The sequence below is a fragment of the Sphingomonas sp. CCH21-G11 genome (assembly GCF_001555965.1).
GTDB lineage: Bacteria > Pseudomonadota > Alphaproteobacteria > Sphingomonadales > Sphingomonadaceae > Sphingomonas.
The window spans coordinates 169,402-217,580 of the sequence record NZ_LSHX01000010.1 but is presented as its reverse complement, the minus strand read 5'-3'; the positions used below and the strand labels follow the sequence as shown (position 1 = coordinate 217,580).

General features: G+C 68.2%; 48 protein-coding genes (1 of these 48 running past the window's edge). 25 read left to right on the top strand and 23 right to left on the bottom strand.

What is annotated here, in order from left to right; translation table 11 throughout:
* Positions 1 to 407: 407 nt before the first annotated feature.
* Positions 408 to 893 carry a TspO/MBR family protein gene (locus AX676_RS02560; RefSeq protein ID WP_231726075.1) on the bottom strand — a complete coding sequence of 162 codons (486 nt, stop codon included), beginning with the start codon at positions 891 to 893 and terminating at the stop codon, positions 408 to 410.
* Positions 894 to 957: 64 nt separating this feature from the next.
* Here AX676_RS02560 and AX676_RS02555 point away from each other — a divergent pair, with 64 nt between their 5' ends.
* The 4 genes from AX676_RS02555 to AX676_RS17620 are packed head-to-tail and all read left to right on the top strand — an operon-like array spanning position 958 to position 4,862.
* Positions 958 to 1,926 carry an ATP-binding protein gene (locus AX676_RS02555; protein WP_066482767.1) on the top strand — a complete coding sequence of 323 codons (969 nt, stop codon included), beginning with the start codon at positions 958 to 960 and terminating at the stop codon, positions 1,924 to 1,926.
* Positions 1,923 to 3,773: a magnesium chelatase subunit D gene (locus AX676_RS02550; protein ID WP_066482766.1), complete on the top strand. Its 1,851-nt coding sequence runs from the start codon at positions 1,923 to 1,925 to the stop codon at positions 3,771 to 3,773. Before AX676_RS02555 ends, AX676_RS02550 begins: the two co-directional genes overlap by 4 nt.
* The gene (gene bchO, locus AX676_RS02545) at positions 3,770 to 4,657 is read left to right on the top strand and encodes an alpha/beta fold hydrolase BchO (RefSeq protein WP_066482764.1); all 888 of its coding nucleotides are present in this window, start codon (positions 3,770 to 3,772) and stop codon (positions 4,655 to 4,657) included. Before AX676_RS02550 ends, bchO begins: the two co-directional genes overlap by 4 nt.
* Before the next feature lie 55 nt (positions 4,658 to 4,712).
* The gene (locus AX676_RS17620; RefSeq protein ID WP_156437840.1) at positions 4,713 to 4,862 is read left to right on the top strand and encodes a hypothetical protein; all 150 of its coding nucleotides are present in this window, start codon (positions 4,713 to 4,715) and stop codon (positions 4,860 to 4,862) included.
* 227 nt (positions 4,863 to 5,089) lie between these two features.
* Here AX676_RS17620 and AX676_RS02540 read toward each other — a convergent pair whose 3' ends face one another.
* Both AX676_RS02540 and crtD read right to left on the bottom strand, forming a co-directional pair.
* Entirely contained in the window at positions 5,090 to 6,022 is a 933-nt protein-coding gene (locus AX676_RS02540; protein WP_231726144.1) for a hydratase, read from the bottom strand.
* A complete protein-coding gene (crtD, locus tag AX676_RS02535; RefSeq protein ID WP_066482762.1) occupies positions 5,923 to 7,485 on the bottom strand; it encodes a 1-hydroxycarotenoid 3,4-desaturase CrtD in 1,563 nt (520 codons plus the stop codon). Before crtD ends, AX676_RS02540 begins: the two co-directional genes overlap by 100 nt.
* Before the next feature lie 178 nt (positions 7,486 to 7,663).
* Between crtD and AX676_RS02530 the strand changes: the two genes are divergently transcribed.
* The 11 genes from AX676_RS02530 to AX676_RS02480 all read left to right on the top strand — a co-directional run bounded on the left by AX676_RS02530 (position 7,664) and on the right by AX676_RS02480 (position 18,746).
* Positions 7,664 to 8,764, top strand: a complete 1,101-nt coding sequence (locus AX676_RS02530) for a methyltransferase (protein WP_066482760.1) — start codon at positions 7,664 to 7,666, stop codon at positions 8,762 to 8,764.
* Positions 8,765 to 8,863: 99 nt separating this feature from the next.
* Complete coding sequence (bchC, locus tag AX676_RS02525) at positions 8,864 to 9,790, top strand: chlorophyll synthesis pathway protein BchC (RefSeq protein ID WP_066482758.1); 927 nt, start codon at positions 8,864 to 8,866, stop codon at positions 9,788 to 9,790.
* Positions 9,787 to 10,770, top strand: a complete 984-nt coding sequence (locus AX676_RS02520) for a chlorophyllide a reductase iron protein subunit X (RefSeq protein ID WP_066482756.1) — start codon at positions 9,787 to 9,789, stop codon at positions 10,768 to 10,770. The genes bchC and AX676_RS02520 overlap by 4 nt, the downstream gene beginning before the upstream one ends.
* Positions 10,771 to 10,775: 5 nt before the next feature.
* Entirely contained in the window at positions 10,776 to 12,290 is a 1,515-nt protein-coding gene (gene bchY / locus AX676_RS02515; RefSeq protein ID WP_066482755.1) for a chlorophyllide a reductase subunit Y, read from the top strand.
* Positions 12,287 to 13,732, top strand: coding sequence for a chlorophyllide a reductase subunit Z (gene bchZ / locus AX676_RS02510; protein WP_066482754.1), 1,446 nt, complete (start codon positions 12,287 to 12,289; stop codon positions 13,730 to 13,732). The genes bchY and bchZ overlap by 4 nt, the downstream gene beginning before the upstream one ends.
* Positions 13,733 to 13,868: 136 nt before the next feature.
* Positions 13,869 to 14,102 carry a light-harvesting antenna LH1, beta subunit gene (gene pufB, locus AX676_RS02505; RefSeq protein ID WP_066482752.1) on the top strand — a complete coding sequence of 78 codons (234 nt, stop codon included), beginning with the start codon at positions 13,869 to 13,871 and terminating at the stop codon, positions 14,100 to 14,102.
* Positions 14,103 to 14,118: 16 nt separating this feature from the next.
* A complete protein-coding gene (pufA, locus tag AX676_RS02500) occupies positions 14,119 to 14,298 on the top strand; it encodes a light-harvesting antenna LH1, alpha subunit (protein WP_066482750.1) in 180 nt (59 codons plus the stop codon).
* 161 nt (positions 14,299 to 14,459) lie between these two features.
* Positions 14,460 to 15,284, top strand: a complete 825-nt coding sequence (gene pufL, locus AX676_RS02495) for a photosynthetic reaction center subunit L (RefSeq protein ID WP_066482749.1) — start codon at positions 14,460 to 14,462, stop codon at positions 15,282 to 15,284.
* Between the two features lie 14 nt (positions 15,285 to 15,298).
* Entirely contained in the window at positions 15,299 to 16,273 is a 975-nt protein-coding gene (gene pufM / locus AX676_RS02490; protein ID WP_066482748.1) for a photosynthetic reaction center subunit M, read from the top strand.
* An 8-nt stretch (positions 16,274 to 16,281) separates the two neighbouring features.
* On the top strand, positions 16,282 to 17,427 hold the full coding sequence (gene pufC / locus AX676_RS02485) for a photosynthetic reaction center cytochrome PufC (protein WP_231726145.1): 1,146 nt from the start codon (positions 16,282 to 16,284) through the stop codon (positions 17,425 to 17,427).
* A 50-nt stretch (positions 17,428 to 17,477) separates the two neighbouring features.
* A complete protein-coding gene (locus AX676_RS02480; RefSeq protein WP_066482743.1) occupies positions 17,478 to 18,746 on the top strand; it encodes a DUF3422 family protein in 1,269 nt (422 codons plus the stop codon).
* Positions 18,747 to 19,092: 346 nt separating this feature from the next.
* On the opposite strand, the gene hemA is transcribed toward AX676_RS02480, so the two are convergent.
* The 14 genes from hemA to bchF all read right to left on the bottom strand — a co-directional run bounded on the left by hemA (position 19,093) and on the right by bchF (position 34,536).
* Positions 19,093 to 20,313: a 5-aminolevulinate synthase gene (gene hemA, locus AX676_RS02475; protein ID WP_066482741.1), complete on the bottom strand. Its 1,221-nt coding sequence runs from the start codon at positions 20,311 to 20,313 to the stop codon at positions 19,093 to 19,095.
* Positions 20,314 to 20,328: 15 nt separating this feature from the next.
* Complete coding sequence (puhE, locus tag AX676_RS02470; RefSeq protein WP_066482739.1) at positions 20,329 to 21,105, bottom strand: putative photosynthetic complex assembly protein PuhE; 777 nt, start codon at positions 21,103 to 21,105, stop codon at positions 20,329 to 20,331.
* A complete protein-coding gene (gene acsF, locus AX676_RS02465) occupies positions 21,102 to 22,178 on the bottom strand; it encodes a magnesium-protoporphyrin IX monomethyl ester (oxidative) cyclase (RefSeq protein ID WP_066482737.1) in 1,077 nt (358 codons plus the stop codon). Before acsF ends, puhE begins: the two co-directional genes overlap by 4 nt.
* Positions 22,175 to 22,468 (bottom strand): hypothetical protein, encoded by a 294-nt coding sequence (locus AX676_RS02460; protein WP_197417176.1) that lies wholly within the window; start codon positions 22,466 to 22,468, stop codon positions 22,175 to 22,177. The genes acsF and AX676_RS02460 overlap by 4 nt, the downstream gene beginning before the upstream one ends.
* Positions 22,465 to 22,935, bottom strand: coding sequence for a photosynthetic complex assembly protein PuhC (gene puhC / locus AX676_RS02455; protein ID WP_066482735.1), 471 nt, complete (start codon positions 22,933 to 22,935; stop codon positions 22,465 to 22,467). Before puhC ends, AX676_RS02460 begins: the two co-directional genes overlap by 4 nt.
* On the bottom strand, positions 22,932 to 23,573 hold the full coding sequence (gene puhB, locus AX676_RS02450; RefSeq protein ID WP_066482731.1) for a photosynthetic complex putative assembly protein PuhB: 642 nt from the start codon (positions 23,571 to 23,573) through the stop codon (positions 22,932 to 22,934). Before puhB ends, puhC begins: the two co-directional genes overlap by 4 nt.
* Positions 23,570 to 24,343: a photosynthetic reaction center subunit H gene (gene puhA / locus AX676_RS02445; protein WP_066482728.1), complete on the bottom strand. Its 774-nt coding sequence runs from the start codon at positions 24,341 to 24,343 to the stop codon at positions 23,570 to 23,572. Before puhA ends, puhB begins: the two co-directional genes overlap by 4 nt.
* An 11-nt stretch (positions 24,344 to 24,354) precedes the next feature.
* The gene (locus AX676_RS02440) at positions 24,355 to 25,776 is read right to left on the bottom strand and encodes a BCD family MFS transporter (RefSeq protein WP_066482727.1); all 1,422 of its coding nucleotides are present in this window, start codon (positions 25,774 to 25,776) and stop codon (positions 24,355 to 24,357) included.
* Positions 25,773 to 26,459 carry a magnesium protoporphyrin IX methyltransferase gene (gene bchM, locus AX676_RS02435; RefSeq protein WP_066482723.1) on the bottom strand — a complete coding sequence of 229 codons (687 nt, stop codon included), beginning with the start codon at positions 26,457 to 26,459 and terminating at the stop codon, positions 25,773 to 25,775. Before bchM ends, AX676_RS02440 begins: the two co-directional genes overlap by 4 nt.
* Positions 26,459 to 27,349: a ferredoxin:protochlorophyllide reductase (ATP-dependent) iron-sulfur ATP-binding protein gene (gene bchL / locus AX676_RS02430; protein WP_066482721.1), complete on the bottom strand. Its 891-nt coding sequence runs from the start codon at positions 27,347 to 27,349 to the stop codon at positions 26,459 to 26,461. Before bchL ends, bchM begins: the two co-directional genes overlap by 1 nt.
* A gap of 13 nt (positions 27,350 to 27,362) precedes the next feature.
* Entirely contained in the window at positions 27,363 to 31,022 is a 3,660-nt protein-coding gene (locus AX676_RS02425) for a magnesium chelatase subunit H (RefSeq protein WP_066544073.1), read from the bottom strand.
* Complete coding sequence (bchB, locus tag AX676_RS02420) at positions 31,012 to 32,598, bottom strand: ferredoxin:protochlorophyllide reductase (ATP-dependent) subunit B (protein WP_066482715.1); 1,587 nt, start codon at positions 32,596 to 32,598, stop codon at positions 31,012 to 31,014. The genes AX676_RS02425 and bchB overlap by 11 nt, the downstream gene beginning before the upstream one ends.
* Before the next feature lie 118 nt (positions 32,599 to 32,716).
* Positions 32,717 to 34,015 carry a ferredoxin:protochlorophyllide reductase (ATP-dependent) subunit N gene (locus AX676_RS02415; protein WP_066482713.1) on the bottom strand — a complete coding sequence of 433 codons (1,299 nt, stop codon included), beginning with the start codon at positions 34,013 to 34,015 and terminating at the stop codon, positions 32,717 to 32,719.
* On the bottom strand, positions 34,012 to 34,536 hold the full coding sequence (gene bchF, locus AX676_RS02410) for a 2-vinyl bacteriochlorophyllide hydratase (RefSeq protein WP_066482711.1): 525 nt from the start codon (positions 34,534 to 34,536) through the stop codon (positions 34,012 to 34,014). The genes AX676_RS02415 and bchF overlap by 4 nt, the downstream gene beginning before the upstream one ends.
* A gap of 220 nt (positions 34,537 to 34,756) precedes the next feature.
* On the opposite strand from bchF, the gene AX676_RS02405 reads away from it, so the two are divergent.
* The 8 genes from AX676_RS02405 to AX676_RS18010 all read left to right on the top strand — a co-directional run bounded on the left by AX676_RS02405 (position 34,757) and on the right by AX676_RS18010 (position 41,368).
* A complete protein-coding gene (locus tag AX676_RS02405) occupies positions 34,757 to 35,056 on the top strand; it encodes a hypothetical protein (protein WP_066760100.1) in 300 nt (99 codons plus the stop codon).
* A 55-nt stretch (positions 35,057 to 35,111) separates the two neighbouring features.
* Positions 35,112 to 35,672 carry a cobalamin B12-binding domain-containing protein gene (locus tag AX676_RS02400; RefSeq protein WP_066482703.1) on the top strand — a complete coding sequence of 187 codons (561 nt, stop codon included), beginning with the start codon at positions 35,112 to 35,114 and terminating at the stop codon, positions 35,670 to 35,672.
* 98 nt (positions 35,673 to 35,770) lie between these two features.
* Positions 35,771 to 37,138: a transcriptional regulator PpsR gene (gene ppsR / locus AX676_RS02395; RefSeq protein WP_231726146.1), complete on the top strand. Its 1,368-nt coding sequence runs from the start codon at positions 35,771 to 35,773 to the stop codon at positions 37,136 to 37,138.
* A gap of 67 nt (positions 37,139 to 37,205) precedes the next feature.
* Complete coding sequence (gene chlG / locus AX676_RS02390) at positions 37,206 to 38,108, top strand: chlorophyll synthase ChlG (protein ID WP_066482698.1); 903 nt, start codon at positions 37,206 to 37,208, stop codon at positions 38,106 to 38,108.
* Positions 38,105 to 39,439 carry a BCD family MFS transporter gene (locus AX676_RS02385; RefSeq protein WP_066482697.1) on the top strand — a complete coding sequence of 445 codons (1,335 nt, stop codon included), beginning with the start codon at positions 38,105 to 38,107 and terminating at the stop codon, positions 39,437 to 39,439. Before chlG ends, AX676_RS02385 begins: the two co-directional genes overlap by 4 nt.
* A complete protein-coding gene (locus tag AX676_RS02380; protein WP_231726147.1) occupies positions 39,436 to 40,641 on the top strand; it encodes a geranylgeranyl diphosphate reductase in 1,206 nt (401 codons plus the stop codon). The genes AX676_RS02385 and AX676_RS02380 overlap by 4 nt, the downstream gene beginning before the upstream one ends.
* Positions 40,638 to 41,129 (top strand): TspO/MBR family protein, encoded by a 492-nt coding sequence (locus tag AX676_RS02375; RefSeq protein WP_066482696.1) that lies wholly within the window; start codon positions 40,638 to 40,640, stop codon positions 41,127 to 41,129. Before AX676_RS02380 ends, AX676_RS02375 begins: the two co-directional genes overlap by 4 nt.
* A 74-nt stretch (positions 41,130 to 41,203) precedes the next feature.
* Entirely contained in the window at positions 41,204 to 41,368 is a 165-nt protein-coding gene (locus tag AX676_RS18010; RefSeq protein WP_197417177.1) for a hypothetical protein, read from the top strand.
* A 95-nt stretch (positions 41,369 to 41,463) separates the two neighbouring features.
* Here AX676_RS18010 and AX676_RS02370 read toward each other — a convergent pair whose 3' ends face one another.
* From AX676_RS02370 to AX676_RS02345, 6 genes are all read right to left on the bottom strand, one after another.
* A complete protein-coding gene (locus tag AX676_RS02370; RefSeq protein WP_231726148.1) occupies positions 41,464 to 41,994 on the bottom strand; it encodes a c-type cytochrome in 531 nt (176 codons plus the stop codon).
* Positions 41,995 to 42,089: 95 nt separating this feature from the next.
* On the bottom strand, positions 42,090 to 43,817 hold the full coding sequence (locus AX676_RS02365; protein WP_066482690.1) for a DEAD/DEAH box helicase: 1,728 nt from the start codon (positions 43,815 to 43,817) through the stop codon (positions 42,090 to 42,092).
* A 66-nt stretch (positions 43,818 to 43,883) separates the two neighbouring features.
* A complete protein-coding gene (locus tag AX676_RS02360; protein ID WP_443026083.1) occupies positions 43,884 to 45,011 on the bottom strand; it encodes an NAD(P)/FAD-dependent oxidoreductase in 1,128 nt (375 codons plus the stop codon).
* Between the two features lie 268 nt (positions 45,012 to 45,279).
* Entirely contained in the window at positions 45,280 to 45,462 is a 183-nt protein-coding gene (locus AX676_RS02355) for a hypothetical protein (protein WP_066482685.1), read from the bottom strand.
* Positions 45,459 to 45,917, bottom strand: a complete 459-nt coding sequence (locus AX676_RS02350) for a GreA/GreB family elongation factor (RefSeq protein WP_066482824.1) — start codon at positions 45,915 to 45,917, stop codon at positions 45,459 to 45,461. Before AX676_RS02350 ends, AX676_RS02355 begins: the two co-directional genes overlap by 4 nt.
* A 63-nt stretch (positions 45,918 to 45,980) precedes the next feature.
* Positions 45,981 to 46,766 (bottom strand): glycosyltransferase, encoded by a 786-nt coding sequence (locus AX676_RS02345; protein ID WP_066482684.1) that lies wholly within the window; start codon positions 46,764 to 46,766, stop codon positions 45,981 to 45,983.
* A gap of 115 nt (positions 46,767 to 46,881) precedes the next feature.
* Between AX676_RS02345 and AX676_RS02340 the strand changes: the two genes are divergently transcribed.
* Entirely contained in the window at positions 46,882 to 47,838 is a 957-nt protein-coding gene (locus AX676_RS02340; protein WP_066482681.1) for a hypothetical protein, read from the top strand.
* A gap of 6 nt (positions 47,839 to 47,844) precedes the next feature.
* Positions 47,845 to 48,179: the 5' portion of a M16 family metallopeptidase gene (locus AX676_RS02335; protein WP_066482676.1), read on the top strand. The gene runs 2,536 nt beyond the window's last position; the window shows 335 of its 2,871 coding nt (coding positions 1–335); it begins with the start codon at positions 47,845 to 47,847; its stop codon lies off the right edge, out of view.

Here is a 48,179-nt window from a genome sequence, read left to right as displayed (position 1 = left end):
GATTGGGGGGTGTCGGGGGATAGGACTGACTGACAGCAACCCATTGCGTTCGTTTGCCGCGACTGCGATGTTTACCAAATGGGTCGCCGCATCTGGCTCGTTTATGCAATTTCGGTGGCACTTAGTGCCTGCGCCGATGAGTCGGAGACATCGCTCAGGAAGCAGTCTCCCGCGACACGCCAATGCTCTGCGGATTTGGGGGCGACTAGGGCGGCAACGCTCGTCGAACAATGCATTCAGGTTTCGCCTGCCACGCGACCGCCCTGCAACGCTCAGAACTCTTGTGCCATGATCCGAAACGAGATCAGACGCGGCTGCGACTACATCGGCGAAGGAAAGCCCGACTTCTGTGGAAGTTAGGAGCGGGCTTCTACACGAAGTGCGCCATTCGTGCAGGTCGCGTTAGTCTACCCCCCAAACGGCGCATTCAACCTCACGATTGCCCGGTTGAGCACGCCCGCGAACGTCACCCATATCAGATAGGGCAGCACCAGCAGCCCGGCGAGCGGGGTGATACGGGCCAGGCCGACCGCGAGCACCGCGACCGAGACCCATAGCCCGACCACCTCGATCAGCGCCCAGTCGGGCCGCCGCGCCATGAAGAACAGCGGGCTCCAGGCGAGGAAGAAGGCGCCGTTGACGCCGAACAGGATCAGCACGTCGCGGCGCGCGGCCGCGTCGGGAGCGGCGTTCCATGCGACGACGGCGGCGGTGGCGGCGCAGGCGAGGATGATCGTCCAGGCGGGGCCGAACAGCCAGTCGGGCGGCTTCCATTCGGGCTTGCGCAAATTCTTGTACCACGGGCCGATGATCGTCGTCCCGCCGCCCGCCAGGCCGAGCAGCAGCGCGATGCCGCCCGCGACCCACGGTGGCGACAATTCAAAGCCGTTCATGTTTGTCTGCCCTGATTGACACCCGGCATCTTGCCGACTGTCCAACGCATGTTACACAGCATGGGTGCGCCAGCCTTTCCCTTTTTCCGCGATCGTCGGGCAGGACGAGATGAAGTTCGCCCTGTTGATGAGCGCGGTCGACCCCAAGATAGGGGGCGTGATGGTGTTTGGCGACCGCGGTACGGGCAAGTCGACCGCGGTGCGCGCGCTGGCCGCGCTGCTGCCGCCGATTCCGGCGAGCGACGCGGGGTTTCAGGACGGCAGCCCGAAAAAGGGCAAGGTGCCGGTGCCGTTCATCGACCTGCCGCTGGGCGCGACCGAGGACCGCGTGGTCGGCGCGCTCGACCTGGAGCGCGCGCTGGGTGAGGGGGTCAAGGCGTTCGAGCCGGGGCTGCTCGCCCGCGCGCATGGCGGGTTCCTCTATATCGACGAGATCAACCTGCTTGAGGACCATATCGTCGACCTGCTGCTCGACGTCGCGGCGTCGGGCGAGAATCTGGTCGAGCGCGAGGGGTTGAGCGTGCGCCACCCGGCGCGCTTCGTGCTGATCGGCAGCGGCAATCCTGAGGAAGGCGAGCTGCGCCCGCAATTGCTCGACCGCTTCGGCCTGGCGGTCGAGGTGCGCACGCCCACCGCCATTCCCGACCGGGTCGAGATTTTGAAGCGCTGCGATGCGTTCGAGCGCGATCCCGCCGGCTTCACCGCCGCCTGGGACAAGGCGGAGCGCAAGACGCTGCGCCGCATCGCCAAGGGGCGCGAGCGGCTGGGCGCGGTGACGATGCCCGACGCGATCCTGGCGCGCGCGGCGATGATCTGTGGCGCGGTCGGCGTCGATGGCCTGCGCGGCGAACTGACGCTGATGCGCGCGGCGCGGGCGTTCGCGGCGATCGAGGGGGCGGACGAAGTGCGCGAGAGCCACCTCGATCGAGTCGCGCCGATGGCGCTCCGGCACCGGCTGCGCCGCAATCCGCTGGACGACACCGGGTCGACGGTGCGCATCGAACGCGCGCTCGGCGAACTGGCGGCGGCATGACCCCTGCGGGCGACGCGTCGCCCGTGGCGGAGATTGATCCCATCGCCGATGCGCTGCTCGCCGCGCGATTGTGCGCGGTCGATCCGATGCTGGGGGGCATGACGCTGCGCGGGGCGTCGCACGAAACCGCCGAGGCGATCGTCGCGGCGGTGCGCGCCGGGCTGGGCGCGGATGCGCCGGTGCGCCGGGTGCCGGGCAATGTCGATCTCGACCGGCTGATCGGCGGGCTGGACCTGGGCAGCACGCTGGCGTTCGGCCGGCCGGTGGCGCAGCGCGGGTTGCTGGCGGAGGCGGCGGGCGGCGTGGTCGTGCTGCCGATGGCCGAACGTGCCGCGGACAATGTGGTCAGCCAGATCGCGGTGGTGATCGATACCGGCGACGTCGTGCTGGAGCGCGACGGCATGGCGTCGCGCACGCCCGCGCGCTTCGTCACGATTGCGCTGGACGAGGGGCAGGGCGATGAGCGCGTCGCGCCCGCGCTGACCGAGCGGCTGGCGTTTGCCTTCGACGTCGTTGGCGTTCGCAGTCATTCACCCTTCCCCTGCAGGGGAGGGGCAGGGGGTGGACGCGCGCCACAAGCGCAACGCCCAGTGGACAGCCCCCACCCCAACCCCTTCCCTGAAGGGGAGGGGCTCAGCGAAAATGGCCGCGCTGCAGGCCACTCAGTTGTATGGTGGGTCGGCGCGGTCACGATAAGCGACGCGCAGGTCGAGGCATTGGCAGGCATCGCCGCGGCGCTGGGCATCGCATCGATCCGTGCGCCGATCTTCGCCCTCAGGGCGGCGCGCGCGCTGGCGCGGCTGGACGGTCGAGCTGTGGTGAGCGACGATGACGTTGCGCTCGCCGTGCGGCTGGTGCTGGTGCCGCGCGCGACGCGGCTGCCGGACACGCCCGAAGCGGAACCGGCCGAACCCGATGCGCCCCCGCCGCCGCCAGAGTCTTCCGATCGCCCCGCCGACGAGAGCCAGGATGCGCAGCAGCCGCAAAAGCTCGACGATGTCGTGCTCGACGCGGTGCTGGCCCAGCTGCCCCCCGACATGCTGGCGGCGATTGCCGAGGGGAACCAGGCGCGCGGCAAGCCGGGCGCAGGCGGCGCGGGCGAGCGGCGGCGGTCCCCGACGCGCGGACGGCCGGTCGGCACGCGCGCGGGCATCCCGCGTCATGGGTTGCGTCTCAGTCTAATCGATACGATCCGCGCGGCGGCGCCGTGGCAGCGACTTCGCGGGCGCGACGATGCGCGCGTGCGTATCCGCAAGGACGACCTGCGCATCCGCCGGTTCGAAACGCGCGCGGAAGCGACGACGATCTTTGCGGTCGATGCGTCGGGATCGGCGGCGCTCGCCCGGCTGGCCGAGGCCAAGGGCGCGGTCGAGCTGATGCTGGGCGAAGCCTATGTGAAGCGGGCGCAGGTCGCGCTGGTCGCGTTCCGGGGCGAGGGGGCGGAGCTGTTGCTGCCACCGACCCGGTCGCTGGCGCGCGCGCGCCGGGCGCTGGGCGAGCTGCCCGGCGGGGGCGGCACGCCGATCGCGGCCGGGCTGCACGCCGCGCTCGAACTGGCGCAAGCGGCGAAGGCGCGCGGGCGCACGCCGTTTGTCGTCGTGCTGACCGACGGCCGCGCTAACGTGACGCTGGCCGGTCTGGGCGACCGTACGCGCGCGCAGGCAGAGGCGCAGGCGGCGGCGCGGATGATTGCCGAGGCGGGCGTGGCGGGCGCGTTCGTCGACATCTCGCCACGCCCCCGGCCGGAGGGGGCGCTGCTCGCGGCTGCCATGCGTGCGCGCTATCTGGCGCTGCCGCGTGCCGATGCGCGAGAGATGCACCGCGCGGTCAAGGCGGTGCAGGCATGACGCTGCGCTTCGATCGCGACGGCCGCGACTGGCCCCACCGCGACGCCAGCCGTTTCGTGAACCTCGGGCGGCTGCGCTGGCACGTCCAGACAATGGGCGAGGGCCCGGTCGTCCTGTTGCTCCACGGCACAGGCGCGGCCACGCACAGCTGGCGCGGGGTGATGCCGCTGCTGGCGGAGCACTTCACCGTCATCGCGATGGATCTGCCCGGCCACGGCTTCACGACCGGGCGGCCGGCGGGTGGGCTTGCAATGCCGGCGATGGCGCGCGCGGTCGCCGACCTGCTCACCGCGTTGCAGGTTCAGCCTGTGGCGGTCATCGGCCATTCGGCGGGCGCGGCGATCGGGGTGCGGCTGGCGATTGACGGATGGGTCGCCCCGCGCGCGGTGATCGGGCTGAACGCCGCGCTGCTGCCCTTTCCGGGGCTCGCCGCGCGCATCTTTCCAACGCTGGCCAAGCTGCTCTTCGCCAACCCCTTCGCGCCCTATATCTTCTCGCGGATCGCGCAGGGTCCGGGTGAGGTTGCGCGGTTCTTGCTGCGCAGCACGGGATCGACGATCGATGCGGAGGGTGTTGCGCTGTACACGCGGCTGTTCAGCGACCCCGGCCATTGCGGCGCAGCGATCGCGATGATGGCCGAATGGGACCTGGAGGCGTTTGCGGCACGGCTGCCCGCCCTTTCGGTGCCGCTGACCCTGCTCCACGGCGATCGCGATGCCGCGATCCCGGCGCGCACGATGGCCGAGGTGGCGGCGATGGTGACCGGCACGCGCACCGAGCTGCTCGACGGGCTGGGCCATCTGGCGCATGAGGAAGCGCCGGCGCGGGTGGTCGAACGCGTCCGCGTCGCGCTGGCGGACGTAGCTATGTCAGCCACAGAATGACCCGTTGCTCGACTGCGCTCGAAACGAACGGAACAAGGGGAATAGGAGCCGGCCTATGCATTCAAACCTCTACGGCCTGATCGAGCTGATCTTCACCGGCGGCGTCGTGCTCGCGTTTCTCGGGTGGCAATATTGGTCGGTCAATCGCGAGATCGCCAGGGACAAGCGGAAGGCGAAGCCGCCCACGCCGGAATCAGACGCCTGAGTTGATCTTCGGTTGGCGGATTGTCCCTTCGCCTGAAGCGGAGTGCGTGCCGGACAGGCCCCACCCCAACCCCTCCCCTGAAGGGGAGGGGCTTGACGAGCCAAACTTGTCACAAGTTTCAACCGTCACCCCGGACTTGATCCGGGGTCTCGCTGCTTGACCTGCCGCAGGAAATAGCGGGACTCCGGATCAAGTCCGGGGTGACGGCCAGCTTATGACCACCGGCGTCAGAATAACGCGCGCGGCATCCGGTAAGGCAGCATGGTCTGGATGACCGGGTTGGCGAAGCGGGTGAGCGACAGGCTCTCATGCACCGCGAATGCGTCCTCTCCGAAAAGCCGGGTGTGCAGGCCCGAGCGCGCGTAGAATGGCGCGTCGATCCAGGTGCGCCGCACGCGGGCGCCGTCGCCGCCGTCGCTGCGCGTGCGCCGGTCGACCAGCCAGCCTGTGCGCGGCAGGCGCTGGCTCGGCGGCGCTTCGACATCGCGCCATCGGCCCTGTCCGTCGCACAGCAGCGCCAGGTCGAAGGGCCGACCGTCGCGGCGCACGCCTTCATAGATGACCGCGACGTCGCGCTTCAGGTGCGCGCGCGACCAGTGCCAGTCGCGAAACCCCGCCTCCAGCGGCTCATCGCCGAAATTGCTGTCGAAATAGCCGGGGCCGGACCAGCTGACGCCGGGACGGTCCATGGTCACCTCGACGCGCGCGCGCGGGCTGACCGGGTGCCAGCGATGCCGCGCGTCGGGATCGAGCGCAAAGGCGGTGGTCGCGATCATCTCGGGCCACAGCCGGATGCGTCCGCGCACGCGATAGGGCAGGGGCGCCGACCATTCGTCGATGTCGATGGTCAGGCAGTCGCCGTCCCACCGCATCGCACTGGGCCCGACCTGAAAATGGTCGGCGCTGCGGTCGACCCGCCCGACCCCGCGCTCCGTCATCGCCCAGGCCCCCGCGCGCGGGCCGTTCATCGCGATGTTGATCGCGCAGTGATTGTCGGGCCGGCCGCGCCCGGTGAGCTTGTAGTAAGGGGAGAAGACGCTGCCGACAAAGGCGATAATCGTCAGCCCGTACTGCCCGTCGTCGCTGTTCGCGTCGATGTACCACCAGGCATAGCCCTGGGCATCGACCGTGACGTCGAAGCGCGGTCCTTGCGCCAGCAATCGACGGCAAGGCTGGCGGACAGGGCGGCCATCGGCAGGCCCGCGCCCGGGTGCGTGCTGCCGCCCGCGCAATAGAGCCCAGGGATCCTGGTCCGGCTCCCCTGGCGCCGGAAGGATGCCGCCCACCCGTGCGAGGCCCGTCCATAAAGGGCTCCACCCGTCGACGGGCACAGTTGCTCGAACTCGGTCGGGGTCAAAAGCCGGGTAGCTTCCGGCTGCAAATCGAGCGAAAGCCCGGCTTGCGACAGCCGATTGCGCATCGCGTTCGTGCATTGGTCGATCTCCGACGGGGAAAAGCCGCCCCGGTCGCCGCGCGGCGGGGCATTGACGATGATCTGAAAGCGTTCGGCCGCGCCATCCCGGGCGCAGGCACCGATGTCGTCGCGATCCTGTGCGCAGACATAGACGGTGGGGTCGCCCGCCAGCCGGTTGTGGCCCAGCGCGGTAAACTCGGCCGGATAGTCGTTGGAAAACAGGACATTGTGGCGAACCAGCGGGAATCCGGTTGCCGTGGCGCGCGCCAGCCAGACGAATGCGCCCAGCGATCGCGCCGCGGGAGGCACCGCGGCGACCGCGCCGGCGGCGGCGGGACCGAACCGTCCGGCTGCGATCGCGGCGGGATCGGCGTTGCAGATGACGGCGCGCGCGGCGAGATGCTCGCCCGACGCCAGGCCGACGCCGCTCGCGCGGCCGTGCGCGACGGTGATCGCCGCCACCGGGCTGTCGTAGCGATAGGTGACGCCGAGCGACCGGCCCAGCGATTCGAGGGCGCGGGCAAGCGCATGCATGCCGCCGTCGATGAGCCACACGCCGCGGGCCTCGACATGCGCGATCAGCATCAGGGTGGCGGGACAGGCAAAGGGCGACGAGCCGCAATAGGTGGCGTAACGCCCGAACAACTGGCGCAGGCGTGAATCGCGGAAATAGCCGCCCAGCGCCTTCCACATCGATTCATAGGGCCTGAGGTTGAACGCGCTGGCCGGGCGATGGCGCGCGATTCGCCAGGTCAGCGTCAATGGATCGGTCTTCGGTGCGTGAAGGAAGCTCGGTTCGAGCGCGTCGAAGATGCGCTGGGCCTCGGCCCGAAAGGCGCGATAGCCGCGCGCTTCGCCGGCCCCCGCGAAATCGCCGATCGCCGCTTCGCTGGCGGCCGGATCCGCGAACAGGTCGAGCCGCGCGTCCGCGCCCCAGCCGTGCCGGGCGAGCAGTGCGGCGGGGCGCACGGTCAGGTAATCGTCGATCGACGCCCCGCATTCGGCGAAGATCGCGGCAAAGGTGTCGCGCAAGGTGAATACGGTCGGACCGGCGTCGACGGCTTCGCCCGCCACATCGATCGCGCGCAGCTTGCCGCCCGGCCCCGCCTGCGCCTCGACCACGGTGACATGATCCCCCCGCGCGGCACAGAGCGCGGCCGCGACCAGCCCGCCCATGCCTGCGCCAATGATGATCACCCGATCCGCCATGTCGTGCCGGTCGCGTCCCTCCTGTGCGGCATCGCAGGTGCGGCCGACAGCCGCCCGGCGATGCGATCGCGATTGACCCGATGCTAACATGTGTCAAAACCGTTGGACATATGGTTTGTCCATTCCGCGCGTCCGTCCTTGATCGGCGTGCGGGATCCGGCGGGTGAGGGGGGCGGCGATGGCGTGGCGGACGCGCTGGATCATGTGGCGCAACGCCATGCTGGCAAGCCCGGGATTTCAGCGGTTCGCGGCGCGGTTTCCGATCACCCGCCCGGTGGCGCGGGCCAAAGCGCGCGCGCTGTTCGACCTGGTCGCTGGCTTCACCTATTCGCAGACGCTGGCGGCGGTCATTGAAACCGGCTGGCTCGACCGGCTGGCCGAAGCGCCCCGCGACGTCGAGTCGCTCGCCGGGCAGGCCGACCTATCGACCGAAGGCGCCGAACGACTGTTGAAGGCCGCGGCGGCGATCGACCTGACCGAGCGCCTGAATGACGGACGCTGGACGCTAGGCCAGGCGGGCGCGGCGCTGCGCGGCAATGCCGGGATTGCGGAGATGGTGCGCCACCATCACCATCTTTATGCCGACCTGGCTGATCCGCTGGCGCTGCTGCGACGCGGCGGCGCGGGCGAATTGTCGGAATATTGGCGTTATGCGCGCGCCACGGGCACCGGCAGCGCACAGGAGGTCGCCGAATATTCCGCGCTGATGGCGGCGTCGCAACCCATGGTCGCCGATCAGGTGATCGACGCCTATCGATTCGGCCGCCATCGGCGGGTGATGGATGTGGGGGGCGGCGAGGGCGCGTTCCTGGCCCGGCTGGCTGCGCGAGTCGACGGGCCGGAACTCGCGCTGTTCGACCTGCCGTCGGTCGTCGACCGCGCGGCGGCGCGGCTGGCGTCGGCAGGTGTGGCGGATCGGGTGCGACTCCATCGCGGCAGCTTCCTTGCCGATCCCCTGCCGCAAGGTGCCGACTGCATCACGCTGGTCCGCATCCTGCACGATCACGACGATGAACCTGCACAGCAATTGCTGCGCAATGTTCATGCAGCACTGCCCGCCGGGGGACGGGTGGTCATCGCCGAACCGATGGCCGATACGCCATCGGCCCGCGCCATGGGGGACGCCTATTTCGGCTGGTATCTCCTGGCCATGGGATCCGGCCGTCCACGCCCGGCACGCGAAATCAAGGCGATGCTGGCCGCAAGTGGTTTCACGCAAATACGGCGCATTCAAACCGCAATGCCGGTCACAGCTTCTATGATCATTGCTTCGCGGTAACGATCCAAGCGTAAAGTCAGATTGACAATCATTACTGTCCAGCTAGACTGACACTTATCGGGAAACCCACTGGGGGTTCCTATAATTGGGGAGAGCGCCATGAAAGCGCTTGCAGTGATATTGGAGGCGCCGGAGCGCCTGTCAGTACGCCCCCTTGACCTCGACCCGATGGGCCGCGGCGACGTCCGGGTCGAAATCGCCTATAGCGGCGTCAGCTCGGGCACCGAGAAGCTGTTGTGGACCGGTCGGATGCCGACCTTTCCGGGGATGGGCTATCCGCTGGTCCCGGGATATGAATCGGTCGGCCGCGTCGTCGACGCCGGGGCTGATGTGCGCGCGCGGATCGGCGAATGGGTCTTCGTGCCGGGTGCGACCTGTTACAGCCGGGCCCGCGGCCTTTTCGGCGGCAGTGCCTCCACCGTCATCCTGCCTTCTGCGCGGGCGATGCCCGTCGCCGAATCGCTGGGCAGCGATGGCGTGCTGATCGCGCTCGCGGCGACCGCTTATCATGCCATCGCGGCGGGCAGCACGCCCGAGCTGATCGTCGGGCACGGCGTGCTCGGCGCGCTGACCGCGCGGATCGCGATCGCCTGTGGTGCCGACAAGCCGACCGTGTGGGAAACCCGCGCCGACCGGCGTGACGCGCTGGATTATGACGTCATCCACCCCGATGCCGACGCGCGCCGCGACTATCGCGCGATCATCGATGCCAGCGGCGACGGCGCCGGGCTCGACGGCCTGATCGGGCGGCTGGCCAAGGGGGGCGAGATCGTCCTTGCCGGCTTCTACGATCGCCTGAGCTTCGCCTTTCCGCCCGCCTTCATGCGCGAAGCGCGGCTGCGCATCTCCGCCGAGTTCACGCCCGCCGACATCGCCGCGGTGACCCGCTTGATCGATTGCGGGCTGCTCGAGCTCGACGGGCTGATCAGCCACATCCGCCCCGCGACGCAGGCCGACCAGGCCTATCCCGCAGCCTTTACCGACCCTGAGTGCCGCAAGATGGTGCTCGACTGGAGAACCCAATGAGCATGCTCGATCCGGGCCAGCTGCGCGAGGAAGCGTCGCACGAGCCCGATCCCGTTCCCAGCGGTCCGGTGACCAAGGAAACCCAGATCATCGCGATCTATGGCAAGGGCGGGTCGGGCAAGTCCTTCGCGCTGGCCAATCTCTCCTACATGATGGCGCAGCAGGGCAAGCGCGTGCTGCTGATCGGCTGTGATCCGAAGAGCGATACGACCAGCCTGTTGTTCGGCGGAAAGTCGACCCCGACGATCATCGAAACCTCTTCGGCGAAGAAGCTGGCGGGCGAGGAAATCGGCATCGAGGATGTCTGTTTCCAGCGTGACGGCGTGTTCGCGATGGAACTGGGCGGGCCGGAAGTCGGGCGCGGCTGCGGCGGACGCGGGATCATCCACGGGTTCGAGACGCTGGAAAAGCTGGGCTTCCACGAATGGGGCTTCGACTATGTCCTGCTCGACTTCCTGGGCGACGTGGTCTGCGGCGGCTTCGGCCTGCCGATCGCGCGGGACATGTGCCAGAAGGTGATCGTCGTCGCGTCGAACGACCTCCAGTCGCTCTACGTCGCCAACAATGTCTGCAAGGCGGTCGAGTATTTCCGCAAGATGGGCGGCAATGTCGGCGTCGCCGGCATGATCATCAACAAGGATGACGGCACCGGCGAGGCGCAGGCCTTTGCCCAGGCGATCGGCATCCCGACGCTCTGCGCGATCCCCGCCAATGAGGACATCCGCCGCAAGTCGGCCAATTACCAGATCATCGGCACGCCCGAGAGCGAATGGGGCTCGCTGTTCGCGGACCTGGCGAAGAACGTCGCCGAAGCGCCGCCGGTCCAGCCGCGGCCGCTGGACCAGGACGGGCTGCTCGGCCTGTTCAAGCCCGAGGATACCGGCGGCAACGTGACGCTGCGCCCCGCCACCCAGGCGGACATGCGCGGCAAACCGTTCGTCACCAAGCCCAGCCTCGAAGTCGTGTACGACGCGGTTTGACCGGCATGACCGCCCCCGCATCCAACGCCTCGCGCACTCCGGATCGCATCGCGGTCGAGGGGGGCTGTGCCAGCGGTGACACGCTGCGCGCGGCGGCGGTGCAGGCGGGCAAGTCGGACGTGCTCACCCGTTATGCACAGGATTATCCACAGGGCCCGCATGACCAGCCGCAATCGATGTGCCCGGCATTCGGCAGCCTGCGCGTCGGCCTGCGCATGCGGCGGACCGCGACCGTGCTCTCCGGCTCGGCCTGCTGCGTCTACGGCCTGACCTTCACCAGCCATTTCTATGGCGCGCGACGCAGCGTCGGCTATGTCCCGTTCAGCTCGGAGACGCTCGTCACCGGCAAGCTGTTCGAGGACATCAAGGAAGCCGTCGAGAACCTTGCCGACCCGGCGCTCTACGACACCATCGTCGTCACCAATTTGTGCGTGCCGACCGCGAGCGGCGTGCCGCTGCAGCTGTTGCCCGACCAGATCAACGGCGTGCGGATCATCGGCATCGACGTGCCGGGATTCGGCGTGCCGACCCATGCCGAGGCCAAGGACGTCCTGGCCGGCGCCATGCTGAATTATGCGCGGACCGAGGCCGAGGCCGGCCCGGTTGCCGCGCCCCGCGAACGATCGGACCGGCCGACGGTGACTCTCCTGGGTGAGATGTTCCCCGCCGACCCACCGGGTATCGGCTTGATGCTGGAACCCCTGGGCCTTGCGGCCGGCCCGGTCGTCCCGACCCGCGAATGGCGCGAGCTCTATGCCGCGCTCGACTGCGCGGCGGTGGCGGCGATCCATCCCTTCTACACCGCCAGCGTGCGCGAGTTCGAAGCGGCGGGACGCAGCGTCGTCGGGTCGGCGCCGGTGGGCGTCGACGGCACCGCCGCCTGGCTCGACGCGATCGGTGCAGCCTGTGGCATTGCACAGGACAAGGTCGACGCGGCCAAGAACCGCTTCCTGCCCGCGATCCAGGCCGCGCTCGCCGCGCGTCCGATCAAGGGGCGGATCACGGTGTCGGGCTATGAAGGTTCGGAACTGCTGGTCGCGCGCCTGCTGATCGAAAGCGGCGCGGACGTGCCCTATGTCGGCACCGCCTGCCCGCGCACCCGCTGGTCGGACCCCGATCGCGAGTGGCTGGAAGCCCGGGGCGTGCGCATCCAGTATCGCGCGAGCCTGGAGCAGGACATCGCGGCGGTCGAGGAACATCGCCCCGACCTTGCGATCGGCACGACGCCAGTGGTGCAGCACGCGAAGTCAAGCTCGATCCCCTCGCTCTATTTCACCAACCTCATCTCGGCGCGGCCGCTGATGGGTCCGGCGGGTGCGGGCAGCCTGGCGACCGTGGTCAATGCGGCGCTGGGCAACCAGGCGCGCTTCGACCGGATGACTGCGTTCTTCGAGGGTGTGGGCGCCGGCGATGCCGCGGGGGTATGGGAAACCACCCCGGCGGATCATTCGGATTTCAAGGCGAAATACGCCGCCCGCCGGATCGCGGCCGCGAAGGCGGTCGAGGCGGTGGGCGTATGACCTACATCATCGATCACGACCGTGCGGGCGGCTATTGGGGCGCGGTCTACGCCTTTACCGCGATCAAGGGGCTTCAGGTCATCATCGACGGGCCGGTGGGCTGCGAGAACCTGCCCGTCACCTCGGTGCTCCACTATACCGACGCGCTGCCGCCGCACGAGTTGCCGATCGTCGTCACCGGCCTGTCCGAACAGGAACTGGGCCGCGACGGCACCGAAGGCGCAATGCGCCGGGCGTGGAAGACGCTGGACCCCGATCTGCCCGCCGTCGTCGTCACCGGGTCGATCGCCGAGATGATCGGCGGCGGGGTCACGCCGGAGGGGACCAACGTCGTCCGGTTCCTGCCGCGCACCATCGACGAGGACCAGTGGCAAGCCGCCGATCGCGCGCTGACCTGGCTGTGGACCCAGTTCGGGCCCAAAAAGGTGCCCGCCCTGCGCCCGCGCAAGGACGGCGCTAAGCCCAAGGTCAACCTGATCGGGCCGATGTACGGCACCTTCAACATGCCGAGCGATCTGGCGGAGATCCGCCGGCTGGTCGAGGGCATCGGGGCGGAGATCAACCTGGTCTTTCCGCTGGGCAGCCACCTGGCCGACATCCGCAAGCTCGGCGATGCCGAGGTCAATGTCTGCATGTATCGCGAGTTCGGCCGCAACCTCTGCGAGACGCTGGAGCGGCCCTATCTGCAGGCGCCGATCGGGCTTGAATCCACGACCCTGTTCCTGCGCAAGCTGGGCGAGCTGACCGGGCTCGATCCCGAGCCGTTCATCGAGCGCGAGAAGCACACGACGATCAAGCCGCTGTGGGACCTGTGGCGCTCGGTCACCCAGGATTTCTTCGGCACCGCGAGCTTCGGGATCGTCGCGACCGAAACCTATGCCCGCGGCATCCGCAAGTTCCTGGAGGAGGACATGGGGCTGCCCTGCACCTTCGCCTATGGGCGGACGGCGGGCGTCAAGACCGACAATCAGTCGGTCAAACAGGCGATTGCGACCAACCCCCCGCTGGTCCTGTTCGGCAGCTTCAACGAACGCATGTACATGGCCGAGGCGGGCGGGCGCGGCGTCTATGTGCCGGCCAGCTTTCCGGGCGCGGTGATCCGCCGCCACACCGGCACGCCCTTCATGGGCTATGCGGGCGCGACCTATCTGATCCAGGAAGTGTGCAATGCGCTGTTCGATGCGCTGTTCCACATCCTGCCGCTCGCGGGCCAGCTCGACCAGGTCGATGCGACGCCGGCGCGCAACCTTGCCGAAATCGGCTGGGATGATGCGGCCAAGGCCGGTCTGGACGCGGCGGTCGAGCGCGAGCCGGTGCTGGTCCGCATTTCCGCCGCCAAGCGCATCCGCGACGCCGCCGAACGCGCGGCGCGCCGCGCCGGCCAGTCCGTCGTCACCGAACAGCTGCTGTCACAGGCGCTGACCGAAAGCCGCGTCGCATGAGCGCGCGCAGCCTTTTCCGCCCCGCGCCCGACCGGGTGCTGGCGGTCCACCAATCGCGGCGGGACAGCATCCGCCGTGATGACTGGGAGCACGTTCCGGGCTCCCCTCCTCGTCCGAATATTTGGAGACGAACGACATGAGCGACCACAGAGACGAAAGGATGGGGCCAGGAACCTACCTGACCCCAGAAGAAGCCAAGGAGTTCCACAAGCTGTTCATCAGCAGCTTCATCGGCTTCACGGTTATCGCCATCATCGCGCACTTCCTGGTGTGGAGCTGGCGGCCGTGGATTCCCGGCCCCAACGGCTACGCGATGATTTCTGACGGCGTTGCCGTGGCGCAAGCCACGATCACCGCCTTCCTGGCATAAGAAGGAGGACCACATCATGTGGAGAATGTGGCTGATATTCGACCCCCGGCGCACGCTTGTTGCGCTCGCGGTCTTCCTGTTCGTGCTGGCCCTGCTGATTCACTTCATCCTGCTCAGCACGGACCGGTTCAACTGGCTTGACGGCGGTCCGGCGACGCCGGCCGTTGCCGAAGCTCCGGCGGCGGTCACTCCCTAGCATCGGGGAAATACGCCCCCGCGCCATCCGGACAGCATCGGGCGCGGGGACGAAACAGGGCGGGCGGGGCTGGCGCGACCAGCCTCGCCTCACCTGGACGACGAAAACTGCAACCGACATCGACGCCGGCCCAGGGGGGCCCGAGCGCGGAGGATTGGGTCATGGCACTGCTGAGCTTCGAGCGAAAATACCGGGTCAGGGGAGGCACCCTGATCGGCGGTGACTTGTTCGACTTCTGGGTCGGACCCTTTTATGTCGGATTTTTCGGCGTCACCGGCGCGATCTGTTCGCTGCTGGGCACCTTGCTGATCTTTTACGCGGCCTCGCTGGGTCCGACCTGGAACCCTTGGCTGATCTCGATCGCGCCGCCGGATCTCAGCTATGGCCTGGCGCTGGCGCCGCTGCGCGAGGGCGGCTTCTGGCAGGTCATCACGATCTGCGCGATCGGCGCCTTTGTCTCCTGGGCGCTGCGAGAGGTCGAAATCTGCCGCAAGCTCGGCATGGGCTATCACGTGCCGATCGCCTTTGGCGTCGCGATCTTCGCCTATATCAGCCTGGTGGTGATCCGCCCGGTGCTGATGGGTGCGTGGGGCCACGGCTTTCCATACGGGATTTTCAGCCACCTCGACTGGGTGTCGAACACCGGCTACCAGTATCTGCACTTCCACTATAACCCCGCGCACATGCTGGCGGTGAGCTTCTTCTTCACCACCACGCTCGCGCTGTCGCTGCACGGCGCGCTCGTCCTGTCGGCGGTCAACGTGCCCAAGGGCGGCGAGGTGAAATCGCCCGAATATGAGGACGCGTTCTTCCGCGACACGATCGGCTATTCGGTCGGCACGCTCGGCATCCACCGCGTCGGCCTGTTCCTGGCGCTTTCGGCGGGCTTCTGGAGCGCGGTGTGCATCATCATCTCAGGACCGCTGTGGACCCGTGGCTGGCCCGAATGGTGGACCTGGTGGCTCAACCTGCCGATCTGGGCTTGAGAGGGATAACGATCATGGCACGCTACCAAAACCTCTTCACGCAAGTTCAGCTGCGCGCGCCGCCGGAATTCGGCCCGCCGATGACCGACGCGACCTTCACCCGCACCGGCATGCCCAGCTACAATTACTGGATGGGCAAGTTCGGCAACGCCCAGATCGGCCCGATCTACCTCGGCCGGCTCGGCATCGCCTCGCTCATCTGCGGCTTCCTCGCATTTGAGATCATCGGCCTCAACATGTGGGCGTCGGTCAACTGGGATCCGATCCAGTTCGTCCGCCAGCTGTTCTGGCTGGCGCTCGAGCCGCCCGGGCCCGAATATGGCGTCAGCCCGTTCGTCCCGCTGGCCGAAGGCGGCTGGTGGCTGATCGCCGGTTTCTTCCTGACCTCAAGCGTCCTGTTGTGGTGGGCACGCACCTATATCCGGGCGCGCGCGCTCGGCATGGGCACTCACGTCGCCTGGGCCTTCCTGTCGGCGATCTTCCTCTTCCTCGTCCTCGGCTTCATCCGGCCGTTGCTGATGGGAAGCTGGTCGGAAGCGGTGCCGTTCGGCATCTTTCCGCACCTCGACTGGACGGCTGCGTTCTCGATCCGGTACGGCAACCTGTTCTATAACCCGTTCCATGCGCTTTCGATCGCCTTCCTCTATGGTTCGACGCTGCTGTTCGCGATGCACGGCGCGACGATCCTGGCGACCGGCCGGTACGGCGCCGAACGCGAGATCGAGCAGATCATCGATCGCGGCACCGCTGCCGAGCGCGGCGCGCTGTTCTGGCGCTGGACCATGGGCTTCAACGCCACGATGGAATCGATCCACCGCTGGGCATGGTGGTTCGCGGTGCTGACCACGCTGACCGGAGGCCTGGGCATCCTGTTGACCGGTACCGTCGTCGACAACTGGTACCTGTGGGCGATCGAGCGCGGCTATGCCGCCGAATATCCCCCGACCGGCGTGGTTGATCCCGCCACGTTGCCTGGAGCACCGCAATGAGCAGCAGCATGAGGCTTTATGCCACCCTGGCGGCCGGTGCGGGCCTGAGCCTCGCGCTCGGGGCCTGCGACCTGGGGCCGAAGAAGATCACGCAGACCGGCTATCGCGGCACGGGCATGGCGCAGGTGGTGGACGTGAACAACGTCAAGCCCGCGGCGGTCATTCCCGACGATCCCTATCCGCTGCCCGCGGACGAGGGCCCGTCGGCAGCCGAAACCTATCAGAATGTCCAGGTGCTCGGCGACTTGTCGGCCGAACGCTTCAACCATCTGATGGCGCAGATCACCCAGTGGGTCGCGCCGCCAGAACAGGGGTGCAATTACTGTCACAACCCCGAGAATCTGGCGTCGGACGAGAAATATACCAAGAACGTCGCACGGCAGATGCTGGTGATGACGCGGTCGATCAACACCAACTGGCAAAGCCATGTGAAGGAAACCGGCGTCACCTGTTACACCTGCCATCGCGGCAACGCGATCCCGGCATATGTCTGGGCGAGCGGCGACAATCCGTCGGGCGGCATCCGTGGCAACAAGCGCGGGCAGAACACGCCGGCGGCGCAGGTAGGCTATGCCTCGCTGCCCTATGACCCCTATTCGATGTATCTCCAGGGCGACCAGAACTCGCGCGTCAACAACACCGGCATCTATCCGGTGGCCGTGGGCAAATCGGTCAAGCAGGCCGAGGCGAGCTATGCGATCATGATGCATCTCTCGACCGCGCTGGGGGTCAACTGCACCTTCTGCCACAATACCGACTCGTTCCAGTCGTGGAGCAACAGCCGGCCGCAACGCGCGCTCGCCTGGTACGGCATCCGCATGGTGCGCGAGATCAACAACCAGCATCTCAATCCGCTGGCACCGATCATGCCCGCCAATCGCAAGGGGCCGAACGGCGACTCGCTCAAGGTCAACTGCCTGACCTGTCACCAGGGGGTCAACAAGCCGCTTGGCGGGGTGAGCATGCTGCCAAGCGCGCCGACGCTGCGCGTCACCCCGGCGCTGCTCGAACGTTACAAGGGCTATGTGGCGGGCTCGACGCCGATGGCGGAGGCCGCCCCGGCGGCGCCACCCACGGAACCGGCCACTGACTCGGCCGTGGCGGAAGCACCCGCTGACGCGGCTCCGGCCGAGGCGCCTGCCGCGACTGAATAAGAAACGCAGGATACCCCCCGGCCGGCGGTCGGGGGCAGCGGAGGGGCGCGATGGACAATCTGACCGCGCGCAGTCACCCGCTTCGCGCCAGCCTTTCGGCCGAGATGCACGTGCGGCGGCTGCCCCGCTTCACCTCGCCCTGCCGGCTCGTCCAGGTCGTCGCGCTGCTCGGCGAGCATAGCTCGCGCCCCAGCCGCGCCTATGTCGCGGCGATCGCCCGGCGCCATGGCCACCGCGTGCTCGACGGGTCGCGCTATGAAGTATTGCCGATCGGCGATGGCGTAACGCTGGTGTGGGAGGGGCATACCGAGTTCGCGAGCATCACGCTGGTGCGCGAAGGCGCATTCGACCATCCGTTCGAGACCACGGCCTTTGGCGAAGAGGCCGCAGCAATCATTGCGGAAATGCCGGGTCAGGTCATCCGCGCGACCCAGATCGCGATAGCCGCCAGGGACACGCCGCTACCCGATCGGGACATGCTGGCGCAGTGGTTTGAGCCGAGCGCGTTGACCGTATGCACCGTCGCCGACGGCAAGGCGCGGATCATGTCCGATTTCATGCTGCATCCTGACGGCTATGGCCGTCTGCTCGTTGCCGACCTGTCGCTTGAGGGCGACGAGGCCGCGCAGATGGTGGTGCGGCTCCAGGAACTCGGCAACTATCGCAACATGGCGCTCCTCGGCCTGCCGATCGCGCAGAAGCTGACGACCGAGGTATCGGCGCTCGAACAGCGCCTGTCGGTGCTGACCCACGAAGTGTCGGAGCGCGCATCAAGCGACGACGGGCTGCTCGACGAGCTGACTTTCGTGTCGGCCGAGCTGGCGCGGATCGTGGCGTCGACGCGCTATCGCATGTCGGCGACGCGCGCCTATGCGGAGCTGAGCCTGGAGCGGCTGCGCAGCCTGCATGTCGGGGCGGTGCGCGGCTACCAGACGCTGGCGGACTTCACCGAGCGGCGGCTGACGCCGGCGGTGCGAACGTGCGAGAGTTTCGTGCGGCGGCTCGAGGATCTGCAGCAGCGCGCGGCGTGGACCAGCTCGCTGCTGCGCACGCGCATCGACATTGCGCTCGCCAAGCAGAATCGCGACCTGCTCGCGTCGATGGACCAGCGCACCCGGTTGCAGCTGCGCCTGCAGCAGGCGGTCGAGGGGCTGTCGGTGGTGGCGATCAGCTATTACCTGATCGCGCTGCTCGCCTATGTCATCTATCCGCTGACGGGCGAGAAGACGAAGCCGCTAGTGATGGCGGGGCTGGTCCCGATCGTCATGCTGTTCGTATGGTGGTCGGCGCGGCGGTTGCGGGCGCATCTGGCGGAGTAACTCGGCGGCAGCGCGCAATGCGTCGGTCGAAATGAGTCGCGCGAAGGCGCGAAGACGCGACGTAAAGGCAGAGTTTTTCACGCAGAGACGCGGAGGACGCGGAGCCTGTCGTCGTCGCCCCGGCGGAGGCCGGGGCCGCCATTTATGCACTCGGCCCAAGCGGTTCGGTCTGGCGCTCGATCCCCCAAAGGCCCCGGCCTTCGCCGGGGGCGACGCACATATTCTCCGCGCCCTCTGCGCCTCTGCGTGAACCAAAACTTCGCGCCTTCGCGCCTTCGCGCGAATCCTTTTCGAGCGCGCCTTTACGCGAACCCCTTTTCGAGGGCTCGCGCGACCGCGCCCGCGTTCAGGCCGCCATTTCGCGGCGTGCCAGTTCGCAGTGTGACCAGATCTCGCTCAGCGCGCGAACCAGCTTGTCGACGTCGCCGTCGCTGTGGACCGGCGACGGGGTGAGGCGTAGCCGTTCGGTGCCGACGGGCACGGTCGGGTAGTTGATCGGCTGGACATAGATGCCGTGATGCTCGAGCAGCCAGTCGCTGATCATCTTGCACTTCTTGGCATCGCCGACCATCACCGGAATGATGTGGCTGGGATTGTCGATCGTCGGGATGCCCAGCGCAGACAGGCGGCGGCGGACATAGGCGACGCGCTCCTGATGCGCCTCGCGCTCGGCGGAGCTGGCCTTGAGATGGCGGATGCTGGCGGTTGCCCCGGCGGCCAGGCCCGGTGGCAGTGCGGTCGAGAAGATGAAGCCCGAGGCAAAGCTGCGCACGAAGTCGCACAATGCGTGCGACGCCGCGATATAGCCGCCCATCACCCCGAACGCCTTGCCCAGCGTGCCTTCGATCACGGTGATCCGGTCCATCAGCCCTTCGCGTTCGGCGATGCCGCCGCCGCGCGGACCATAAAGGCCGACGGCGTGCACTTCGTCGATATAGCTCATCGCGTCATGCGCTTCGCACACGTCCAGAATTTCGGCGATCGGCGCGATGTCGCCGTCCATCGAATACACGCTTTCGAATGCGACCAGCTTGGGCCGGCCGGGCTCGATCGCGGCCAGGCGGCGGTTCAGATCCTCGGGATCGTTATGGCGGAACACCTGGCGTTCGGCGCGGCTGTGGCGAATGCCCTCGATCATCGAGGCATGGTTGAGCGCGTCCGACAGCACGACGCAGTTCGGCAGCCGCGCCGCCAGGGTGCCGAGCGCGGCCCAGTTGGAGACATAGCCCGAGGTAAACAGCAGCGCCGCTTCCTTGCCGTGCAGGTCAGCGAGCTCGCGCTCGAGCACGACATGGGCATGCGTCGTGCCCGAAATGTTGCGCGTGCCGCCGGCGCCGGCGCCGCATCTGTCGATCGTCTCGTGCATGGCGCTCAGCACGTCGGGGTGCTGGCCCATGCCCAGATAGTCGTTCGAGCACCACACCGTCACGTCGCTGATGTCGCCGTCGACATGTCGGTGCGCGTGGGGGAAGTTGCCGGCCTTTCGCTCCAGCTCGGCGAAGATGCGATAGCGCCCGTCTTCGCGCAGCACATCGAGCTCGCCCTGGAAGAATGCCTCGTAGTTCATGCGTGCCTCCCCACCTTATTCACTTTTGGCCGGTACGACGACCGGCGGTTTCGACGCTGAAAACCAGCGCCACATTGCCCCGTCGCGCAGCGGCAGGACCAGAAACAGATGCTCGACCACGCCCAGCACGGCCAGGCCGGCGAGCAGCGTGCAGGTGATCGCCATGCCCCCCGACGCGCTTTCCGCCGCCAGCCAGGCCCAGACGGCGATCCCGGCGCCGCCCACGATCGAGAAGGGGTAGAGCCAGTTGATCGGCCGCGCCCCGAAATAGCTTTTGAGATAGGCGAGATGCGCCGGAAAAATCTCGTCGGACAGGTTGGCGACGCCCAGATACAGGTTGAGCTTGGCCGATAGCCGCATGCCGAACAGCAGCGCAAAGGTGAGCGCGGCGGCCTGATTGGGCTGGCCCCAGCTCAGCGCGACCAGCGCCAGAAGATTGGCGGCGAGCGCAATCTCGTGATGGATGACGGTGCCGGTCGCCAGGCGAAAGCGCGCCCATCCGGTCGTGCCCGACGGGCAGGGCAGGCGGTTCGGTCCGGCGACGAAGCCCATCAGGAACCCCATTTCGTGCCAGCCCCAGATCAGGATCGCGCACGAAAAGCCGATATAGGCGGCGGACGGCGACGCATCGCCCGCGCTCCACCCCGCGACCGCCATCGCCGCCAGCGCGACCAGCCCGGCCAGCCGGAAACTGGTGCGGAACGTCGCGCGCGGGCGGCTGTCCAGCCACACGACCGCACCGGTGCCGACGAACCACATGAACAGCGCAAAGAGGAGCGGGGGCAGGCTCACCAGGCCGGGACCAGACGCGTTTGTGCCGGCAACTCGTTGCGCCGCGTGCGATGGAGATAAAGCCGGACAAAACCGGTCGCCGCCGACGCGACGCCGGTCACGCGCTTGAACGCGCCGGCGATGCCGCCCTGCGCGCGGCCCTCGTCGATCCGGGCCGCCGCCCGCCGCATCGCTTCGAGGCCGGCGCGGAATCCCGGCGCATCGGTATCGAGCACCACCGGAAATACCTGGCGCGTGATTTCGGAGCAGGTGCGGAACACCTGGAGGTCATATTCGGTGGGATCGACGCCCAGCCCCTTGTGGAACTCCGGCCGGTTATGGTCGCGCACATACATGGTGGCGTAGACCGCGACGAGGAAGAAGCGGATCCACAGCTTGTTGTGTCCGGCCAGCAGCTTGGGGTCGGCGCGCATCAGCAGCGCGAACGCCTCGCCGTGGCGGAACTCGTCGTTGCACCATTCCTCGAACCAGTTGAAGATCGGGTGGAAGCGCAGCTCCGGGTGACGCGCCAAGTGGCGGTAGATGGTGATGTAGCGCGCATAGCCGATCTTTTCGGACAGATAGGTCGCGTAGAAGATGAACTTCGGCCGGAAATAATGATATTTCTTGGCCTTGGTCAGGAAGCCCAGGTCGACGCCGATCCCTGCATCCTTGAGCGTGTCGTTGATGAAGCCGGCATGGCGGCTCTCGTCGCGGCTCATCAGGCGCATCAATTGCTTGATGTCGGGATTCTTCACCCGCTTGGCGATTTCGGCATAGAGGATGCAGCCCGAGAACTCCGACGTCATCGAGCTGACCAGGAAATCGACGAACTCTTCGCGCAGGCCGTCGGGCAGCGTTTCGATGACCCCGTTGAAGGCTTCGGTGCGCTTGAAATGCCGCTTGTTGGGGTCGGCGACCATCTCGGCGATCAGCGCGTCCCATTCGGCGCGCACCGACGAGACGTCGAGCCGGTCCATCGCGTCGAAATCGGTGGTGTAGAAGCGCGGCGACAAAACCGTGTTCTCGGTGGCGATCGCCAGCGTGTCGGGGGCATGGCCCGGGGCGGGCGTGATCGGGCTGATGGCGTTCATGATGCGCTCCGCGGGGAAAAGCTGACTTCGTAGAGCTCGGTCATCTCGAAATGACCGACGAAACGGGTCCACAGACGCTCGATCGCGGTGGCGCGCTCGACCGTCGCGGTGCGGCGAAAGCTGCCGCCCGTGCCGAACGGGACGATGATCGGATCGCCATGGACGATGACGCGGTCGCCCGGATTGATGGCAATGTCGCCGTCCAGCTCGACATGCGCGTGAAACGCCTCGTCATGATGCTCGATGTCGATGCGACACGGCGTATCGAAACGGGCGCGCGCGAACATCATTTGGCCTCCGGGGCAAGCAGCGCCATGAACGCGGCGCGATTGTCGATGCCGAAGCCGTTGAGCTCGACGCTGCGTCCCGTCGCGGTGTCGGTCAGCGACAGGCCGCCATTGGCCCAGGCGGCGAGGACGAACGGCGTGTCGGGACCCAGGCCGCGCATCCGCCGGTCACGGGCAAAGCCGCGCATGACGCCGCGGATGAAGCCAGAATTGCTGCCGCGCGGCAACAACGTCACCCGACCATCGGCACGCGTGATCGCCACGCCGCCATCTTCGCGGTCGGCGAAGCGCAGCGTCTGCGATGTGACCATCGGGACATGCGCGGCGGCGCGCTCCGCGACCGGCGACGCCGCGGGCGGCAGGCCGATCATGCGCACCGTCACCGTCGCCACTAGAGTGAAGGCGACCAGCGCGCCGGCCAGGATCAGGGCACCCTGCGGGACGGTGTTTTCGTGGCTGTGCGTGGTCATGCCGCCGCCGCCTCGCCAAACCCGCCATGGCCGGCCGTGCTGCCGGTAACGCCCGTGATGCCCTGCGGCGGCGTGATCTGCCCGCTCGGCACCGCGGTCAGGCACTGGCGCGCGATCATCGCGCCGATACGCTCGGCATCCCCGACCGCGCGCAGCGTCGGCTGGGGCCGGTTGATGTGCCAGGCGCGCGCGTGCGGCCACAGGGTCGCATAACCGAGCAGCGGCGCGCCCTTCAGCTTGAGCGCGATGTCGCCGGTGCCGTCGGGGCGCGGGGCGAAATCGACCGCCTCGATCATCGCGAGCGGCAGGTTGATGCACTTGGGCAGGGCCACGCCGATCCGCAGGACGAGCCGCTTGTCGGTCAGCGTATAGACCGTGGTGCGCGCCGATGCCCAGGCGAGCAGCGCCAGCACCGCGACGCCCAGCACGCCGGCGGTCGCGGTCATCGCGGTGCCGGTCACGCCGCCGGTCATCGCGGCGACGATCACGAGCACCGCGAAGTAACCGCCGACCAGCCGCGTGTGAAAGGCGGTGCGGGCGAGCGCGCGCCATTGCGGCCGGCCGCGCCACAGGATGCGCTCGCCCGGCGGCAGCAGCCCCGGCAGTCCGGGGATCGGCTCGCCCTCATACTCGCTCACAGGAACGGCTCCTGCCGCGCCGGCGTCGCATAGAGATAGCCGCCGCCGAAATAGGCCGACACGCGCTCTTCCTCGTACAGGGTGATCGTGCCGTTCGCGCCGGCTTCCGGGGCGTTGGCGAACTGCGCGGCGGTGATCGCGTCGATGACGACGCGGCCGCGCTTGCGCTCGATCGTCGCCATGAACATCGGTGCCAGCACCGATCGGCCGCTGTCGGCCAGCGCGACCTCGAGATAGCGGATCAGGCGGTCGGCCTTGTCGATCCATACCTCGCCGACGGTACCGGCGACCTTGCCGTCGGCGCCGACGGCCGGCATGCCGCGCGGATCGGGATCGTTCTTGACGATCCAGAACTCGGCCGCCGCGCCCAGCGGCACGATGCGCGGATGGCCTTCCCAGTCGACATCGGGACGCTTGGCGCGATCGGCGTAGGCGGCGGGGCCGACACCGTCGACCAGCGGGTCACCGGTCGGGACATAGGGCGCGCCGGGGAAGCGTTCAAAGCGCCGCGCGGCGATGTCGACGGGTTCGCGGCCGTGCGCCGGGGCCTGCGTCGTGCCATGGCCGAAGGGCAACTTGAAATATTTGGTGTCGCCGTGGAGCAGCGGGCCGCCCAGCGTGTCGAGCCGGCCGGTCATCTCGTCCTCGAGCGGGAAACCCTCGCGCCGGTCTTCGCGGCGCAGATAGATGATCAGCCCCACGAAAAAGAGGAAAAAGGCGTTGAGCGTGATCAGCGCAACGTCGATGTGCTCGTTGATTTGAACGTCCATTGGCCTTCTCCTCAGATCGGAAACTGGCCCAGCCCGAAGCGTCCGGGGGCCGGTCGGGGCGTGCCGTCGCGCCCGTTGACCAGCGGCCCGAGCGCGACGAGCGTGCCCAGCAGCAAGATGATTTCCACGCAGTAGACAAACCCGTAGCCCGTCGCCGGCGCCGCCAGCGTCGTGCCGAAATCGCGCGCGACCGCGACGGTCGAGACAAGGTCGCGCATCAGTGCGCCGAGCGCGATGGCAAGCCCCGCGCAGGTCGCCTGCACCGCGCCCCACGCGCCCAGTGCCAGGCCCGACTGTCCGTCGCGCGCCAGCCCCATCGCCTCGACCATCGTGCCGACCGAGAACAGCCCGGCACCCAGCCCGATAAAGGTCGCGCCGACCGCGAGCAGGACCACCTGCTCCAGCGGCGCGGCGAACAGGACCGCGAGGAACGCCGCGATGCCGGCGACCGCGCCATAGCCGGCCAGCCGCAACGGGTCCGCACCGGCCGCGAGCCCGCGCGCCGCCAGCGCAAAACCGACGATCATGCCCGTCGCCCACAGCGCGGTCAGCGACGTGGTCGCGGCCACCGACAGGCCCAGAATTGCGCCGCCATAGGGTTCCAGCAGCACGTCCTGCATGCTGAACGCCGCGGCACCGAGTCCTACGACGGTCAGCAGGCGCAGGGTGCGCGGATTGGCGACATAGACCGCCCACAGGCTGGCGAAGTCGGGGCGCGGCCGATCGGCGGCGGTGGCCGAGCGGTTGCGCGCTTCCTGCTTCCACAAGGCGGTGATGTTGAGCACCATGGTGACGACCGCGGCACCCTGGACGACCTGGACCAGCCGGGTGGGGGAGAAGTCGGCGAGCAGCCGGCCGATCAGCAGCGCGCTGAGCAGCATGCCCGCCAGCAGCGCGACGTACAGCAGCGCGACGACGCGCGGGCGGCTTGCCTCGGGCGCCAGGTCGGTGGCGAGCGCCAGGCCGGCGGTCTGGGTCATGTGCATCCCCGCGCCGACCAGCAGAAAGCCGATCGCGGCCCCGGTCTGGCCGATCCACGCCGGTGCCGCGCCGTCGCCCGTCATCACCAGGATGCCGAAGGGCAAAATGGCCAGCCCGCCGAACTGCAGGAGCGTACCGAACCAGATATAGGGCACCCGCTTCCACCCCAGTACCGACCGATGCTGGTCGGACTTGTGCCCGATCAGCGCGCGCAACGGGGCGAACAGGATGGGCAGTGCAACCATCGCCGCGACGACCGAAGCCGACATGCCGAGCTCGACGATCATCACCCGGTTGAGCGTGCCCGTCAGCAGCACCATCGCCATGCCGACCGAGACCTGGAACAGCGAGAGCCGCAGCAGCCGGCCAAGCGGCAATTCCGCCGTCGCCGCGTCCGCGAACGGCAGGAAGCGCGTCCCGATCCGGGTCCAGAAGGCAGCGCGCGGGCTCATCGCGGCAGCAGCTCCATCGCCTGGCTGGTGTAGAAGCCGCTCGCGATCCGCTCGGTGCGGCCAACGCGCGCGCCGTGCGCCCCGCTGGTGATCAGCGTGCGGAGCAGGCGTTCGGCGACGGGCACGATTGCGGGCGCGCGATCCTGGCCGGGCAGCAGCTTGCCAGTCATGTGCATCGCACGCAGCAACGGCGTGGCGGGGGCAAAGGTGAAGACGATCGACCCGGCGGTGCGATCGGCCAGCTGGTCGAGCACCTCGACAATGTCGAAGGCGGGGTAATGGATCAGCGAGTCCATCGCGACGACATGGTCGAACCGGCCGAGCGCCGGGTCGAGCAGGTCGCCGACGCGCCATTCGATATTGAGGTGGCGCGGCGCGCGGTTCTGCGCGATCGAAACCAAGCTGCCGGCGACGTCGATCGCCACCACCTGCGCGCCACGCTCAGCCGCCTCGACCGCCAGCGCGCCGGTGCCACAGCCGGCATCGAGCAGGCGCAGCCCGCGCATGTCGGCGGGCAGCCAGCCGAGCAGGGTGGCGCGCATCCGGTCGCGCCCCGCGCGCACGGTGCGGCGGATACCGCTGACCGGTGCATCCGACGTCAGCTGTTCCCAGGCTTTCGACGCGGTGCGGTCGAAATAGGTCTCGAGCTGGCCGCGATAGCGTGAGTAGGTGGCGCTGCCCATCATTCGAACCCCAGGAACTCGAAGATGTCGCGATCCTTCATCGGCACCGCGGCAAGCGCGTCGGTGCCCGCCCAGAGTTGCGCGGCCAGGCGCTTATACTCGTTGCACGCCGCCTCCACTTCGGGCGTCTGCTCCATTTCGAACAGCGTGCATTTCTTGAGGCGCGAGCGGCGAATGGCATCCAGATCAGGAAAATGCGCCAGGCGCTTCAGGCCGGTGGCGGCATTGAACCGGTCGATCTCGTCGGTTTGCGACGATCGGTTGGCGATCACGCCGGCCATGCGCACGTCGTAATTCTTGGCCTTGGCCTGGATCGCGGCGACGATGCGGTTCATCGCGAAGATCGAATCGAAGTCGTTGGCGGCAACCACCACCGCGCGCTCGGCATGCTGCAGCGGGGCGGCAAAGCCGCCGCACACCACGTCGCCCAGAACGTCGAAGATGACGACGTCGGTTTCCTCGAGCAGGTGGTGCTGCTTCAACAGCTTGACCGTCTGGCCGACGACATAGCCGCCGCAGCCGGTGCCGGCCGGCGGGCCGCCGGCTTCCACGCACATCACGCCGTTGAACCCTTCGAACATATAGTCTTCGGGGCGGAGTTCCTCGTGATGGAAATCGGCCTGTTCGAGCACGTCGATGACGGTCGGCATCAGCTTCTTGGTCAGCGTGAAGGTGCTGTCATGCTTGGGATCGCAGCCGATCTGGAGCACGCGCTTGCCGAGCAGCGACAGCGCCGCCGACAGGTTGGAGGACGTGGTCGACTTGCCGATCCCGCCCTTGCCGTAAACGGCGATCACCTTGGCGTTGCCGATGCGGTCGACGGGGTCGAGCCGAACCTGGACGCTGCCTTCGCCATCCTGTCCGCGTACCGGGGGGTCGAGAAGTGCCATGCGTCGTTATTCCTTATGCTGCGACCGCGACGACGCCCTCGAGGCGGTCCTCGATCTCGTCGGATGCGGCGTGGAGTGCCGCCAGAGTTGCGTCGTCGGGTTGCCAGTAGTTGCGCTCGCTCGCCTCGATCAGCCGGTGGGCGACACGGGCGGCGGCACGCGGGTTGAGCGAGGCGATGCGCGCGCGCATCTCGTCGTCCAGTACATAGGTCTCGCTGATCCGCTGATAGACCCAGGGGTCGACCTCGCCGGTCGTCGCCGACCAGCCCATCGTCGTGGTCACATGCCCCTCGATCGCGCGGACGCCCTCATAGCCGTGGCGCAGCAGCCCTTCGGTCCAGACCGGATTGAGGATCCGGGTGCGGGTTTCGAGCGCGACCTGTTCCTGGAGCGAGCGGACCTTGCCGGTGCCTTGCGTCTGGTCGCCGATATAGACCGGCGCGGCCGCACCCTTGGCGCGCGTCACCGCGCGGCTGATGCCGCCCAGCGCATCGACATATTGGTCGATGGTGGTGATGCCGAGTTCGACCGACTCGAGGTTCTGATAGGCGCAATCGACGGTCTTGAGCGCGGATGCGAGCAGTTCCGCCTGGCGGACCGGCTGGCCCTTGACGCCATAGGCATAGCCCTTTTGCCGCTCGAAGCTGTCGGCCAGTTCGTTGGGGTCGGTCCAGCCGCCGGTGTCGATCATCAGATTGACGTTGGCGCCATAGGCCCCCTCGGCGTTGGAGAAGACGCGCAGCGCCGCGGTTTCGATGCCGCACTCATGCTCGGCCTGGTGCGCCAGGCTGTGCTTGCGCACATAATTCATCTCGACGGGTTCGTCGGCCTGGCTGGCGAGCAGCGCGGCTTCGGCCAGCATCCGCGTCTGCAGCGGCAGCAGGTCGCGGAACACGCCCGACAGCGTCGCGATCACGTCGATGCGCGGGCGACCGAGTTCGGCGAGCGGGATCAGCTCCGCCCCGGCCAGCCGGCTATAGCTGTCAAAGCGCGGCCGCGCGCCGATCAGCGCCAACGCCTGGGCGATCTGCGCGCCTTCGCTCTTGAGGTTGTCGGTGCCCCACAGCACCATCGCGACGGTTTCGGGCAGGCGACCGGAATCGGCGAGGCTGCGGTCGATCAGCCGCTGCGCCTGTTCCGCACCATCGCGCACCGCGAAGGCGCTGGGCAGGCGGAACGGGTCGAAGCCGTGGATGTTGCGGCCGGTCGGCAGGATTTCCGGCGAGCGCAACAGGTCGCCGCCCGACACCGAATGGATATAGCGCCCGGAAAGCGCGGCGACGAGGCCGTCCAGCTCGGCGTTCGTGGCGAGCGCGGTGTTCAGCGCCGCCAGATCCTTGAGCAGCGGCGTGTCGAGCTTTAGCCGGCCGTCGACCAGTGCCTCGACCGTCAGCAGGTCGAGCGGCTCGCCGCGGCTGTCGGCGGTGGCGGCGATCATGTCGATGCGTTCCGCGCGGGTCGCGGCCTGGCCGGCGACATGCAGCCCCTGCGGGATCAGCTCGCGCTCGATTTCATAGAGCCGCGCGGCGAGCGCGGGGATGTCGTGGCCGTCCAGATCGATCGCGGCGGCCTGGTCGGCGATCAGTTCGGCGAGCATCTCGCCGGTCTCGTCGCCCGGCGGCAGCGCGCGCCAGCGTTCGACCGACGCCTTGAGGTCGGCCAGCCCCTTGTAGACGCCCGACTGAGTCAGCGCAGGGGTGAGGTAGCTCACCAACGTCGCGCCCGAGCGGCGCTTGGCCAGCACGCCTTCCGACGGATTGTTGGCGGCGTAGAGATAGATGTTGGGCAAGTCACCAATCAGCCGGTCGGGCCAGCATTGCGCGCTCAGGCCGGCTTGCTTGCCCGGCATGAACTCCAGGCTGCCATGCGTGCCGAAATGCAGCACGGCGTGGGCGCGGAAATCCTCGCGCAGCCAGCGGTAGAAGGCGGCAAAGGCATGGGTCGGGGCAAAGCGGCCGTTGAACAGCAGCCGCATCGGATCGCCCTCGATCCCCAGCGCGGGCTGAATGCCCACAAACACGTTGCCGAACTGCGCGCCGAGCACCTGCACCGCGCTGCCGTCCGACTGGAGCTTGCCGGGGGCGGGCCCCCATTCGCGCTCGATCTCGTTGAGCCAGGTCTCGGTCGACACGATCGTGTCGGCGGTGATGCGGGTGTGGACGTTCGCTTCGGTGCCGTAGCGCGCGGCGTTGCCGGCCAGGATGCGGTCGCGCAGCTCATCGACGCTGGCGGGAACGTCGACGCGATAGCCTTCGTCAGCCAGCCGGCGGAGCGTGGCGTGCAGCGACTCGAACACCGCCAGGAACTGTGCGGAGCCCGCCGCACCGGCATTGGGCGGGAAGTTGAACAGGACGATGGCGACGCGGCGTTCGGCTTCCTGCGCCTGGCGCAGTTCGACCAGCTTGAGCACGCGGGCGGCCAGCGCCTCGGCCCGCTCGGGGCAGCTTTCCATCGCACGGACCGCGCCGGCGGCGGGGAAGGTGCAGTGGCGTTCGCAGCCGGTGCAGGGCGTTTCCGCGCCGTCCGAGCGCCCGCCGAACACCATCGGATTGGTGCCGCCGTCCAGCTCGGGAATCGCGATCATCATCGTCGATTCGAGCGGCAGCAGCCCCTGGCGGTTGGCGCCCCAGGCCTGCAGCGTCTGAAACTCGACCGGATGCGCGGCGATATAGGGCCGGTCGAGCTTGGCCAGCATTTCCTCGGCCAGCTTGGTGTCGTTATAGGCGGGGCCGCCGACCAGGCTGAACCCGGTCAGGTTGATGACCGCATCCACCGTCGCGGTGCCGCCGCGCATGAACAGCGTCTCGATCGCCGGGCGGCCGTCCAGCCCGCCGGCAAAGGCCGGGACGACGTTCAGGCCCTTGGCCTCCAGCGCGCGGATCACACCGTCATAATGCGCCGAGTCGCGTGCCAGGATGTAGGAACGCAGCATCAGCACGCCCACCGTGCCGACTGCGTCGCGCCGACGCGGCAGATCGGACACGGTGCGTGCCATCCGGTCCTTCATGTCGGGGTGGTAGACGCCGACTTCCGGGTAGTCGCGCGGCAACGCCGCCTTCATGCCGCCACGAAGCGCGCGGCGATCGCCATCGGCATAGCGATCGATCAGTGCGCGGATCATGTCGACGACATTGTCGTCCGAACCCGCCAGCCAATATTGCAGCGTGAGGAAATAGGCGCGCACGTCCTGCGCCGTGCCGGGAATGAAGCGCAGCAATTTGGGCAGGCGGCGCAGCATCGCCATCTGGCCCTTGCCCGAACTCGCGCCCGGCTTGCCCGATCCGCGCAGCTTCTTGAGCATGGCGAGCGGCCCGGTCGCGGGCTTGTCCATGCGGTAATCGCCCATGCGGGTCAGCTTGACGACCTCGCCTGCCGACATCAGGCCGACGATCGCGTCGCACGCCGACTGCCGCGCCTGCAAATCGGGCAGCACCGCGCGGATATGATCCTCGAGGAACAGCATCGTCACCAGGATGATGTCGCCGCGCGCAATGTCGGCGCGCGCCGCTTCGAGCGCGCCCGGCTGATCATCCCAGTCGGCGGCGGCGTGGAAGCCGATGGTGACGCCGGGATGGGTGCGGTCGAACTGCGCCTGCGCGCGCTGGCACGCGCCCGACAGGTGATTGTCCAGCGTGATGATGACCACGCGCACGGGGGCGGCGCTAGCGGGCATAATGCGCCTTCGCGTCGTAAAGCGTGTCGAGCGTGATCACCGCCAGCCCCTGATCGGCGGCGAAGCGTTCGGTGTTGCGGCGTGCCTTGCCGCGCACGAAGAACGGGATTTTCCTGAGCTCGCGCTCGGCGTCAGAGGTCCAAAGCCCCTCCTCTGCAGGGGAGGGGTTGGGGTCGGGGTTGTCCGCGAGCGTTTCGGCATCTGCGCCGTGCTCACCCCCGACGCCTCCCGCAGGCGGGAGCGGGGATTTGTGACCATGCCCGAGATGGCTGGCGCCCGCGCCATCGGAAAACTCGAAATCGTCGCGGAACATGGTGAGCAGATGCTCCTCCAGCCCCATGACCAACGGGTGGACCCAGGTGTCGAACAGCACGTTCGCGCCCTCGAACCCCATTTGCGGCGAGTAGCGCGCGGGGAAATCCTGGACATGCACGGGTGACGAAATGACCGCGCACGGCACGCCCAGCCGCTTGGCGATGTGGCGCTCCATCTGCGTCCCCAGCACCAGCTCGGGCTGCAGTTCGGCGATCGCCTGTTCAACCTCCAGATAGTCGTCGGTGATCAGCGGTTCGACGCCGTAAAGCTTGGCGGCATCGCGCAGGTCGCGGGCGAACTCGCGATTATAGCAACCCAGGCCCACCACCTCGAAGCCCAGTTCGTCGCGGGCGACCCGCGCGGCGGCGATCGCGTGAGTCGCATCGCCGAAGATGAAGACGCGCTTGGCGGTCAGATAGGTCGAATCGACCGAACGGCTCCACCAGGGCAGGCGCGACTGAAGCTGGTCGGCATCGGCCGCGACGCCGGCAATCGCGGCGACCTCGGCGATGAACTCGCGAGTCGCCCCATAGCCGATTGGCACGGTGCGCACGGTCGGCTGGTTCAGGTTCTTTTCCAGCCAGCGCGCCGCGGTGTCGCCGGTTTCGGGATAGAGCAGCACGTTGAAATCGGCCGCGCCGATATTGGCGATGTCGGCCGGGCTCGCGCCCAGCGGCGCGACCAGATGGACGTCGACGCCCATTGCGTCGAGCAGCCGGGTGATCTCCACCACGTCGTCGCGGTGGCGAAAGCCGAGTGCGGTGGGGCCAAGCAGGTTGGCGCGCGGCCGGCGGCCCTCGCGCGGGGCGGGGCGCACGCTGCGATCGGCGATGGTGCGGACGATCTGGTAGAAGGTTTCCGACGCCCCCCAGCTTTCCTTGCGGGTGTAGCTGGGCAGTTCGAGCGGCACGACGGGGATCGGCAGGTTCATCGCCGCGACCAGCCCCGCGGGGTCATCCTGGATCAGCTCGGCGGTGCAGGATGCGCCGACCAGCATCGCCTGCGGCTGGAAGCGGTCATAGGCCTCGCGCGCGGCGGTCTGGAACAGTTCGGCAGTGTCCTTGCCCAGGTCGCGCGCCTGAAAGGTGGTGTAGGTGACCGGCGGCCGCGCATTGCGGCGCTCGATCATCGTGAACAGCAGGTCGGCATAGGTGTCGCCCTGCGGCGCGTGGAGGACATAATGGACGCCCTTCATCGCCGTCGCGACCCGCATCGCGCCGACATGCGGCGGGCCTTCATAGGTCCAGACGGTCAGCTGCATGGTGTGGCCGTCCCTTTCCCCGTCGCCCCGGCGAAGGCCGGGGCCGCTGGACAGCCTGGCGCGCGCCCGGTTCGGCGAGCGGCACCGGCCTGCGCCGGGGCGACGAGGAGAAGCCTCCTCATACCTTCAGCACATCCCGCCGGCGCAGCGGCCGGGCGAAAAGTTCGGCGAGGTCGCCCGCCTGGTCGAAGCCATGGATGGGCGAGAAGACCAGCTCGATCGCCCATTTGGTGGTCAGCCCCTCCGCCTCCAGCGGATTGGCAAGGCCGAGGCCGCAGACCGTCAGGTCGGGGCGCTCGGCGCGCACGCGGTCGAGCTGGCGGTCGACGTCCTGGCCTTCGCTGACCAGCGTTGTGGCGGGCAGCATCTCCAGCTCGCGCGCCAGATGGCGGCGGTGCAGATAAGGGGTGCCGACCTCGACCGGGATCATCCCCAGTTCGGTCGCGAGGAAGCGCGCGAGCGGGATTTCAAGCTGCGAGTCGGGGAGGAAGAAAATCCGCTTGCCCTCAAGCCGTTCGCGCTGATGCGCCATCGCCCGCTTGGCGCGTTCGCGCAGCGGCGCCACGACGCGGCGGAAATGCAGCTCGTCCACGCCGAACACCTGCGCGGCGGCGTGCGCCCAGGCGGTTGTGCCCTCCGCGCCGAAGGGGAACAGCGCGTCGATCCGCTGCGCGCCGCGATCCTCGAGCGCCTGAGCGGTCGCGCCCAGAAAGGGCTGGGCGAGCAGGAAGCGGGTGTTCGGCCCGACCGGCGGCATCTCGCCCGCCCGACGCGCGGGCAGCGAGCGGACGCGCGCGATGCCAAGCTCGGCGAAAAGACGCAGAAACTGGTCCTCGACGATATCGGGCAGCGCGCCGACGATCATCAGCTCGGCCGAGTCGTCGCGAGTCGCGGGCAAAGTGGGGACGAGCGCGGCGAGGCAGGCATCCTCGCCCTCGGTGAACGTCGTTTCGATCCCGCTGCCCGAATAGTTGAGGATGCGGACCTGCGGCGAATGCTTGTCGGACAGGCGCTCGGCGGCGCGCGACAGGTCGAGCTTGATGACCTCCGACGGGCACGACCCGACCAGGAACAGCATCCGGATGTCCGGGCGGCGGGCGAGCAGCCGGTCGACGACCCGGTCGAGTTCCTCATTCGCGTCGGCCAGGCCCGCCAGGTCGCGTTCCTCGATGATCGCGGTGCCGAAACGCGGCTCGGCAAAGATCATCACGCCGGCGGCCGATTGCAGCAAATGCGCACAAGTGCGCGAGCCGACCACCAGGAAGAACGCGTCCTGAACCTTGCGGTGCAGCCAGATGATTCCGGTCAGGCCGCAAAAGACTTCGCGCTGGCCGCGTTGGCGCAGCACGTCCGGGCGTACGGAGGGGGCACAATCGGTGCCGGCGGGCGGGGCGAGCACGGGGGCGAGCGGGCTCATTGTGCCACCGCCAGCGTCGCACCCGACTCGCTATTGCCCTGAAGCCGCGCGACCCGCAGCTTCCACAAAAACTGTCCAGCGTTGATGACATAAGCCGCATAGCCGGCCAGCGCGACCGCGAATTGCTGGACGGGCGAGCCGATGCCCGCGAACAGCATGACCAGATAGGCGGTGTGAAGCGCCAGCACCGCCATGCTGAACAGGTCCTCCCACCAGAAGGCGTCAGCGAACAGCCATTTGCCGAACACGACCTTTTCCCAGATCGAGCCGGTGACCATGATGGTGTAGAGGGTCAGCGTCTTGACCACGACCGATGCGGCGGCGACGTCCCCGCCGGCACCGGTGATCAGATAGCGGGCGACGAGCGCCAGGCTGACCAGGAAGACCGCGAACTGGAATGGGGCGAGCACGGCCTGGACCGTCGTCCACACGCTCGCGTCGCGGCGCCGGCGCTGCTCGGGCGTATAGAGCGACCCGCGTGCCGCCGTTTCCTTCACCGCCGAGCCAATCTCTGGCCGCATGCCTCACGCCCTCTTGTCGTTGCGCACATTATGGCACCGACGCGAAAAGTGTCAAACAGAATAGACGTAAAGCAAAAATGACACTTTTCGACTTGGTCCCGATTTCGCGGGTTGTGGCGGGATCGAAACAGGCGTAGCTTGATCCCTGCGGGATTCCAAAAATGTGGCGCTTCGCGAGGTTTGTACAAACATCGACCCGAGCTTCAGGGAGAGCGCGGAAATGGCCTACATCCACTCCAATGGTAAGCCCATGCCGCCGGTCGCGCCGCGTGACGGCGGACGCCGCCGCCGGTCCCGCGCGAGTGCGGAGGCGCGCGCGCCGCTCGAGTTGCTTTCATCCCCGCCCGACCAGGCTTCGCTGGCCGCGCTGATCGAATCCCAGGTGATCCCCCGCCTGCTGATGGCGCATCCGGTCCGCGCGCGGGCGACGTCGGCGGCAACCACGGCATCCGGCGCGCCGGGCATCATGCCCGCGGATATCGACGCGTTCACCCCCCCTGGTCCTCCAGGTCGAGGCTGATGAACTGGTCGCGCGGGTCGAGGCACTGCTTGACCGCGGGATCAGCGTCGAGGCGTTGCTGCTCGACCTGCTGGTCCCCATCGCGCGCCGGTTCGGCGATTATTGGGAGCAGGACCGTTTCGACTTCGTCGACGTGACAATGGGACTGTGGCGCCTGCAGGAGGTCGTGCACGAATTGTCGGCGCGCGCGCCCATCGAGCATGGCCGCGAGACGGGCCGGCGCGCCCTGTTCGCGTCGGTGCCCGGCGATCAGCATACCTTCGGGACGATCGTGATCGAGGAGGTGTTCGCGCGTGGCGGCTGGGTCACCGACCGTATGGTCCAGGCGACGACCAGCCTGCTGGTTGAACGGGTCGCCGACGAATGGTTTGATCTTGTCGGATTGACCGCAAGCTGTAGCGGCCATACGGCGACCATGCCGTCTGCGATCAAGGCGATGCGCAGCGTTTCCCGCAATCCGCACTTGTGCGTGATGGTGGGTGGACCCGTTTTCCTGACGGATCCGCAGATGGCGCAGCGTGTCGGCGCGGATGCGACCGCACCCGACGCGCGCATGGCTTTGTCTGTCGCCGAAACCTGGCTTGGCGCAAGGAGGCGTGAAGCACGTTACGGCTGAGTAGCTTACGAGGGAGCGCCAGAGCGCGCAGAATGAACAGGCACCACGCCCCTTCCGCGCCCAGCGGTTTTTCGACTCCGGACCTTTATCCAGGGCCTTTGAGCGCCGAGTCCGCCGCCGCCATCCTCGGCGCGGTCGGCGACCTCGCGCTGATCCTCGACTCGGACGGCCGGGTCCTCGACATGGCGGTGTCGGATCGCGAGCTCGTCAAGCTCGGGATCACCGGCTGGAAGGGGACCCGCTGGCACGACACGGTCGAGATCGAAGGACATCCCAAGCTCGACGAAATGTTGAGCCAGGCGTCGACCAGCGAGGCGCCGCGCTGGCGCCAGGTCACGCACCGGACGCCCAATGGCGACGTACCGGTCCGCTATCTGACGATGCGGCTGGGCGATGGCGGGCGGCTGATCGCGATCGGGCGCGAGCTTCGCGCGGCGGCGGCGACCCAGCAACGCCTGCTCCAGACCCAGCAGTCGCTGGAGCGCGACTATATCCGGCTGCGCCAGGCCGAGGCGCGCTATCGTCTGCTCTTCGACATGGCGCACGAGCCCGTGCTTATCGTCGACGCGGCGACGCGGCGGATTCGCGAGGCCAATGCCGCCGCGCATGGCATTCTGGGGATGAAGGAGGGCGCGCTGACCGATCAGCCTGCCGGCGTCATCGTCGAGGCGGCCGATCGCGAGCGGCTGATCGCTTTTCTGGGCGCGGCCGAAGCAGCCGCGACGCTGGCGCCGATCGGCGTGACGCTGCGCAAGGGTGCTGGACAGGCGCAATTGAACGCGACGCTGTTCCGCCAGGCCCGCATGGCGCTGCTGCTGCTCCGGATCGATCCGGGCGAGCGCGGGGAGGGCGCGCAGGGCGGCGTCGACCGGCTGCGTGATGTCATCGAACGCATGCCCGACGCCTTCGTGCTCGCCGATGCCAATCTGGCGGTGCTCGCTGCCAACACCGCCTTTGTCGACCTGGCCGAGGTGCCGTCCGCGAGCCGGATCATCGGCCAGCCGATCGGCGAATGGCTGGGGCGGCCCGGCATCGATGCCGACCTGCTGGCGCGCCAGCTGCGCGAACATGGCCTGGTGCGCAATGCCACGACCATCATGCGCGGTGCGTTCGGTTCGGAGGAGGAGGTTGAGGTCTCTGGGGTTTGCGTCACGTCGGAGAGCGGCGATCGCCAGTTCGGCTTCACGATCCGCCCCGTCGCCCGCCGGCTGCGCGAAACGCCGGTCGCGGGCATCGAGATGCCGCGTTCGGTCGAGCAGCTGACCGACCTGGTCGGACGCATGTCGCTGAAGGAGATCGTGCGCGAGTCGACCGATCTCATCGAGCGACTGTGTATCGAGGCCGCGCTGAACTACACGTCGGACAACCGTGCGTCCGCGGCCGAGATGCTGGGCGTCAGCCGCCAGAGTCTCTATTCAAAGCTGCACCGCCACGGGCTTGGCAGCTTGGTTCCCGACGCCGAGTAACCATTTGCGTACAGTCGAAGTGTCAATTTGATTTGACGCTTTTGCCGGTCGGGCATAGGCTCGCGCCATGGCTCATTCGTCCACCCGACCGCTTGCCGCCCCGGCCCCCGCGGTGCGCGACGTGGTCGAGTTGCTCAAACCGATCACCTGGTTTCCGCCGATGTGGGCGTTCATGTGCGGGGTCGTGTCTTCCGGGGTGCCGATCGTCGACCGCTGGCCCTTCCTGATCGCGGGGATCGCGCTGACCGGCCCGCTGGTCTGCGGCACGAGTCAGGCGGTGAACGACTGGTTCGATCGTCATGTCGACGCGATCAACCAGCCCGATCGGCCGATCCCGTCGGGCCGCATCGCCGGGCGATGGGGTTTGTGGATCGCGTGCATCGGCACCTTGTTGTCGCTCGCGGTCGCGGCGGCGACGGGGCCGTGGGTGCTGGGCGCGACCGCCATCGGCCTCGTGCTCGCCTGGGTGTACAGCGCACCGCCGCTGCGGCTTAAGGTCAACGCGGTCTGGGGGCCGGGCGCGGTCGCGCTGTCCTATGAGGGGCTGACCTGGTTCACCGGGGCGGCGGTGATGGCGGGCGCACTGCCCGATGGCCGGGTGCTGGCGGTGCTGCTGCTCTACAGCCTGGGCGCGCACGGCATCATGACGCTCAACGATTTCAAGGCGGTGGAGGGCGATCTTGCCACGGGCGTGCGGTCGCTGCCCGCAATGCTGGGCGTCGATCGCGCCGCGCGGATCGCCTGCGCAGTGATGCTGGCCCCCCAGCTGGCGGTCATTGCGCTGCTCATCGCCTGGGGCCTGATGCTGTCTGCCGCGATCGTCGCGGCGCTGACGCTCGCCCAGATCGGCCTCATGCGCGTGCTGCTGCGCGATCCCCGCGGCAAGACGCCCTGGTATAACGGCACCGGCATCAGCGCCTATGTCTTCGGCATGCTCGCCGCCGCGCTTGGCCTGGGCGGCGTGATATGAGTGCGTCCGCCGGCACCGCGCCGCCGCTCGGCTGGTTCGGCATCGTCCGGCTCGGGCTGGTGCAAAGCGCGATCGGCGCGATGGTGATGCTGGCGACGTCGCTCCTCAACCGGGTGATGGTCGTCGAATATGCGCTGCCCGCCGCGCTGCCCGCCGGGCTCGTCGCCTGGCATTACGCGGTGCAGCTGACCCGCCCGCTTTGGGGGCACGGATCGGATCGCGGGCGACGGCGGACGCCGTGGATCATCGGTGGAATGGGGGTGCTGGCGCTGGGTGTGCTGGCCGCGGTCGACCTGGTCCCCTGGCTGGCCACCGGCTCATCTGCGGCACTTGTCGGCGCAGCCGCAGCCTTCGCGCTGATCGGGGCCGGGGTCGGCGCGGCCGGCACCTCGCTCCTGGCGCTGCTCGCCGTGCGCGTCGCGCCCGAAAGGCGATCGGCGGCGGCGGCGATCACCTGGATCATGATGGTCGCGGGCATCGTCGTCTCGGCCGGGGTCGCGGGATCGCTGATCGATCCGTTTTCGCTGCCGCGCCTGGCGCTGGTGGTGAGCGGCGTGGCGCTGGTCGCGTTCGTCGTCGCGGGAATTGCGGTCGCGGGGATCGAGCGGGGGCATGTGATCGCGCCCGCCGAGGCGGCGTCGGACGAAAGCTTTCCCCAGGCGATTCGGGCGATGTGGGTCAGCGCCGACGCGCGCCGCTTTACCCTGTTCGTCTTCATGTCGATGCTCGCTTATTCGATGCAGGACATGATCCTCGAGCCCTTTGCGGGGCTGGTCTTCGGTTTCACACCGGGCGAGTCGACCAAGCTCGCCGGGGTGCAGCATGGCGGCGTGCTCGCGGGCATGATCCTGGTCGGCGTCGGTGCCAATGCGTTTGGCGGGCGCAGCGCCGACGGGCTGCGACGCTGGATCGTCGGCGGCTGCGTCGCGTCCGCGCTGGCGCTGGCCGGACTGGCGCTCGCCGCATTGCGCGGCGGCGCCTGGCCGCTGGCTGGCAACGTCGCGCTGCTGGGCTTTGCCAATGGCGTGTTCGCGGTCGCGGCGATCGGCACGATGATGGCGCTGGCCGGTGCGGCGGGCGATGGCCGCGCCGGGGTGCGCATGGGCGTGTGGGGCGCGGCACAGGCGATCGCGTTCGGCACTGGCGGGCTGCTCGGCGCGGTCGCGGTCGACCGCGGGCGCGCGCTGATCGGCGACGACGGCCGCGCCTTCATGCTGGTGTTCGCCGCCGAAGCGGCGCTGTTCGTGGTCGCCGCCACGCTGGCGATCGGCCGGACGATGCCCGGACGAACGGCCTCTATCGATTATCATTCACGGGAGCTGGCGCGATGAAGCAGATGCCGACTGATCGCCGATCCGCCGATTTCGACGTCGTCGTCGTGGGCGGCGGGCCGGCGGGCGCGACCGCCGCGACGGATCTGGCGCGACAGGGCCGCCACGTGCTGCTGCTCGACCGCGCCGGCCGCATCAAGCCGTGCGGCGGCGCCATCCCGCCGCGCGCCATCCAGGATTTCGAGATTCCCGAGCATCTGCTCGTCGCGCGCGCCAGGGCGGCGCGGATGATCGCGCCATCGGGCATGACCGTCGACATGCCGTGCGGCGACGGGTTTGTCGGGCTGGTCGACCGCGAGGTGTTCGACGAATGGCTGCGCGCCCGCGCCGCGCTGGCGGGCGCCGAACGCCGCACCGGCACGTTCGAGTCGATCGAGCGCGACAGCGACGGATGCGCGGTGATCGTCTATCGTGGCGAACGCGGCGGCGATCCGGTGCGGGTGCGCGCACGCAGCGTCATCGGCGCCGACGGCGCCCGATCGAAGGTCGCGCGCGCCACGGTCAATGGCGCGGACAAGGTCCCGTGCGTTTTCGCCTATCACGAGATTGTGAAGTCGCCCGCCGTCGCCAGCGACGTGTTCGATCCCGACCGCTGCGACGTTTATTATCAGGGCCACCTTTCGCCCGATTTCTATGCCTGGATCTTCCCGCATGGCGACACTGCCAGCGTCGGGGTAGGCAGCGCCAACAAGGGCTTTCCGCTGCGCGACGCGATTGACCGGCTGCGCGACCAGACCGGGCTCGATGGCTGCGAGACGATCCGCCGAGAGGGCGCGCCGATTCCGTTGAAGCCGCTGCGGCGGTGGGACAACGGCATCGACACCGTCGTGGCGGGCGATGCCGCCGGCGTGGTCGCGCCGTCGTCGGGCGAAGGGATCTATTATGCCATGGCGTGTGGGCGCATTGCCGGCGAGGCAGTCGACCTGTTCCTGGCGACAGGCAAGGCAAGCGCGCTGAAAACCGCGCGCCGCCGCTTCATGCGCGACCATGGCCGTGTGTTCTGGATCCTCGGGATCATGCAGTATTTCTGGTACAGGAACGACAAACGCCGCGAACGCTTCGTCGAAATCTGCAAGGACCCCGATGTCCAGACGCTGACCTGGCAGGCCTATATGAACAAGAAGCTCGTAAGGCGTAAGCCGATGGCGCACGTGCGTATCTTCTGGAAGGACCTGCGCCACCTGCTGGGGTCGGCGGCATGACCGCGCTGGGCCGTGCGTGGGTCGTCCCGGTCATCATTGCGGCGCTGGCGGCGTTGTTCGTTGCGATCGTCGGCAGTACGATGACCGATATCGGTCCGTGGTATCGCAGCCTCGCCAAGCCGGCATGGGCGCCGCCGGATTCGATCTATGGCGTGGCGTGGACCGCGATCTTCATGACCACCGCGCTGGCCAGCGTCACCGCGTGGCGCGCGATCCATACGCGCAGCGAAAGCGAGATTTTCATCGGCCTGTTCGCGCTCAACGGCTTCCTCAATATCCTGTGGAGCTTTTTGTTCTTCCGGCTCGAGCGGCCGGATTGGGCCGCGGTCGAAGTGATCGTGCTCGGCCTGTCGATCCTGGCGATGATCCTGTTCTGCGCGCGGCGGTCCTCGGCGGCGGCGCTGCTGCTGTTGCCCTATCTCGGCTGGGTCGCGGTTGCCGGCGCGCTCAACTGGCAGATCGTGGCGCTGAACGGGCCGTTCGGCTGAGCGCGTTCTTCGCCAGCGGTCACGCCGTCGACCTCATCCTCGTCGTACTGGCGATCGAATATCTGTGGCTGGTAATGAGGGGCGGCTGGGCACCGCGCAGAGCCGCGCTGCGGCTGCTGCCCGGCGCGCTGATGCTGGTCGCGGTTCGCAACGCGCTGACCGGCGAAGCTTGGCCATTGATCGCGCTGCCGCTCTTGCTGTCATTCCCCGCCCACCTCGCGGATCTCAGGCAGCGTTGACACCCGCGTCGTCCCGTCGAAGGCCGGGACCGCTGGCAAAGGGTGTGCACGGGTGGCCAGCGCCCCGGCCTCCGCCGGGGCGACGATCGTTTTGATCACAGTGTGTCGAGATAGGCGATCAGATCGGCGCGCTTCTGCGCATCGGTCAGGCCGGCATAGGCCATCTTCGTGCCAGGCACCACGCGCTGCGGCTTTTCGAGATACTGGAACAGCTTTTCCTTGCTCCAGGTGATGCCGCTGTTCTTGTTGGCGGTCGAGTAGCTGTAACCCTCGACCGTGCCGGCGGCGCGGCCGACGATCCCGGCCAGCGAGGGCCCGATCTTGTTTACGCCCGCCTGTACCGCGTGACAGGTGCTGCAAACGGCAAAGACCTTCTGACCCGCCGCCGCGTCGCCCGTCAGGCTCGCGAGCGTGGTGCCGTCGAGCGTATCGGTGCTGTCGACGGTCGGCGCGGCAGCAGCCGTCGGTGTTGCGGCCGGCGTGGGGGTCGCGACGGTCGCGGTCGCGGTCGGCGCCGGGGTGGGTTCGGAAGTCTGCGATCCCCCACCGCATGCCGCGAGGGTCAGCGCGGTGGCTGCGACGCCCATCGACATCAGGCTGGTCCGCTTCAACTGCTGTGCGTTCATCCGCTCACTCCTTGTTTCAGCTGCCGTCCCCGGCACGTGTGATCATTCCGCCGACGAGACAACGCGACATCGCCGATAAAGTGCCATTGCACGAGCTATCGGCGCGCACCGCCGCCGCCCGGCCCCTTGCGATGCAGCGTCGGGCGTGCCGGTTTGGCGGCATGACGCGCGGGGGGCGGGCCGGCGCGACGCTGGGGCGGTCGTGCGCCCGGCGGTCCCTGCATCGGTTCGATGCGGACGTGATCCTCCGGACTCTCGGTCGCGGCGGTGCGGCGAAGGGCCTCCGCAAACTTGTTGGCGGCGGCACGCCGGACCTCGAACGCGGTCTCATTCGGCCCGATGCGAATCGCGCCGATCTCGTTCTTGGTGATGTGCCCGCGCCGGCACAGCAGCGGCAGGATCCAGCGTGGATCGGCATTCTGCCGCCGCCCGATGTCCATGTGGAACCAGACCGTATCCTCGAATCCCGGGCGGTGGCCCTCGCCACGCTCCGGCCGCTCGCCGCTCGAACCCGCACCGTCGATCAGCTCCTCCGGATCGGGCAGGCGCGCGCGGTGGACGCGGACCAGCGCGGCCGCGACGTCCTCGGCGCTCATCTTTTCCAGCAGTTGCGCGCCCAGCGCCCGATCCTCGTCATCAACCTCGACCGGCTGCAGCAATGTTTCGATCAGGCGGGCGCGGTCCTGTGCGCGGATTTCCTCGATCGTCGGCGGCTTGATCCATTCGGCGGCGATCCGCGCGCCCTTCAGCATCGCGTCGACGCGGCGGCGGCGGGGATAGGGGACGATCAGCACCGCTGTTCCCTTCTTGCCGGCGCGCCCGGTGCGGCCGGAGCGATGCTGAAGGGTTTCGGCATCGCGGGGCAGCTCGACATGGATGACCAGGCTGAGTGTCGGCAGGTCGATGCCGCGCGCGGCGACATCGGTCGCGACGCAAACGCGCGCGCGACGATCGCGCAGCGCCTGCAAAGCCTGGTTGCGTTCATTCTGGCTGTGCTCGCCCGACAAGGCGACCGCGCCGAAGCCGCGTTCGTTCAGGCTGGCGTGCAGGCGGCGGACATTGTCGCGAGTCGCGCAGAACAGCATCGCCGTCTCCGCATCGTGAAAGCGCAGCAGGTTCACGACCGCATTCTCGATGTCCGCCGGCGCGACGGTCACCGCCTGATAGGCGATGTCGCCATGGCCGCGTTCCTCGGTCACGGTCGAGATGCGTAGCGCGTCGCGCTGATACCGCTTGGCCAGCGCCACGATCGGCTTTGGCATGGTGGCGGAGAAGAGCAGCGTCCGGCGCTCGCCCGGCGTCGCGTCGAGAATTTCCTCCAGGTCGTCGCGAAAGCCCATGTCGAGCATCTCGTCGGCCTCGTCGAGCACCGCGACGCGCAGGCTGCCAAGCTCGAGCGCGCCGCGTTCGAGATGGTCGCGCAACCGTCCCGGCGTGCCGACGACGATATGCGCGCCTTGCGAGAGCGCGCGGCGCTCCTTCGACGCGTCCATGCCGCCGACACAGGTGGCGATGCGCGCGCCGGCCGGGCCATAAAGCCACATCAGCTCGCGGCTGACCTGTAACGCCAGTTCGCGCGTCGGCGCGATCACCAAGGCCAGAGGCTCGCGCGCCTGACCCATCCGCTCGCCCTCGGCCAGCAATTGTTCGGCAAAGGCGAGGCCGAAGGCGACGGTCTTGCCGGAACCCGTCTGGGCAGAGACGATCAGGTCGCGGCCGCGCGCCTCGGGCTCCAGCACGGCGGCCTGAACGGGGGTGGGGGCGGCATAGCCGCGCGCGGACAATGCGTCGCCGAGCAACGGGGGAAGTGCGGAAAAGGGCATGAACTCTCTTGAATTAGTGGCGGGGCCGCCGGGGCGGTCAGCGCGGGAAACGGGATCGGGCGAAACCTACAGGGACTGGCCTGCGGCCCAGCCGCTCGCCCACGCCCATTGGAAATTATAGCCGCCGAGCCACCCGGTGACGTCGACCGCTTCGCCGACCACATACAGATTTGGAACGCGTTTGGCTTGCATTGTTTGCGATGACAGTTCGGCGGTCGAAATGCCGCCCGCCGTGACCTCCGCCTTGGCATAGCCTTCGGTGCCGTTGGGGGTGAAGCGCCAGGCGGCAAGGCGGCGCTCGGCCTCCTCCAGCCGCCTGTCGGCGAGGTTGGCGAGCTCACCCGCCAAGGCCAGTCGCTCCGCCAGGGTGGTCGCCAGTCGGTCGGGCAGCTGGATCGCCAGTGCGCGGGCCAGCGTCGTGCGGGGTTGCGCGCGCTTGGCGGCGCGCAGCCAGCCGCTTGGCTGGTCGGGAAGGAAATTCACGTCGATCGCCTCGCCATGGCCCCAGTAGCTCGACACCTGAAGGATTGCGGGGCCGGACAGGCCGCGATGCGTGAACAAAGCGGCTTCGCGGAAGGCGACCTTGCCGTGACGCGCCACGACCGGCGCGGCGACGCCCGACAATTCGCGAAACAGCGCATCGTCGCCTGCCAGCGTCAGCGGCACCAGTGCCGGGCGCGGCTCGATGAGCTTGAGGCCAAACTGCTTGGCGAGTTGATAGGCGAAGCCCGTCGCGCCCATCTTGGGGATCGACGGCCCACCGGTGGCGATGACCAGCGCGGGTGCAGTGACGATGCGTCCGTCGATCCCGACGCGAAACGCCATGCCGTCATGCTCGACCGCTGTGACCGGCCGGCCGAGCGCGAATTCGACCGCGCTCTTATCGCACTCGCCGACCAGCATTTCGACGATCTGGCGCGCGGAGCCGTCGCAGAACAATTGGCCCAGCGTCTTTTCGTGCCACGCGATGCAGTAGGAATCGACCAGCGCGATGAAGTCGGCGGCGGTATAGCGCCCCAGCGCCGATTTGGCGAAATGCGGGTTGGCGGACAGGAAGCGGTCGGGCGCGGTGCCGAGATTGGTGAAGTTGCACCGCCCGCCGCCGGAGATCAGGATCTTCTTCCCCGGCCGGTCGGCATGATCGATCAGCAGCACGCGCCGCCCCCGCTGCCCGGCCACCGCCGCGCACATCATTCCTGCCGCGCCCGCGCCGAGGATGATCGCGTCATAGGATGGGGAGGCGGGCAAGATGTGTCCTGTGGGTCGGCAAAGTGGATGACACGCCTTACCCGTTCGTTTCGAGCGAAGTCGAGAAACGTCGCGCCCGGATCACGTTTCTCGACTTCGCTCGAAACGAACGGGACGTGAAGAGACAAGCGTTCTAGGCTGGCATCTGATACCGCGAAGGGCGCAGCACCAGCATGAGGCCCCAGCCTTCGCTGCGGCGACGTGGCGGAAGCGCTCAGCGCAACTTGGCGATCGACAAACCGTCCTGCTTGGCGCGGTCCTTCACCGATTCCTCGCTGCGGGTCAGCGCCTTCGCAATCGCCTTCAGCGCCATGCCTTTCTTGGCCAGCGTATGCAGCTTCTGGATTTCATCCTGTCGCCACGGCTGGCGGTGCCGCTCGAAACGGTCGCCGCTCATGCGGGCGTCTCGACCGAGTCGACGCGGATCGGCTGGCCGTTGAACGCGACGGTCTCGCCCGCCATCGCACCCATCAGCGCACGGGCGAGCGGGGCGGCGAAGGACAAGCGGTCCGCGCCCGGCTCGGCCTCGTCATGGCCGACGATCTCGATCGTCCGCGAACGCGCGCCTTGACGGATGTGCACCCGGCTGCCGATGCCGACTTCGCCCGCATCGGGCGCCGGCGCATCCTCGGCGGTGGCGCGGCGGGTGTGCCAGTAGCGCAGGTCGCGGCGCAGCACCTCGCGTGCGGCATCGTCGGGCGCGCCGGCGATCTCGGCTTCGAGCGCGTCGACCCTCGCCGCGATCAGCGCACGGCCGCGCGGCGTCACCCAGTTGGGGCCGGGCGGGATAGGCAGCTCGAAACGGGGTTCCTTATGTTCCTCGTCGCTTTCGCGGCGAAATGCGACGCTCACGGTCATGCTCCTGGCAAAACGGGATTCAACGCCAGAACGCGCTGTGAGGCAAGCGCGATCCACTCAGGATGGCGGGAGCCAGCTTTTCTCGCGCAGCGCCAGATGGGTCGCCCGCCGGGCGGCGAGCCGGGGGGCAAGGAAGCGGTGGAAGTACCAGCCCTGCCACGCATGGGGCGTCGCGTGGTAGATCAGCCGCTCGGCCAGCGTCCAGCGCACCCGCCGACGATCGGCGCGGCGCGGGGAGGGGATGCACCACAGATCGGGTGGATAGACCGCGCGGCCCTGAGCCAGCACGCGGTGCATGATTTCGTGGTCCATCAGGACATAGGGCCAGTGGGCATGGGCATAGCCGCCCGCCGCCACCAGCGCCGTGGTGCGGAACGTCTGGCCGAACCCGCCGGTGTGCGTCTGGCGCGGCCACAGCCGCGCCGCGACCTGTGCGCGCCAGAAGCGCTTGCGCCGCGCTGCCAGGCCATCGGGCGGGGCGGGCACATCGACCGCCATCACCGCCGCGACGCGCGGGTCGGCAAAGTGCCGCGCGGCGATCGCCAGATAGTCGGGGGGATAGAAGGTGTCGGCGTCGCCGAACGCGACCAGCGGGGTCGCGATGTGCGGCATCGCGGCCTCCAGCGCATGGATCTTGCCCGGCTTGGCCTCGTGCAGGTGTAGCGTCTGCACCCCCGCCATCGCCGCCGTTTCGGCGCGCGCAATCTCCGCCGATCCGTCGGTCGAGCCGTTGTCGACCAGGATCAAGCGCAGCGGCCGCACCCGCTGGGCCGCGATCGAGCGCAGCGTCGCCGAGAGATAATCGGCTTCGTTGAAATAGGCGATGACGAAGGTCCATGACATCACGCGACGCGCTGGCCGCGAACCGGCTCGCGGGTCAAGGACTTGATGCGATGGTTGACAAGTCGCGGCCCGGCCCGCAGCGCCGGACGGGTGCTGGCGCGAGGGTAAGACAGGCGTGATCGAGCGGTTCCGGGCTCTGGCGGCAGACTGGCAGCCGCATCTCGCCCGCGCGCGGCCGTGGCTTCGCGGTGCATGGATCGTCGCGATCCTCGCCTATGTCGCCTTCAGCCTTCGGGAGATCGGGATCGCGCGCGTCTGGAGCGAGCTACCGCGCGCACCGGCCTTTTACCTCGTCTACTGGGCGGGGTTCATGATCCTGCCGATTTCCGAACGGCTGATCTTCGCGCGCATCTGGTCGGACACGCCCCCCGTTCCAATACCCGTCCTGCTACGCAAGCGCGTGCTCAATCAGGTTGTGTTCGGCTATTCGGGCGATATCTGGTTTTTCTGGTGGGCGAGCCGTCATCTGGGGGTGCCCGAGCGCCAGGTGCTCGCCGGGGTGAAGGACAGCACCCTGCTCTCCGGCGTCGCCGCAGCGGCGGTGACGCTGATCCTGGTCGGCTGGTTCAGCCTGGTCGGCAGCGGATGGATATTGGTGCGCGCGATGGGCGATTATCGCGCCTTCTTCATCGCGCTAGGACTGGTGATCCTGTTCGTCGCGCCGGTTGCCCTGCGCTTTCGCAGACAGATTTTCTGGGTCGGCGGCGGTACCGCGTTGTTCGTCCTTACGGTCCATTTCCTCCGCATCGCCATGGTGCAGGGGGTCGAGGTCGCGATCTGGTCGATCGTTCTGCCGCAGGTTCCGTTTGCGACCTGGCTGCTGTTCCTGACGGTTCAGATGCTGATCAATCAGCTGCCGATCGTGCCCAACCGCGACCTGCTGTTTCTTGCGGTCGGCATCGAGCTGACCGCGCGTGTCGGCGTCGACCAGGCCGCGCTCGCCGCGCTGTTCGTGGCGGTCACCCTGCTCAAGCAAATCACCAATCTGACGGTCTTCGTCTTGACGAGCTTCCTGCGAAATGATCACCTGTCGACCAAGGCGGAGCCGGCCGGCTCCAGTGCCAATCCATAGGACAGGATGACCCGCATGCGTTTTCTGACGCCCAGCCTGATTGCGATTGCGACTGCAACCGTTGCCCAGATCGCCGCGCCTGCGGCAGCCCAGACTGCGGCCGCGCCGAAGCCCGCGCCGGTCGCGCAAATCGCGCGTGCGATCGACATCCCCTATCAGGAATTCACGCTCAGGAACGGGCTGCGCGTCATCGTGCACACCGACCGCAAGGCGCCGATCGTCGCGGTGTCGGTATGGTACGATGTCGGGTCGAAGCATGAGCCCGAAGGGCGCACCGGCTTTGCCCACCTGTTCGAGCACCTGATGTTCAACGGCACCGAAAATGTCCCCGGCGACTTTTT

Bases quoted from the DNA above. Each gene is read 5' to 3' on its own strand.
- AX676_RS02560 (WP_231726075.1), bottom strand. From the start codon at position 893: ATGAACGGCTTTGAATTGTCGCCACCGTGGGTCGCGGGCGGCATCGCG.
- AX676_RS02550 (WP_066482766.1), top strand. From the start codon at position 1,923: ATGACCCCTGCGGGCGACGCGTCGCCCGTGGCGGAGATTGATCCCATC.
- bchO (WP_066482764.1), top strand. From the start codon at position 3,770: ATGACGCTGCGCTTCGATCGCGACGGCCGCGACTGGCCCCACCGCGAC.
- AX676_RS17620 (WP_156437840.1), top strand. From the start codon at position 4,713: ATGCATTCAAACCTCTACGGCCTGATCGAGCTGATCTTCACCGGCGGC.
- crtD (WP_066482762.1), bottom strand. From the start codon at position 7,485: ATGGCGGATCGGGTGATCATCATTGGCGCAGGCATGGGCGGGCTGGTC.
- AX676_RS02530 (WP_066482760.1), top strand. From the start codon at position 7,664: ATGGCGTGGCGGACGCGCTGGATCATGTGGCGCAACGCCATGCTGGCA.
- bchC (WP_066482758.1), top strand. From the start codon at position 8,864: ATGAAAGCGCTTGCAGTGATATTGGAGGCGCCGGAGCGCCTGTCAGTA.
- AX676_RS02520 (WP_066482756.1), top strand. From the start codon at position 9,787: ATGAGCATGCTCGATCCGGGCCAGCTGCGCGAGGAAGCGTCGCACGAG.
- bchY (WP_066482755.1), top strand. From the start codon at position 10,776: ATGACCGCCCCCGCATCCAACGCCTCGCGCACTCCGGATCGCATCGCG.
- bchZ (WP_066482754.1), top strand. From the start codon at position 12,287: ATGACCTACATCATCGATCACGACCGTGCGGGCGGCTATTGGGGCGCG.
- pufB (WP_066482752.1), top strand. From the start codon at position 13,869: ATGAGCGACCACAGAGACGAAAGGATGGGGCCAGGAACCTACCTGACC.
- pufA (WP_066482750.1), top strand. From the start codon at position 14,119: ATGTGGAGAATGTGGCTGATATTCGACCCCCGGCGCACGCTTGTTGCG.
- pufL (WP_066482749.1), top strand. From the start codon at position 14,460: ATGGCACTGCTGAGCTTCGAGCGAAAATACCGGGTCAGGGGAGGCACC.
- pufM (WP_066482748.1), top strand. From the start codon at position 15,299: ATGGCACGCTACCAAAACCTCTTCACGCAAGTTCAGCTGCGCGCGCCG.
- pufC (WP_231726145.1), top strand. From the start codon at position 16,282: ATGAGGCTTTATGCCACCCTGGCGGCCGGTGCGGGCCTGAGCCTCGCG.
- AX676_RS02480 (WP_066482743.1), top strand. From the start codon at position 17,478: ATGGACAATCTGACCGCGCGCAGTCACCCGCTTCGCGCCAGCCTTTCG.
- hemA (WP_066482741.1), bottom strand. From the start codon at position 20,313: ATGAACTACGAGGCATTCTTCCAGGGCGAGCTCGATGTGCTGCGCGAA.
- acsF (WP_066482737.1), bottom strand. From the start codon at position 22,178: ATGAACGCCATCAGCCCGATCACGCCCGCCCCGGGCCATGCCCCCGAC.
- AX676_RS02460 (WP_197417176.1), bottom strand. From the start codon at position 22,468: ATGATGTTCGCGCGCGCCCGTTTCGATACGCCGTGTCGCATCGACATC.
- puhC (WP_066482735.1), bottom strand. From the start codon at position 22,935: ATGACCACGCACAGCCACGAAAACACCGTCCCGCAGGGTGCCCTGATC.
- puhA (WP_066482728.1), bottom strand. From the start codon at position 24,343: ATGGACGTTCAAATCAACGAGCACATCGACGTTGCGCTGATCACGCTC.
- AX676_RS02440 (WP_066482727.1), bottom strand. From the start codon at position 25,776: ATGAGCCCGCGCGCTGCCTTCTGGACCCGGATCGGGACGCGCTTCCTG.
- bchM (WP_066482723.1), bottom strand. From the start codon at position 26,459: ATGGGCAGCGCCACCTACTCACGCTATCGCGGCCAGCTCGAGACCTAT.
- bchL (WP_066482721.1), bottom strand. From the start codon at position 27,349: ATGGCACTTCTCGACCCCCCGGTACGCGGACAGGATGGCGAAGGCAGC.
- AX676_RS02425 (WP_066544073.1), bottom strand. From the start codon at position 31,022: ATGCCCGCTAGCGCCGCCCCCGTGCGCGTGGTCATCATCACGCTGGAC.
- bchB (WP_066482715.1), bottom strand. From the start codon at position 32,598: ATGCAGCTGACCGTCTGGACCTATGAAGGCCCGCCGCATGTCGGCGCG.
- AX676_RS02415 (WP_066482713.1), bottom strand. From the start codon at position 34,015: ATGAGCCCGCTCGCCCCCGTGCTCGCCCCGCCCGCCGGCACCGATTGT.
- bchF (WP_066482711.1), bottom strand. From the start codon at position 34,536: ATGCGGCCAGAGATTGGCTCGGCGGTGAAGGAAACGGCGGCACGCGGG.
- AX676_RS02405 (WP_066760100.1), top strand. From the start codon at position 34,757: ATGGCCTACATCCACTCCAATGGTAAGCCCATGCCGCCGGTCGCGCCG.
- chlG (WP_066482698.1), top strand. From the start codon at position 37,206: ATGGCTCATTCGTCCACCCGACCGCTTGCCGCCCCGGCCCCCGCGGTG.
- AX676_RS02385 (WP_066482697.1), top strand. From the start codon at position 38,105: ATGAGTGCGTCCGCCGGCACCGCGCCGCCGCTCGGCTGGTTCGGCATC.
- AX676_RS02380 (WP_231726147.1), top strand. From the start codon at position 39,436: ATGAAGCAGATGCCGACTGATCGCCGATCCGCCGATTTCGACGTCGTC.
- AX676_RS02375 (WP_066482696.1), top strand. From the start codon at position 40,638: ATGACCGCGCTGGGCCGTGCGTGGGTCGTCCCGGTCATCATTGCGGCG.
- AX676_RS18010 (WP_197417177.1), top strand. From the start codon at position 41,204: ATGAGGGGCGGCTGGGCACCGCGCAGAGCCGCGCTGCGGCTGCTGCCC.
- AX676_RS02370 (WP_231726148.1), bottom strand. From the start codon at position 41,994: ATGAACGCACAGCAGTTGAAGCGGACCAGCCTGATGTCGATGGGCGTC.
- AX676_RS02365 (WP_066482690.1), bottom strand. From the start codon at position 43,817: ATGCCCTTTTCCGCACTTCCCCCGTTGCTCGGCGACGCATTGTCCGCG.
- AX676_RS02360 (WP_443026083.1), bottom strand. From the start codon at position 45,011: ATGATGTGCGCGGCGGTGGCCGGGCAGCGGGGGCGGCGCGTGCTGCTG.
- AX676_RS02355 (WP_066482685.1), bottom strand. From the start codon at position 45,462: ATGAGCGGCGACCGTTTCGAGCGGCACCGCCAGCCGTGGCGACAGGAT.
- AX676_RS02345 (WP_066482684.1), bottom strand. From the start codon at position 46,766: ATGTCATGGACCTTCGTCATCGCCTATTTCAACGAAGCCGATTATCTC.